Annotated in this window: 54 protein-coding genes, 2 pseudogenes and 2 riboswitches (1 of these 58 only partly in view); of the genes and pseudogenes, 29 read left to right on the top strand and 27 right to left on the bottom strand. The window is 66.4% G+C overall.

The genetic code is table 11. From position 1 onward, the window contains the following. From A9W99_RS14915 to A9W99_RS14925, 3 genes and pseudogenes are all read left to right on the top strand, one after another. The coding region (locus tag A9W99_RS14915) for an amidohydrolase family protein (protein ID WP_156623112.1) at positions 1–604 on the top strand (604 nt) is incomplete at its 5' end. Positions 605–644: 40 nt separating this feature from the next. After that, positions 645–1574: pseudogene (locus tag A9W99_RS14920) on the top strand (PPE family protein); the annotation flags it as partial. Between the two features lie 47 nt (positions 1575–1621). Next, complete coding sequence (locus tag A9W99_RS14925; protein WP_067379157.1) at positions 1622–2035, top strand: hypothetical protein; 414 nt, start codon at positions 1622–1624, stop codon at positions 2033–2035. Positions 2036–2090: 55 nt separating this feature from the next. Here A9W99_RS14925 and A9W99_RS14930 read toward each other — a convergent pair whose 3' ends face one another. From A9W99_RS14930 to A9W99_RS14940, 3 genes are all read right to left on the bottom strand, one after another. After that, a complete protein-coding gene (locus A9W99_RS14930; RefSeq protein WP_067379161.1) occupies positions 2091–2933 on the bottom strand; it encodes a DUF559 domain-containing protein in 843 nt (280 codons plus the stop codon). A gap of 164 nt (positions 2934–3097) precedes the next feature. Next, positions 3098–4723 (bottom strand): chaperonin GroEL, encoded by a 1626-nt coding sequence (gene groL / locus A9W99_RS14935; protein WP_067379165.1) that lies wholly within the window; start codon positions 4721–4723, stop codon positions 3098–3100. A 201-nt stretch (positions 4724–4924) separates the two neighbouring features. Further along, positions 4925–5623 carry a M24 family metallopeptidase gene (locus A9W99_RS14940; RefSeq protein WP_067379483.1) on the bottom strand — a complete coding sequence of 233 codons (699 nt, stop codon included), beginning with the start codon at positions 5621–5623 and terminating at the stop codon, positions 4925–4927. 35 nt (positions 5624–5658) lie between these two features. On the opposite strand from A9W99_RS14940, the gene A9W99_RS14945 reads away from it, so the two are divergent. Beyond that, positions 5659–6153, top strand: a complete 495-nt coding sequence (locus A9W99_RS14945; RefSeq protein ID WP_067379168.1) for a cupin domain-containing protein — start codon at positions 5659–5661, stop codon at positions 6151–6153. Positions 6154–6217: 64 nt separating this feature from the next. After that, a complete protein-coding gene (glp, locus tag A9W99_RS14950) occupies positions 6218–7423 on the top strand; it encodes a gephyrin-like molybdotransferase Glp (RefSeq protein WP_067379170.1) in 1206 nt (401 codons plus the stop codon). On the opposite strand, the gene A9W99_RS14955 is transcribed toward glp, so the two are convergent. Next, positions 7396–8595, bottom strand: a complete 1200-nt coding sequence (locus A9W99_RS14955) for an MFS transporter (RefSeq protein WP_067379173.1) — start codon at positions 8593–8595, stop codon at positions 7396–7398. The two genes, glp and A9W99_RS14955, sit on opposite strands and share 28 nt — an antisense overlap. A gap of 141 nt (positions 8596–8736) precedes the next feature. On the opposite strand from A9W99_RS14955, the gene A9W99_RS14960 reads away from it, so the two are divergent. From A9W99_RS14960 to A9W99_RS14970, 3 genes are read left to right on the top strand one after another with little or no spacing between them, the layout of a single operon-like run. Next, complete coding sequence (locus tag A9W99_RS14960) at positions 8737–9432, top strand: phosphatidylserine decarboxylase (protein WP_067379175.1); 696 nt, start codon at positions 8737–8739, stop codon at positions 9430–9432. Further along, on the top strand, positions 9429–10331 hold the full coding sequence (gene pssA, locus A9W99_RS14965; protein WP_067379177.1) for a CDP-diacylglycerol--serine O-phosphatidyltransferase: 903 nt from the start codon (positions 9429–9431) through the stop codon (positions 10329–10331). Before A9W99_RS14960 ends, pssA begins: the two co-directional genes overlap by 4 nt. Beyond that, the gene (locus A9W99_RS14970) at positions 10328–12520 is read left to right on the top strand and encodes an AAA family ATPase (RefSeq protein ID WP_067379179.1); all 2193 of its coding nucleotides are present in this window, start codon (positions 10328–10330) and stop codon (positions 12518–12520) included. Before pssA ends, A9W99_RS14970 begins: the two co-directional genes overlap by 4 nt. Here the strand turns inward: A9W99_RS14970 and A9W99_RS14975 are convergent. Further along, complete coding sequence (locus tag A9W99_RS14975) at positions 12494–13090, bottom strand: TetR/AcrR family transcriptional regulator (protein WP_067379181.1); 597 nt, start codon at positions 13088–13090, stop codon at positions 12494–12496. The genes A9W99_RS14970 and A9W99_RS14975 overlap by 27 nt on opposite strands. 21 nt (positions 13091–13111) lie before the next feature. Between A9W99_RS14975 and A9W99_RS14980 the strand changes: the two genes are divergently transcribed. Further along, complete coding sequence (locus A9W99_RS14980; RefSeq protein ID WP_067379183.1) at positions 13112–13912, top strand: DUF2867 domain-containing protein; 801 nt, start codon at positions 13112–13114, stop codon at positions 13910–13912. A 57-nt stretch (positions 13913–13969) separates the two neighbouring features. Further along, the gene (locus A9W99_RS14985) at positions 13970–14500 is read left to right on the top strand and encodes a hypothetical protein (RefSeq protein WP_253869882.1); all 531 of its coding nucleotides are present in this window, start codon (positions 13970–13972) and stop codon (positions 14498–14500) included. On the opposite strand, the gene A9W99_RS14990 is transcribed toward A9W99_RS14985, so the two are convergent. From A9W99_RS14990 to A9W99_RS15010, 5 genes are all read right to left on the bottom strand, one after another. Then, complete coding sequence (locus A9W99_RS14990; RefSeq protein WP_067379196.1) at positions 14398–15048, bottom strand: LON peptidase substrate-binding domain-containing protein; 651 nt, start codon at positions 15046–15048, stop codon at positions 14398–14400. The genes A9W99_RS14985 and A9W99_RS14990 overlap by 103 nt on opposite strands. A 3-nt stretch (positions 15049–15051) precedes the next feature. After that, a complete protein-coding gene (locus A9W99_RS14995) occupies positions 15052–16215 on the bottom strand; it encodes a glutamate--cysteine ligase (protein ID WP_082930006.1) in 1164 nt (387 codons plus the stop codon). Then, positions 16196–16921, bottom strand: coding sequence for a superoxide dismutase family protein (locus A9W99_RS15000; RefSeq protein ID WP_067379204.1), 726 nt, complete (start codon positions 16919–16921; stop codon positions 16196–16198). The genes A9W99_RS14995 and A9W99_RS15000 overlap by 20 nt, the downstream gene beginning before the upstream one ends. A gap of 180 nt (positions 16922–17101) precedes the next feature. After that, on the bottom strand, positions 17102–17581 hold the full coding sequence (locus A9W99_RS15005) for a LytR C-terminal domain-containing protein (RefSeq protein ID WP_067379207.1): 480 nt from the start codon (positions 17579–17581) through the stop codon (positions 17102–17104). A gap of 64 nt (positions 17582–17645) precedes the next feature. After that, positions 17646–17954 carry a DUF3263 domain-containing protein gene (locus tag A9W99_RS15010; protein WP_007167558.1) on the bottom strand — a complete coding sequence of 103 codons (309 nt, stop codon included), beginning with the start codon at positions 17952–17954 and terminating at the stop codon, positions 17646–17648. A 211-nt stretch (positions 17955–18165) separates the two neighbouring features. Here A9W99_RS15010 and A9W99_RS15015 point away from each other — a divergent pair, with 211 nt between their 5' ends. The 5 genes and pseudogenes from A9W99_RS15015 to A9W99_RS27275 all read left to right on the top strand — a co-directional run. Then, complete coding sequence (locus A9W99_RS15015; protein WP_067379209.1) at positions 18166–18759, top strand: peptide deformylase; 594 nt, start codon at positions 18166–18168, stop codon at positions 18757–18759. After that, a complete protein-coding gene (locus A9W99_RS15020; RefSeq protein WP_067379212.1) occupies positions 18759–19571 on the top strand; it encodes a GCN5 family acetyltransferase in 813 nt (270 codons plus the stop codon). Before A9W99_RS15015 ends, A9W99_RS15020 begins: the two co-directional genes overlap by 1 nt. 2 nt (positions 19572–19573) lie before the next feature. Next, positions 19574–20449 (top strand): exodeoxyribonuclease III, encoded by an 876-nt coding sequence (locus A9W99_RS15025; protein ID WP_082930007.1) that lies wholly within the window; start codon positions 19574–19576, stop codon positions 20447–20449. Between the two features lie 142 nt (positions 20450–20591). Next, complete coding sequence (locus tag A9W99_RS15030) at positions 20592–21044, top strand: hypothetical protein (protein WP_067379489.1); 453 nt, start codon at positions 20592–20594, stop codon at positions 21042–21044. A 2035-nt stretch (positions 21045–23079) separates the two neighbouring features. After that, a pseudogene (locus A9W99_RS27275) lies at positions 23080–25344 on the top strand (cation-translocating P-type ATPase); the annotation flags it as partial. 55 nt (positions 25345–25399) lie between these two features. Here A9W99_RS27275 and A9W99_RS27280 read toward each other — a convergent pair. Next, entirely contained in the window at positions 25400–25627 is a 228-nt protein-coding gene (locus A9W99_RS27280; protein WP_253869900.1) for an Rv1535 domain-containing protein, read from the bottom strand. Positions 25628–25690: 63 nt separating this feature from the next. Here A9W99_RS27280 and A9W99_RS15040 point away from each other — a divergent pair, with 63 nt between their 5' ends. Continuing rightward, positions 25691–25966, top strand: a complete 276-nt coding sequence (locus tag A9W99_RS15040) for a hypothetical protein (RefSeq protein WP_156623118.1) — start codon at positions 25691–25693, stop codon at positions 25964–25966. Between the two features lie 5 nt (positions 25967–25971). Here the strand turns inward: A9W99_RS15040 and A9W99_RS15045 are convergent, their stop codons facing one another. After that, positions 25972–26370 (bottom strand): STAS domain-containing protein, encoded by a 399-nt coding sequence (locus A9W99_RS15045; protein WP_067379226.1) that lies wholly within the window; start codon positions 26368–26370, stop codon positions 25972–25974. A 107-nt stretch (positions 26371–26477) separates the two neighbouring features. Beyond that, entirely contained in the window at positions 26478–27245 is a 768-nt protein-coding gene (locus tag A9W99_RS15050; protein WP_253869885.1) for a PAS and ANTAR domain-containing protein, read from the bottom strand. A gap of 44 nt (positions 27246–27289) precedes the next feature. Next, positions 27290–27400, top strand: a riboswitch (TPP riboswitch). A gap of 1 nt (position 27401) precedes the next feature. Here A9W99_RS15050 and thiC point away from each other — a divergent pair. From thiC to A9W99_RS15065, 3 genes are read left to right on the top strand one after another with little or no spacing between them, the layout of a single operon-like run. Beyond that, positions 27402–29033 (top strand): phosphomethylpyrimidine synthase ThiC, encoded by a 1632-nt coding sequence (gene thiC / locus A9W99_RS15055; protein WP_156623119.1) that lies wholly within the window; start codon positions 27402–27404, stop codon positions 29031–29033. Positions 29034–29092: 59 nt separating this feature from the next. Then, on the top strand, positions 29093–29932 hold the full coding sequence (thiD, locus tag A9W99_RS15060; protein WP_067379495.1) for a bifunctional hydroxymethylpyrimidine kinase/phosphomethylpyrimidine kinase: 840 nt from the start codon (positions 29093–29095) through the stop codon (positions 29930–29932). Next, positions 29932–30558 (top strand): alpha/beta family hydrolase, encoded by a 627-nt coding sequence (locus tag A9W99_RS15065; protein WP_067379231.1) that lies wholly within the window; start codon positions 29932–29934, stop codon positions 30556–30558. The genes thiD and A9W99_RS15065 overlap by 1 nt, the downstream gene beginning before the upstream one ends. On the opposite strand, the gene A9W99_RS15070 is transcribed toward A9W99_RS15065, so the two are convergent. Next, a complete protein-coding gene (locus tag A9W99_RS15070) occupies positions 30476–31747 on the bottom strand; it encodes a TetR/AcrR family transcriptional regulator (protein ID WP_082930014.1) in 1272 nt (423 codons plus the stop codon). The genes A9W99_RS15065 and A9W99_RS15070 overlap by 83 nt on opposite strands. Positions 31748–31958: 211 nt before the next feature. Between A9W99_RS15070 and A9W99_RS15075 the strand changes: the two genes are divergently transcribed. Both A9W99_RS15075 and A9W99_RS15080 read left to right on the top strand, forming a co-directional pair. Next, complete coding sequence (locus tag A9W99_RS15075) at positions 31959–32183, top strand: hypothetical protein (protein ID WP_067379235.1); 225 nt, start codon at positions 31959–31961, stop codon at positions 32181–32183. A 43-nt stretch (positions 32184–32226) separates the two neighbouring features. Further along, the gene (locus A9W99_RS15080) at positions 32227–32586 is read left to right on the top strand and encodes a hypothetical protein (RefSeq protein ID WP_067379238.1); all 360 of its coding nucleotides are present in this window, start codon (positions 32227–32229) and stop codon (positions 32584–32586) included. Between the two features lie 93 nt (positions 32587–32679). Here A9W99_RS15080 and A9W99_RS15085 read toward each other — a convergent pair whose 3' ends face one another. From A9W99_RS15085 to A9W99_RS15105, 5 genes are all read right to left on the bottom strand, one after another. Beyond that, positions 32680–34074, bottom strand: a complete 1395-nt coding sequence (locus A9W99_RS15085) for a peptidase (RefSeq protein ID WP_156623114.1) — start codon at positions 34072–34074, stop codon at positions 32680–32682. A gap of 337 nt (positions 34075–34411) precedes the next feature. Beyond that, the gene (locus A9W99_RS15090) at positions 34412–35890 is read right to left on the bottom strand and encodes a M28 family peptidase (protein ID WP_067379241.1); all 1479 of its coding nucleotides are present in this window, start codon (positions 35888–35890) and stop codon (positions 34412–34414) included. Next, positions 35887–37329: a M28 family metallopeptidase gene (locus A9W99_RS15095; protein ID WP_253869903.1), complete on the bottom strand. Its 1443-nt coding sequence runs from the start codon at positions 37327–37329 to the stop codon at positions 35887–35889. The genes A9W99_RS15090 and A9W99_RS15095 overlap by 4 nt, the downstream gene beginning before the upstream one ends. 110 nt (positions 37330–37439) lie before the next feature. Then, positions 37440–37865 (bottom strand): DUF2752 domain-containing protein, encoded by a 426-nt coding sequence (locus tag A9W99_RS15100; protein ID WP_067379244.1) that lies wholly within the window; start codon positions 37863–37865, stop codon positions 37440–37442. A 12-nt stretch (positions 37866–37877) separates the two neighbouring features. Continuing rightward, positions 37878–38207: a CD225/dispanin family protein gene (locus A9W99_RS15105; RefSeq protein WP_067379247.1), complete on the bottom strand. Its 330-nt coding sequence runs from the start codon at positions 38205–38207 to the stop codon at positions 37878–37880. Between the two features lie 347 nt (positions 38208–38554). Here A9W99_RS15105 and A9W99_RS15110 point away from each other — a divergent pair, with 347 nt between their 5' ends. Further along, positions 38555–39055 carry a serine/threonine protein kinase gene (locus A9W99_RS15110; protein WP_067379249.1) on the top strand — a complete coding sequence of 167 codons (501 nt, stop codon included), beginning with the start codon at positions 38555–38557 and terminating at the stop codon, positions 39053–39055. Position 39056: 1 nt separating this feature from the next. Here A9W99_RS15110 and A9W99_RS15115 read toward each other — a convergent pair whose 3' ends face one another. The 4 genes from A9W99_RS15115 to thiO all read right to left on the bottom strand — a co-directional run bounded on the left by A9W99_RS15115 (position 39057) and on the right by thiO (position 41770). Beyond that, complete coding sequence (locus tag A9W99_RS15115; protein WP_067379252.1) at positions 39057–39815, bottom strand: SGNH/GDSL hydrolase family protein; 759 nt, start codon at positions 39813–39815, stop codon at positions 39057–39059. Continuing rightward, positions 39812–40570: a thiazole synthase gene (locus tag A9W99_RS15120; RefSeq protein ID WP_067379255.1), complete on the bottom strand. Its 759-nt coding sequence runs from the start codon at positions 40568–40570 to the stop codon at positions 39812–39814. Before A9W99_RS15120 ends, A9W99_RS15115 begins: the two co-directional genes overlap by 4 nt. Next, positions 40563–40769: a sulfur carrier protein ThiS gene (gene thiS, locus A9W99_RS15125; protein ID WP_067379258.1), complete on the bottom strand. Its 207-nt coding sequence runs from the start codon at positions 40767–40769 to the stop codon at positions 40563–40565. The genes A9W99_RS15120 and thiS overlap by 8 nt, the downstream gene beginning before the upstream one ends. Next, positions 40766–41770: a glycine oxidase ThiO gene (gene thiO / locus A9W99_RS15130; protein ID WP_067379259.1), complete on the bottom strand. Its 1005-nt coding sequence runs from the start codon at positions 41768–41770 to the stop codon at positions 40766–40768. Before thiO ends, thiS begins: the two co-directional genes overlap by 4 nt. After that, a riboswitch (TPP riboswitch) is annotated at positions 41760–41870 on the bottom strand. Its footprint overlaps the gene before it by 11 nt. A 28-nt stretch (positions 41871–41898) precedes the next feature. On the opposite strand from thiO, the gene thiE reads away from it, so the two are divergent. Next, positions 41899–42564: a thiamine phosphate synthase gene (thiE, locus tag A9W99_RS15135; protein ID WP_067379262.1), complete on the top strand. Its 666-nt coding sequence runs from the start codon at positions 41899–41901 to the stop codon at positions 42562–42564. Here thiE and A9W99_RS15140 read toward each other — a convergent pair. After that, positions 42536–43168 carry an NUDIX hydrolase gene (locus tag A9W99_RS15140; protein WP_067379506.1) on the bottom strand — a complete coding sequence of 211 codons (633 nt, stop codon included), beginning with the start codon at positions 43166–43168 and terminating at the stop codon, positions 42536–42538. The genes thiE and A9W99_RS15140 overlap by 29 nt on opposite strands. Before the next feature lie 170 nt (positions 43169–43338). Between A9W99_RS15140 and glnX the strand changes: the two genes are divergently transcribed. Genes glnX through A9W99_RS15155 form a run of 3 tightly spaced genes read left to right on the top strand, consistent with a single transcriptional unit; the run spans position 43339 to position 47953 of the window. Beyond that, a complete protein-coding gene (gene glnX / locus A9W99_RS15145; RefSeq protein WP_067379264.1) occupies positions 43339–44658 on the top strand; it encodes a protein kinase G-activating protein GlnX in 1320 nt (439 codons plus the stop codon). Then, entirely contained in the window at positions 44658–45644 is a 987-nt protein-coding gene (locus A9W99_RS15150) for a glutamate ABC transporter substrate-binding protein (RefSeq protein WP_067379266.1), read from the top strand. Before glnX ends, A9W99_RS15150 begins: the two co-directional genes overlap by 1 nt. Next, entirely contained in the window at positions 45644–47953 is a 2310-nt protein-coding gene (locus A9W99_RS15155; RefSeq protein WP_067379509.1) for a serine/threonine-protein kinase PknG, read from the top strand. Before A9W99_RS15150 ends, A9W99_RS15155 begins: the two co-directional genes overlap by 1 nt. A 378-nt stretch (positions 47954–48331) precedes the next feature. Here the strand turns inward: A9W99_RS15155 and A9W99_RS15160 are convergent, their stop codons facing one another. Beyond that, positions 48332–49192: a hypothetical protein gene (locus A9W99_RS15160; RefSeq protein WP_156623123.1), complete on the bottom strand. Its 861-nt coding sequence runs from the start codon at positions 49190–49192 to the stop codon at positions 48332–48334. Positions 49193–49266: 74 nt separating this feature from the next. On the opposite strand from A9W99_RS15160, the gene A9W99_RS15165 reads away from it, so the two are divergent. The 3 genes from A9W99_RS15165 (at position 49267) to A9W99_RS15175 (ending at position 53884) form a co-directional block, all read left to right on the top strand. Continuing rightward, entirely contained in the window at positions 49267–50583 is a 1317-nt protein-coding gene (locus A9W99_RS15165; RefSeq protein ID WP_067379268.1) for a DUF1800 domain-containing protein, read from the top strand. Continuing rightward, on the top strand, positions 50580–51755 hold the full coding sequence (locus A9W99_RS15170; RefSeq protein WP_067379272.1) for a DUF1501 domain-containing protein: 1176 nt from the start codon (positions 50580–50582) through the stop codon (positions 51753–51755). Before A9W99_RS15165 ends, A9W99_RS15170 begins: the two co-directional genes overlap by 4 nt. 101 nt (positions 51756–51856) lie before the next feature. Then, positions 51857–53884 (top strand): serine/threonine-protein kinase, encoded by a 2028-nt coding sequence (locus A9W99_RS15175; RefSeq protein WP_067379274.1) that lies wholly within the window; start codon positions 51857–51859, stop codon positions 53882–53884. Between the two features lie 23 nt (positions 53885–53907). Here the strand turns inward: A9W99_RS15175 and A9W99_RS15180 are convergent, their stop codons facing one another. Then, positions 53908–55059, bottom strand: coding sequence for an acetate kinase (locus A9W99_RS15180; RefSeq protein ID WP_067379277.1), 1152 nt, complete (start codon positions 55057–55059; stop codon positions 53908–53910). Continuing rightward, positions 55052–56898: the 3' portion of a phosphate acetyltransferase gene (gene pta, locus A9W99_RS15185; RefSeq protein WP_067379279.1), read on the bottom strand. It continues 223 nt past the right edge of the window; 1847 of the gene's 2070 nt are visible here — the last part of the coding sequence; its start codon lies off the right edge, out of view; its stop codon occupies positions 55052–55054. The genes A9W99_RS15180 and pta overlap by 8 nt, the downstream gene beginning before the upstream one ends.

Genomic DNA, 56898 nt, shown 5'->3' on the forward strand with positions numbered 1-56898 from the left:
CCCCAACTACGAGCCGGACCCCGCGGACAGCATCGGGGCCCGGGCCCGGCCGCGCGGCGTGAACCCGATGGAAGAGGCCTACGACCGGCTGCTGGACGACGACGGCCGGGCCATGCTGCTGGTGGCCACCAGCAACCTGGAGAACAACTCGCTGAACACCGTCGGCGAGCTGTTGCACCGCGACGACGTGGTGCTCGGTCTCGGCGACGGCGGCGCCCACTACGGGATGATCTGCGACGCCAGCTACTCGACGTTCTTCCTGGCGCACTGGGCGCGCGACCGCAAGGCCGGACGCTTCACGGTGCCCGAGGCCATCCGCGAGCTCACCTCCGTGCCGGCCCGCATCGCCGGGCTGGCCGATCGCGGACGCATCGCCGCCGGCTACAAGGCCGACCTCAACGTCATCGACCATGCCGCCCTGCGCCTGCACAAGCCGGTGATCAGTTACGACCTGCCGGCCGGCGGCCGGCGCCTGGACCAAACGGCAGAGGGCTACGTCGCGACCGTGGTGTCCGGTCAGGTGATCGCGGAGAACGGCGTGCCGACCGCTGCCCGTCCGGGCAGGCTGGTCCGCGGGCGTCAACCCAGCCCGGTGTCCGGCTGAAACGGCCACGGCCGAGAGGCTTCCCCGATAGTTTTAGTTGGTGACAAACCCGCATTATGCGTGGTTGCCGCCAGAGATTAATTCGGCACTCATGTTCACCGGCCCGGGCTCCGGGCCGTTGCTTGCCGCGGCCGCGGCGTGGAGCAGTTTGGCCGAGGAATTGTCCCAGTCCGCGGCGTCGTTTTGGGCTGTCACCTCCGAGCTGGTGAGTGGTTCCTGGCTGGGCGCTTCGTCGGCGGCGATGATGGCCGTCGCGTCGCAATACGCGGCGTGGCTGCGCACTGCAGCGGCACAGGCCGAAGGTGCGGCGGGACAGGCCACCGCCGTGGCGGGCGAGTTTGAGGCGGCGCTGACGGCGGCGGTGCAGCCGGCCGTGGTGGCGGCCAATCGTGGCCTGGTACGAGTGTTGGCCGCGACGAACTGGCTCGGCCAGAACGCTCCCGCGATCGCGGACGTCGAGGCCGCGTACGAGCAGATGTGGGCGATGGACGTGGCGGCGATGTCGGGTTACCACGCCAACGCGTCGGCGTTGCTCGCAGAACTGCCGTCGTGGGACGAGGTGCTGAAAGAACTCGACTTCGGGAAGGTCGGGCTTGGGAATGTCGGGCACCTCGGCGTCGCCAATACCTCCGGGTTCGGTCTCACCGGCGAGCATCCCGTCGGCACCGGCCTGTTAAACAGTGAAAGCATCGGCTTTGGGCACTCCGGCACCGGCGACACGGGCCTCTTGAGTGCCGTCAACCCAGGCGTGGGCAACACCGGCGCCACCAACCTCGGCTTCTGGAACGCCGGATTCGGACAAACCGGCTGGCTGAACCAGAGCACTCAACACGTGAGCAGCTTGCTCGGCTTCGACAATGTCACCGGCGCCTCGGGCGGCTTGGGTCAGAGCGTGGCCAGCTCGGGTCTGCTCAGCCCCAGCCTGATCAGCGCGGTCATTCCCGGCCCGGCAGCTACTTCCGTCGGCAGCCCGGCCTGATCCGCCTATCCTCGCCCAATCCGCCTATCCTCAAAAAGATGCGTACGAAAAAGAAGGTGGACTTCAAGCGGCTGGCCGCCGCGCTCACCGACTATCCGTTCGCCTACCTGATCACCGTCGATGACGGCTACCGCGTGCACACCGTCACGGTCGAGCCGACTCTGCGAGATCTGCCCGGTGGATCCGGGCCGTTCATCGATGTCGGGCTGATCGGGGGCCGCACCCGCGCCAACCTTGCTCGGCGCCGCGACGTGACGTTGCTGTGGCCTCCGCGCGAACCGGGTGGCTACTCGCTGATCGTCGACGGCCACGCGGAGGTTTCCGAGGACGGGGCCGATAGCGTGCGATGCGGCGTGGCGCCCACCCGCGCGCTGCTGCACCGCGAGGCCGACTCGCCCTCTGCCGCCAAGGGTTGCCTGCACGACTGCGTGGTGTTCAGCGAACCGGCCTGATGGCTGTACCTGCCGACGCCGAACGTGGGCGTTAGGTACGGAAATCGGCTCGATGTCATCCATAGGCCCCACGTTCGGCGAGCTTCGCCCTGACGCGCTCGACGATTACCCGCCGCCGCGACAGCATCGCCGCACTGATTCTGATCACACACCAGCCGGCCGCTTCCAGCAACACGATTCGCTCGATGTCCCAGGCTCGCTGATCTGGGTCATCCCAATGCTGAATCCCGTCGTATTCGACGGCGACCTTCCACTGGCGCCAGCCCATGTCAACCCGTATGCATCGCCTGTGCAGATTACGAAATTCGATCTGCGTCTCGGGCCTCGGAAGTCCAGCGCCGACCAGCAGTAGTCGCACTCTGGTCTCCTGCGGTGACTCCGCGCCGCCATCGGCCAAGTCCAGCGCAGCCCGCAGCCGCCGAATGCCGCGAGCGCCGGGGTACCGGTCGGCCACCGCGATAACGTCTGCAGGTTTGGCGCCTGTCGCATTGAACAGTGCGTCGAGAATCGGTACCGCCTTGGCAACCGGCAGGCCGCGGCCGATGTCGAATGCCGTTCGGGCCGCGGTGGTCACACGCATTCCGCGGATTGTGCGCACCTCGTCAGCGGCCAGCTGATAACTGTGCGCGACGATACCTCGCTGAATGTGCCGGCCAGGACGCACGATCTCGGCCGGCGCCGCGTCATCGAGCCATTTGGTCCCGAAGACCGCGGCGGCGGATAGGCCAGCCAATATCCCACCTGTCGACAGCCACGCCGCACGAGCTTTGGCCGCCGCTGTCAGCTTTGCGTCCCTGGCGATGTACACGTCGCGGAACACTGCCCGATACCGCGTGCGAAGGTCGTTGCGGGTGACAACGCCGCGTCTGAGCGCCTGACTACCGAGAAATGGTCCCACGCCGGCATATTCGCTGACATCACCCGGCTGGGTATGCGGCGAACGTGGGGTCTGTGGACGGATTTCGATGTGTGGACGTACTTATCCCCCACGCTCGCGGAGACACGACGACGGCGCGAAAAAGCCCGGCCTGCAATGCAGACCGGGCTTTTCCGTGCGTGGGACTAGAAGTCCATCCCGCCCATGCCGCCGGTCGGGTCGCCCGCGGGAGCGGCCGCCTTCTCCGGCTTGTCGGCGACGACGGCCTCGGTGGTGAGGAACAGGCCCGCGATGGACGCCGCATTCTGCAGCGCCGAACGGGTGACCTTCACCGGGTCGGCGACGCCGGCCTTGAGCAGGTCCTCGTACTCACCGGTGGCGGCGTTCAGGCCGGTGCCGGCGGGCGAGTTGCGGACCTTCTCGGCGACAACGCCGGGCTCCAGCCCGGAGTTGAACGCGATTTGCTTCAGCGGAGCCTCGAGCGCCACCTTGACGATGTTGGCGCCCGTCGCCTCGTCGCCCGACAGGTTCAGCTCGTCCAGCGCCGGGGCCGAGTGCAGCAGGGCGACACCACCACCGGCGACGATGCCCTCCTCGACGGCCGCTTTGGCGTTGCGGACCGCGTCTTCGATGCGGTGCTTGCGCTCCTTGAGCTCGACCTCGGTAGCGGCGCCGGCCTTGATCACCGCAACACCGCCGGCCAGCTTGGCCAGACGCTCCTGCAGCTTCTCGCGGTCGTAGTCGGAGTCGCTGTTCTCGATCTCGGCGCGGATCTGAGACACCCGTCCGGCGATGGCGTCCGGGTCACCGGCGCCCTCGACGATGGTGGTCTCGTCCTTGGTGATGACCACCTTGCGGGCCTTGCCCAGCAGCGAGGTGTCGGCGTTCTCCAGGGTCAGGCCGACCTCTTCGCTGATCACCTGACCACCGGTGAGGATGGCCATGTCCTGCAGCATCGCCTTGCGCCGGTCACCGAAGCCGGGGGCCTTGACCGCCACCGACTTGAAGGTGCCGCGGATCTTGTTGACGACCAGGGTGGACAGCGCTTCACCCTCGACGTCCTCGGCGATGATCAGCAGCGGCTTGCCGGCCTGGATGACCTTCTCCAGCAGCGGCAACAGGTCCTTGACCGTCGACACCTTGGAGCTGACCAACAGGATGAAGGGCTCCTCCAGGACCGCTTCCTGACGCTCGGCGTCGGTGACGAAGTAGCCCGAAATGTAGCCCTTGTCGAACCGCATGCCCTCGGTGAGCTCGAGCTGCAGGCCGAAGGTGTTGGACTCCTCGACGGTGATGACGCCCTCGTTGCCGACCTTGTCCATCGCCTCGGCGATCAGGTCGCCGATCGACTGGTCGCCCGCGGAGATCGCTGCCGTGGCTGCGATCTGGTCCTTGGTCTCGACCTCCTTGGCCGACTTGAGCAAGGTCTCGGTGACCTTCTCCACGGCCTTCTCGATGCCGCGCTTGAGGCCCAGCGGGTTGGCGCCGGCCGCGACGTTGCGCAGGCCCTCACGCACCAGCGCCTGCGCCAGCACCGTGGCCGTCGTCGTGCCGTCACCGGCGACGTCGTCGGTCTTCTTGGCGACTTCCTTGACCAGCTCAGCGCCGATCTTCTCGTACGGGTCCTCCAGCTCGATCTCCTTGGCGATGGACACACCATCGTTGGTGATCGTGGGGGCGCCCCACTTCTTCTCCAGGACGACGTTGCGGCCCTTGGGGCCTAACGTCACCTTTACCGCGTCGGCGAGGCTGTTCAGGCCCCGCTCGAGGCCCCGACGGGCCTCTTCGTCGTACGCAATTGTCTTGGCCATTGCGAAGTGATTCCTCCGGATTGGGAATGACGGGTCGCCAGGGCGACCTCTTTACTTACGCTGGCCGGGTGCAGTGCCCGCGACGGACGACCAGAGCTAGTCTCACCGTCCCGACCTAGCACTCACCGGTCGCGAGTGCCAACGTCATTCTTAGCACTCGCCTATGCCGAGTGCAAGAACACCCGGCTCCTCGATGCGGCTTCAGGGCACGTCGAGCAACTGTTCATAGAAACCGCCGAAGCCGCGGGCGCGGTCGACCAGGTGAATTTCCAGGATCCAGTGGCAGATTCGGCCGGCCGGGTCCGTACGCCGCATCGGCTTGTCCGATCCGCGCGTGATGTACCACTCGATCCCAGTGCCGGCGATCTTCTTGTGCGGGAACTCGCCGACCAGATGCCCGGCGATGGAACTGGCGAACTCGAAGCCCTCGGCGTGCGTCGCCCCGACGACGAAGTCGAACAATTCAGCGCCGGTGACGTCAGGGTGATCGTTGAAATACTGCCGACCGGCCTGCCACACCCGCGGCAGGGCGTCGCGGACGGCCACCTTGAAAGGGTCGTCGCTCAGCACGAATGTTCGGCCGAAGTCCGCCTCCCACTCCTCGAAAATCGGCCCCAGGTCGAGGAAGACGATGTCGCCGTCGGCAATCACCCGATCCGGCGGCCGCTCGTTGAAAGGCTGCAGGGTATTTTCACCAGCCCGCACGATCCGCCGATGCCAGTGGCGGGTCACTCCCAACATGTCCGCGGCGAGGTCGCGAATGTCGTCGGACAACTGCTGTTCCCCGACGCCGGCGCGAATCATGCCGCGCCGCTCGATTTCGCCGAAGAGCTGCGCCGCCTTCCGCTCGGCGTCGAGCAGCCGTTCCACTCGGACTTCTTCGGCGGTCGCCTTCTGCACCACCCTCGCGATGCTATCGCCGTCACACTAGAGGTATGTCGCTCGTAGCCCCTTCCTATCCACCGCCCCGCTACACCGGCGACGCCGGCGAAGTCACTGCCTGGCTCAAACGCGCGGACGAGCCGGCCGATTACGAGTTGGGTGGCTCCAAATACCACTACCTGGCCACTCAGCAATCCGCCGACGGCGACTTCGGTCTATATCGGGTCGATATCGCTCCGGGCGCCGGCGGACCGGGCCCGCACTTCCACAAGACGATGTCCGAGTCGTTCTTCGTGCTGTCCGGAACCATGCGCATGTACGACGGCCGGGACTGGGTCGACGCGTCCGCCGGTGACTACTTGTATGTGCCGCCAGGCGGCATCCACGGGTTCCGCAACGACGCCGACGAACCCGCATCGATCCTGATGCTGTTCGCTCCCGGCGGACCGCGCGAAGGCTATTTCGAGGGCATACCCACCCTGGCCGACATGACCGACAACGAGCGCCGCGAGTTCTTCATCCGTCACGACAACTACTGGGTGCCGTAACAGCCGGCCCCAGGTGAGTAGATTCACGACCATGACCTCAAACGTCGGCGTGGGCTTCTGACTCATGCGGTCAGTCACCGAACACCAGCGGGTCGTAGCCGAGATGATCCGCGCGCGCCCGGCCATCGCAACTCCCCTCGCCGAGGCGCAAGGACTGGTGCTGGCCGACGACGTGGTGGCGCCGCTTTCCCTGCCCGTCTTCGACAACTCCGCCATGGACGGATACGCCGTACGCGCCGAGGACATCTCGAGTGCGACGGCGGAACGGCCCGTGGTGCTGCCGGTCGCCGAGGACATACCGGCCGGGCGCACCGACGAGCTGACGTTGAAACCCGGCACCGCGCACCGGATCATGACCGGGGCGCCGGTACCGGCCGGGGCGACGGCCGTCGTGCCGGTCGAAGACACCGACGGCGGTGTCGAGTCGGTGGCGATCCGGCAGACCCGTCAGCCCGGCGCGCACATTCGGCGCGCGGGTGAAGACGTTGCCCCGGGCACCACCGTCCTGCGCGCGGGCCAGGTCGTGACGCCGGCGGTGCTCGGGCTGGCCGCGGCGCTGGGAATGGACCAGCTGACGGTGATCCCGCGCCAGCGCGTGCTGGTTATCTCCACCGGATCGGAGCTGGTGCCGCCGGGCACCCCGCTGCGGCCCGGGCAGATCTACGAGTCCAACTCGGTCATGCTGGCCGCGGCGGTCCGCGCCGCGGGTGCGGTCGTCGTCGGCACCCCGACAGCGGGTGATGACGTCGCGCAATTCAGCGCGGTGCTCAATGAGTACGCCGCGGAGGCAGACCTGATCATCACCAGCGGCGGTGTCAGCGCCGGCGCATACGAGGTGGTCAAGGATGCCTTCGGCCGGGACGGCGACCAAGGGGTCGAGTTCGTCAAGGTCGCGATGCAGCCGGGCATGCCGCAGGGCGTCGGACGGGTCGCCGGCACACCGATCGTCACCCTGCCCGGCAACCCGGTCAGCGCGCAGGTGTCCTTCGAGGTGTTCATCCGGCCCGCGCTGCGCAGGGCGGTGGCGCTACCGGACGCGGAGCGACCACACCGGCTCGCGCTGCTCACCGAGTCGTTGAAGTCGCCGCACGGCAAGCGGCAGTTCCGGCGCGCCGTGTTCGACCCGGCGGCCGGCACTGTCACCAGCTACGGCCCGCCCGCCTCGCATCATCTGCGCTGGCTGGCGTCGGCCAACGGCCTGCTCGACATCCCCGAGGACGTCGTCGAAGTGTCGGCCGGAACTCAGGTGCAGGTCTGGGACCTCAGCTGAGCGGGGACAGCCGCATCGCGGTGGAATTCGTCGGCGACATCGAATGCCGTCGTGCAGCGTATGACGATTCCGGCGATCGAGATCGTCACCGGAATGATGATCAGCGCCGCCGATAAGCCGACCCATCCGGCGAGGTGGCCGATCAGCGGCGGACCGAGCAGGTAGCCCATCCAGCCGGTGCCGGCCACGATCGCGATCGCCGACCCGGCGCTGCTGGCCGAGTACGCAGCACTGAACGCGGTGGGGACCAGCAGCGCTACGCCCGCTCCAAGAGTGGCGAACCCGATCACGCTGACCACCGGGTTGGCGGCTGCCAGCGTCACGCTCATGCCCGCCGCCGCGAGCAGCGACAGGGCTGGCAGCAACCGTCGGCTCGAAGCCCGGGAGTGCAGCCGGAGCGCGCCGAAGCGGGTCACCACCATGGTCAACGTGTATGCCGCGTAGCTCAGCCCGGATACGCCAGGACCGGCACCAACGACCTCGTGCAGGTAATTGGCCGACCAGTCGGTCGCCGCGCCCTCGCACAGGAAGGACGCGAACGACACTGCCGCGAGGACGGCGACCGTCGGCGTCATCCAGGTTCGCTTTCCGGTTTGCGACGGGCCGGCGGCCGGCACGGCTGTGTTTATCTCGGGCAGCAGGTCCCGGGTCAGCGCTCCCACCACAACGAGAACGACAGCGCCCAGCACCGCCAGTTGGGTGGTGAGACCAACGCCGGCGCCGGCCGACGCCGCACCGATGACGGCTCCCAGCAATGCACCCAGACTCCACATCCCGTGAAAGCGCGCCATCATCGGAGCTCGCGCGGCCCGCTCGATGGTGGCGGCCTGAGTGTTCATCGCGACGTCGAGCGCGCTTTGGAACATCCCCCACAACGCCAGCGCCAAAAACAGCTGCGGGCCCGATCTGGCCAAACCAACCGTCACCCCGACGCACGCATAGCCGGCGACCGTGACGCGAACCATCCGGCGGCTGCCCCACCGCGGAACAGCCCAGTGACACAAGACGGTGGCCACTACCGAACCGACCGGTGCGCCGAACAGCGCGGTTCCCAGCGCCGGGTCGGACAAACCGAGGTCGGCCTTCACGTGCGGGATATGGGCCGCCCATGACGAAAACACCACTGCGTGGGCGATGAAGGCAGCGGTAACCCCTACCTTCGCGCGACGCAGTTGCCCGGCGTCGCGACCGAGCCATCGCTGGAAAATACGTCAGTCCCCTCGAATGCGTCAGTTGGACCGCGGCGGCCAACCCCGATCATGCCAGTTCCCCACACGGGCGCAGATCAACCGTTGGCTCCGTAAGATGACCGCGTGGCAAGACGCCCCCGCCCTGAAGGCCCTGCGCACCTCGTGGACTTGGTGCGCTCCACCGTTCCGCCGGTACATCCCGCCGGGCGGCCGTTCATCGCGGCCGGTTTGGCCGCAGCCTTGGCCGGCCGCCGACACCCGTGGCTGCGCCGGAGCGGCCTGCTCGCTGCGGCGGCCTGTGCCGGGTTCTTCCGCCATCCGCCGCGGGTGCCGCCCGCCCGGCCCGGCGCCGTCGTCGCGCCCGCGGACGGCCTGGTCTGCCTGATCGACTCCGCCGCCCCGCCCGCCGAACTCAGCATGGGCGACGAGCCATTGCCGCGGGTCAGCATCTTCCTGTCGATATTGGACGCCCACGTGCAGCGCGCCCCGGTCAGCGGCGAGGTGATCGCGGTACAACACCGGCCGGGCCGCTTCGGATCTGCCGACCTGCCCGCGGCCAGCGCCGAGAACGAGCGCACCAGCATCCGGATCCGCACGGCCACCGGTGCGGAGGTCGTCGCTGTGCAGATTGCCGGACTGGTCGCGCGCCGCATCGTGTGCAACGCGCACCTCGGGGACAAACTGTCGATCGGCGACACCTACGGGCTGATCCGGTTCGGCTCCCGGCTGGACACCTACCTGCCGGCGGGTACCGAACCGCTGGTCCGGCTTAGGCAGCGCGCGATTGCCGGCGAAACCGTGCTGGCCGAGTTGCCATGATCGACAAGCCCCGCAGCAGACGGGCGGTAAACCTGCAGATCCTGCCCAGCGCCATGACGGTGCTGTCGATCTGTGCGGGGCTGACGTCGATCAGGTTCGCGCTCGAACACCAGCCGGTGCCCGCGATGGTGCTGATCACCGCCGCCGCCATCCTGGACGGACTCGACGGCCGGGTGGCCCGCATCCTGGATGCCCAATCGCGCATGGGTGCCGAAATCGACTCCCTCGCCGACGCGGTGAATTTCGGCGTGGCACCGGCGCTGGTGCTCTACGTGTCATCGCTGTCGAAGTGGCCCGTCGGCTGGGCGGTGGTACTGCTGTACGCGGTGTGCGTCGTACTACGGCTGGCCAGATTCAACGCATTACAGGACGACGGAACCCTGCCCCCCTACGCGCACGAATACTTCGTCGGGATGCCCGCCCCGGCAGGCGCCGTGTCGCTGATCGGCCTGATGGGGCTCAGGCTGGAGTTTCATGACGGCTGGTGGACCTCGGTGTGGTTCATGTGCATCTGGGTGACGGGGACGTCGATACTTCTGGTCAGCGGCATCCCGATGAGAAAGATGCACGCCGTGCGGGTACCACCCAACTACGCGGCCGCACTGTTGGCCGGGCTGGCGATCGTCGCGGCCGCCGCGGTATGGCAGCCCTTCATCACGATCTGGGTGATCATCATCGCCTACCTGTGCCACGTGCCGTTCGCGATCCGCACCAAGCGCTGGCTGGACCAACACCCTGAGGTCTGGGACGACAAACCCAAGGAACGACGCGCCGTGCGGCGCGCGGACCGCAGGGCCCAGCCGCACCGCCGGTCGATGGCGCGGTTGGGGATGCGTAAGCCGAGCGGACGCTCGATGGCGCGGCTGGGCCTGCGCAAGCCGGGTGGACGACCGCAGTGACTTCCCCGACCTCGTCCCGATCCGGGGACCCGGGCCGCCAGTTGACGCTCACCGCCAGGCTGAACACCTCCGCGGTCGACTCGCGTCGCGGCGTTGTCCGGTTGCACCCGAGTGCTGTTGCCGCCCTTGGCATTCGGGAGTGGGATGCGGTGTCGTTGACCGGGTCGCGGACCACTGCGGCGGTGGCCGGCATGTCCGAGCCGGATGTTCCGGTCGGCACGATGCTGCTCGACGACGTGACGCTGTCCAACGCTGGGCTGCGAGAGGGCACCGCGGTGATCGTCAGCCCGGTCGTGGTCTATGGCGCGCGGTCGGTGACGCTGAGCGGATCCGCGCTGGCCACCCAGTCGATCTCGTCGTTCACCCTGCGGCAGGCCCTGCTCGGCAAGGTGATGACCGTCGGCGACGCCGTGTCGCTGCTGCCGCGCGACCTCGGTCCGGGGACCTCGACGTCAGCGGCCACTCGTGCGCTGGCGGCGTCCGTCGGGATCAGCTGGACGTCCGAGCTGCTGACCGTCACCGGCGTCGACCCGGCCGGACCGGTCAGCGTGCAACCCAACACATTGGTCAGCTGGGGCATCGCTTTTCCGGGGGGGCCGGAGGGCTTACAAGCGGCCACCACCCAAATCGCCAGTCCCGAAATCCAGGTCGAGGAACTCAAGGGTGCTCAGCCGCAAGCCGCCAAGCTCACCGAATGGCTCAAGCTGGCGCTCGACGAGCCGCACCTGCTCAAGACGCTGGGTGCGGGCACCAACTTGGGCGTGCTGGTGTCGGGTCCGGCCGGCGTCGGTAAGGTGACACTGGTGCGTGCGGTATGCGCGGGCCGGCGGCTGGTGGAACTGGACGGCCCGGAGGCCGGCGCGCTGGCGGCTGAAGACCGGCTCAAAGCCGTGACGTCTGCTGTGAATGCGGTTTCTGACGGCGGCGGGGTATTGCTGATCACCGACGTCGACGCGCTGCTGCCGGCGACCGCCGAGCCGGTGGCCGCGCTGATCCTGGCCGAGCTTCGCACGGCGGTGGCCACCGACGGAGTCGCGCTGATCGCCACCTCAGCACGGCCGGACCAACTCGATCCGCGCCTGCGTTCGCCCGAGCTGTGCGACCGGGAGCTGGGCCTGCCGCTGCCCGACGCCGGAACCCGGAAGGCGTTGCTGGAGGCGCTGCTCAAGCCGGTACCCACCGGCGACTTGGATCTCGACGAGATTGCCAGTCGCACACCGGGTTTCGTGGTCGCCGATCTGGCCGCGCTGTTGCGTGAGGCGGCGTTGCGGGCGGCGGCGGGGGGGGGGGCCGACGGCCTGCCACCGGCCCTGATCCAGGCCGATCTGCTGGGCGCGCTGACCGTGATCCGGCCGCTGTCGCGTTCGGCCGGCGAAGAGATCAGCGTCGGAAACGTGACGCTCGACGACGTCGGCGACATGGCGGATGCCAAGCAAGCCCTGACCGAAGCGGTGCTGTGGCCGTTGCAACATCCCGACACCTTCGCCCGGTTGGGCGTCGACCCGCCGCGCGGCGTGTTGCTGTACGGGCCGCCCGGCTGCGGCAAGACGTTCGTGGTCCGCGCGCTGGCCAGCAGCGGGCAGCTGAGCGTGCATGCGGTCAAAGGCTCCGAGCTGATGGACAAGTGGGTGGGCTCCTCGGAGAAGGCGGTCCGGGAATTGTTCCGGCGGGCGCGCGATTCGGCGCCGTCGCTGGTGTTCCTCGACGAGGTGGACGCGCTGGCGCCGCGGCGCGGTCAGAGCTTCGACTCCGGCGTTTCCGACCGCGTGGTGGCGGCCCTGCTGACCGAGCTAGACGGCATCGACCCGTTGCGCGACGTCGTCGTGCTGGGCGCGACCAATCGGCCCGACCTGATCGATCCGGCGCTGCTGCGGCCGGGCCGCCTGGAGCGGCTGGTGTTCGTCGAGCCGCCCGACGCCGAGGCCCGGGGTGAAATCCTGCGGACCGCAGGCAAATCGATTCCGCTGAGCGCCGACGTCGACCTCGACGAGGTGGCCGCCGGGCTGGACGGCTACAGCGCCGCCGATTGCGTGGCCCTGCTGCGAGAGGCCGCTTTGACGGCGATGCGGCGGTCCATCGACGCCGCCGACGTGACCGCCGCCGACCTGCAAGCGGCCCGTCAGGCCGCGCGCCCGTCGTTGGATCCGCTGCAGGTGGATTCGCTACGCACGTTCGCCAAAGCTCTGTAATGCCCCGCGGACGGCGGCCGCGACGTCGGCCTCCAGCCACTCGGGCATCCGATCGTCGCGTGCATGACGCCGCACGACCGCGTAGGGCAGATCGGCCACGGCCCTGCTGACCGCGTCTACCGCCCGCGAATCGCTGCTGCCGTAAAGGTTTTCGGCCAACTCGCGCAGCCGCTCGATCAGCGGGGCGTTCATGGCGGCGATGGTCTTCTGGAACGCCGCGTCGGGTTGACCGTCGCGCAGGTCGCCGGGCCGGATGGTCAACAGCAGCCGCGCGTCGTCCGGGAGCTCGCGCGCGAAGCTGATCGCCGCGACGGCCATGGCCGTCGCGGTGTCCAGCGGGTCGTCGGCCCCGGCGGCGAGCGCGCGCGATTGGAAACGCTCGAGTGCGCGCAGCCAGGCGGCGGTCACCACGCCGTCACGATTGCCGAACCGGTGATACAGCGTGCCGGCCGGCGCGCCGCTGGCTTTCGCGATCGCCGCCACACTCGCCGCGCGCGGCCCGTGCGCCAGCACCAGGTCGCGCGTTGCGTCGAGGATCACATCGGTTTCATGCTTCCGCGGAGGTGCCACGATCTAGTACAGTCCTTTTATATGGAACGATTGCCCTATATCGATGAGCATGCTATCTCAATTGACGCATCGGCCGCGGAAGTGTGGTCGGCGCTGCTGCGCGTGATGTGCCGCGATCCGCAGGATCCGTCGACCGTGCCATTCGGCTTCGTGCTCGATGAGGCGACGGAGCCGCGACGGTTGGCCTTGAAGGGCCGGCATCCGTTCGCGATCTACCGGTGGGTGTTCGAGCTGGACGCCGAGGGGCCAGGTACCCGAGTGCGGGCGCTGACCTGGGCCGCCTTTCCCGGACTGCACGGCAAGATCTATCGCGCGCTCGTCATCGGCTCCGGCGGGCACCGTGTTGCCGTGCGCTGGACGCTGAAAAGGATTGCGGCACAGACCGGCGAGACCGAGGCCGACTACGTGGACGTCTTCGAAGTCCCGATCCTTCATGGCGACCTTCGGAGTGCCGAACAAGCGTTGCGCGACGCGCTGGGGCGCAATCCGGGCGCACTGGGGAGCATGGTCTTGTGGATTCACCGCCACGTGCTGAGATTTCGCCTGGGTCCTTTTTCCTCGCCCGAGTACGTAATCGGCTGGCCGATCATACTTTCGGATCACGATGAGATCGTGCTAGCGACGGCCGGGCCGCTCATGCGCGGCCAACTGACGCTGCGACGCCAGGAAGGGCGCGCCGTACTCACCACTCGCCTGCATTTCTGTCGCAAGATCGCCGCCCGAACGGTCTGGGCGATGATCGGGCCACTGCACCGGGCGGTGGCACCGCGGCTGATGGAGCGCAGCGCTCGTCTTGGCCTAAGTCGGATAGCTGCAAGTTAGGACGTGAGTTGCATGATTCCCGGTGCAACGTGGGGCGCAAGTGCGTCGGAACGAACCGTGGCGCTGCCCTGTGACGCACTATGCCCACTCGGCATCCAGGCAGATCGCGCGATCAGCATCGATGCTTCGCCGTCGATGGTGTTCGCCTGGCTATGCCAGCTGCGCGTGGCGCCGTACAGCTACGACCTCCTGGACAATTTCGGCCGACGCAGCCCTCGAAAGCGCGACCCCGAACTCGTCCGCCTCGAAGTCGGACAGCGCTTCATGACGTTGTTCGCGCTGCATTCGTTCGTCGACGACGAGCACATCACCCTGCGCGCCAAGGGAGTGGCCGTGACCTACGCCGTTCGACCCGAGGGCGCTAGCACGCGTTTGCACGCGCGGGTGTGGTTCGCCGGACCGTCACTGCTCGCTCGCCTTCTCGCGCTGGGCGACCTGGTGATGATGCGAAAGCAATTGCTGACGCTGAAGTCGCTGGCCGAGAACTATTCGGACAGCTGGAACTCGACCATCGCGGCCACCGAATCGACGGCCTCGGTCAGAGCGACCAACCGGTCGGCGGCAGACGGCGCCGATAGCACCGCGTAGCAGTCGGCCGCACCCATCGGGATACGGGACGCCAGCGCGAACAATCGCTCCCCCGCGTCGTCGCGGTCGACGTCGCCGTAGTCGAGCAGCACGTCGCGACCCGGCAGCCGCGCACCGCGGGCGGTCGCGATCCGCTCGAACAACGCCATCACCCGGTCTTCAAGCTCCACGATCTGGGCTTCGATCACCGGATCGCCGGGCTCGTCGGGCCAGGGTTCCACCGTCGCACGCGGGTAAGGATCGTCGGGCAGCCAGTCGAGCACCCGAATCCGCTCGCCGGTCCGGCAATCCAACGCGTACCGGCCAGCGCCATGGTCCACACATGCGGCGATGCGGGCCAGCACTCCGACGTCACAGCGCACGTCACCACCACCGACCTCACGGCCCGCCGAGATCAGCACCACACCGAACGGCTCTTCGGTCGCGAGGCACTGCTGGACCAACGCGCTGTAACGCGGCTCGAAGATTCGCAACGGCAGGTCCTGGTTCGGCAGCAACGCCGTTTCCAGTGGAAACATCGCGCACACGGAGGCCGGTTCAGCCGCCATCGGTCAGATCTCCAGCTCGGCAACCAGTGCGTCGACAACCGCGCGCAGGTCGCCGTCATGTTCCTCGGCCACCCGTCGCTGCCGCTGGTACGACGCGCCCCGACGGGAGATGTCGGCCACCGCCGCCAGTTCGTCGGCGCAGTGCAATGACGCGGCGATCGGCTCCAATTGGTTCAACACATCGGTGAGATCATCGGTGACCAGCCGCTCGTTGCTGTCGGCGTCCAGGATGATCACGGCGTCCAGTCCGTAGCGGGCCGCACGCCACTTGTTCTCCTGCACATGCCAGGGGGGCATGGTCGGCAGTTTCTCGCCGGCGTCGAGCCGTCGGTCCAGATCGACGATCAGGCAGTGCGTCAACGCAACCAGCGCGGCCAGCTCGCTCAGGTTCGACACGCCGTCGCAGATCCGCACCTCGAGGGTGCCTAGATGCGGCGAAGGCCTTATGTCCCAACGGATTTCGTCCATGTGGTCGATGATGCCGGTCTTCTTCTGGTCGTAGACAAAGCCTTCGAACTCCGCCCAAGTCTGAAAGTGAAACGGCAGTCCCGCGGTGGGCAGCTGCTGAAACATCATCGCCCGGTTGCTGGCGTAGCCGGTGTCTTCGCCGCCCCACCACGGTGACGAGGCGGACAGCGCCAACAGATGCGGGTAATAGTTGAGCAATGACGTCATGATCGGCATTACTTTTGCGGCCGAGGAGATTCCGACGTGTACATGGACTCCCCAGATCAGCATCTGGCGGCCCCACCACTGGGTGCGCTTGATCAGCTCGGCGTAACGGGGCGCGTCGGTGAGCTTCTGGCGCGACCACCGGGCAAACGGGTGAGTGCCCGCGCAGAACAGCTCCATGCCGCGATCCCGGACGATTCGCCTTGCGGGGCCCAATGTTTCGCGCAGGTCTTCCATCGCTTCGGCGGCACATTCGCAGACACCGCTGACGACTTCGACGGTGTTGCGCAGCAATTCCTTGTGTACGCGCGGGTTTTCGCCGATCTCGGCGATGACAGCGGTGGCTTCGTTGCTCAGGTCGCGAGTCTGAGCATCGACGAGTGCGAATTCCCATTCCACCCCGACCGTCGGCCGCGGCGAGCTGGCGAAATCGATATGGGCCTGACTCTTTTTGGGGCCCCTGTTGACAGGTGCGCTAGCCGGCACCGATGACACCGCACGCCACCCGCTTGCCGGCGTCACCTGTGGTCATCGTGATCTCGTCGGGACCTGGTGCCCCGCCTTTGATTTGGGTGTAGCGATCCGGCGGGATGTTGGCGAAGTTGTCGGAGCCGGCGTGAATGATGATCGAGGTCTTCTCGCCGGCCAGCAGATCGTTCATGGTGAAGGCGTCCGTGGTGGTCACCAGCAGCGCGTGGTGGTCCCCGCGCACCTGCAATGACGTCAGGTCTCCGCTGGAATGTCCGGTGTGACCGGGCAACTGGAAGTGGCCACCGGCGGACAGGAAGTCGCCGCGCGTGTCACCGCCCGTCGGGGCGACGGAGTTGGGCTCACACTTGCCCACCTTGTGAATATGGACCCCGTGGAAGCCGGGACTCAATTGAGTGCCGGTCGTGGTGATGGTGATGGTGACGTAGCCGTTGTTGAACTCGAACTTGGCCGTGGCCACCTCGCTGCCGTCGGGCGCCTTCAGCTGCGTGGTCAGGCTCTGCCCCGCCGGCGCACCCGGGCTGCTCGAGGGCCCCGGGCTCGCGGTGCCGGCGTGAGTCGACGGCCCCGACGATCCGGTCCACACCGACGGCGTGGTGCCCTGTGTCGTGGACGGTTGCTGAGGTGACGCGCAGGCGCTGAACAGCGCGACACAACTGACCGCGGACAGCGCGGACATGACGGCTTTGCGGTGACCGGCGAGCATACGCATAGCGAGCAGCCTAACCTGGCAACGATCCGCGCGAAGCGTTCTGCGCAGTGAGTCCACGGCTTTGGTTGTGAAACCACGGTTTTGCGGGTGAGCCCACGGCGAAAAATCGCCCAGATCCCGCCGTGCGTGCACACCCAACGCCGTCAGTTCACAGGCAACGCCATCAGCTCACCCGCAACCTCAGCCCGTCACCAGGACGATGACGCCGGGCGGCTGGTCGGCGAGCGCAGCGATCCGCCGCTCCACCGGTGCTCCCAAGTTCTTTCCCACCGCTTCCGCCGTGGCCTTCTCACCCTCAGCATCGCCGTAGTAAACGGTGGTGGCTGTAACCTCCGGCGGCGCCGGCTTCAGGTTGCCGGGCTCGGCGACGTTGAAACCGGCTGCCTTGAGTTGATCAGCGGTGCGCCTAGCGATGCCCTCTATCTCACTGATATTGAGCACCCTGACTGCGACCTGGCCGGCGGGTTTACCGCTGGTCGGGTTCGGCGCCGCCGTCGCTGAAGCGCTGGTGGCGGACGACGGAGACGAGTATTCGTCGGAGTTCCCCGACCCGCTCAGCGCCCGCAGCCCGAGCAGCAGGAAGATGACGCCGAGGAACAACAGGACCATCACCATGGCTCGCAGGGGCAGCCCCGAAGAGTCGGGCACGCGGGTATTCATCGCGTTTCACTGTAGCCAGCGGAAGGCCAGAACCTGCAAAAGCGCCTGCGGAAACGCGCGGGTGTCAGGTCACCTCGAAGCCCAGGCGGCGCGCGGCGCGTGCCTTCTGACGGCTGGCGCGCAGCCGTCGCAGCCGCTTGACCAACATCGGGTCGGCGGCCAGCGCTTCGGGCCGATCAACCAGCGCATTGAGCACCTGGTAATACCGCGTCGCCGACATCGAGAACAACTCTTTGATGGCTTCTTCCTTGACGCCGGCGAACTTCCACCATTGCCGTTCGAACGCCAAGATGTCGTGTTCGCGGCGAGTCAGCCCATCGGCGATTTCAGCGTCGTCCCCCGATCGATTTGCCCGCGCCATGGCGCTGTCCATATCGCTTCCCCTGGACCCTTCCGGCGAAATCTCTTGCACTATGAGTTGACTTACATACGGGCACGTTTCGGCGAATATTGAACCACGCCGGTAACTGTTGCGCCGGAATGCAGACCCGCGAGTCGGCATACTTGCTGGATTGCCCGCTGCGGTCCCAACGCCGCTCCCCGGCGCCGGTCCACGCTAGCGGCACGATTTAAGCTAGCCGACCATGGCAGTCGTTCCGATCCGCATTGTGGGAGATCCCGTCCTGCACACTCCCACGGCGCCGGTTCAGGTGGCCGCGGACGGATCGCTCCCTCCAGAGGTCGTCGAGCTGATCTCGACCATGTACGACACCATGGACGCCGCACACGGGGTCGGCCTGGCCGCCAACCAGATCGGGCACGGCCTGCGGTTGTTCGTCTACGACTGCGCCGAGGACCGCGGCATGACCGCCCGCCGCCGCGGCGTGGTCGTCAACCCGGTCCTGGAGACCTCCGAGGTGCCCGAGACCATGCCCGACCCGGACAACGACGACGAAGGTTGCCTGTCGGTTCCCGGTGAGGCATTCCCCACCGGGCGCGCGAAGTGGGCCCGGGTCACCGGCGTGGGCGCCGACGGCTCCCCGGTCACCATCGAGGGCACCGGCCTGTTCGCCCGCATGCTGCAGCACGAGACCGGGCACCTCGACGGGTTCCTGTACCTGGACCGCCTCATCGGCCGGCATGCCCGCGCCGCAAAGAGGGCCGTCAAGTCGCACGGGTGGGGCGTTCCCGGACTGTCTTGGACGCCGGGTGAAGGACCCGATCCGTTCGGTCACTGATGGTTTTGTGGCCGGACCTCGGCACGCGGGTGACTGTTCGCTACCGTCGGCCGGCGGGTTCGGTCCCGCCACTGACCGACGCGGTGGGCCACCTGCTGGCGATCGATCCCGTGGTGCGGGTGCGGACGAAGGCGGGTGCAGTGGTCGAGTTTGCGCCCGCCGACGCGGTGGCGCTGCGAGTCCTTCCGGACACCCCGGTGCGCACCTCGCAGATTCGTTCGCTCGAACACGCCGCGGCGACGGCCTGGCCCGCGGTGGACCATGCCTGGCTGGACGGCTGGCTGCTGCGCGCCGGCCGCGGGGCCGGCTTCGAAGCGAATTCAGCAGTGCCACTGGATGTTTCGGCAGATGCCAGCACGATCCCCGCAATCGCCGACTGGTACACCCGGCGCGGCCTGCCGCCGCTGCTCTTGATTCCCGATCGCTTGCTGCGGCCCCCGTCGGACCTCGTCCCCGAGAGCATGCACCGCATGCTGGTGTGCGACTTGCGCGGACCCGGCGGCTCGCTCGAGCGTCACGCAGGAGTGCAAGTCAACGACGAACGCCACGCCAGCGTGTCATTCGGCGCCGAGGCGGGCGTGGCAGCCACGCGCGCCGCGGTCACCGATGCGCCGGACGGCACCCGGTGGGTGGGCCTGTCGGCCGACGACCAGTGCTCCGAGCGAGTGTGCGAAGCACTGTTGGCGTGGGGCGCGAGTCGTGGGGCTACCCGCGGCTACCTGCGAGTGACCGGCCGCAATGCCCTCGCCGAATCACTGGGTTTCCGGCTGCACCACCACAGTCGCTGTTTCCGGCTGCCCGTTAGCCTCTAGCCATGTCCGACGGCGTGTTCGATGGCGGCGACCCGCTTCGCCCGGCTTCGCCGCGCTCGCGATCGCCGCGTCTCCGCTTGGCCACCTGGAACGTGAATTCGATTCGCACCCGCCTGGACCGCGTCGTCGATTGGCTGGCCCGCGCCGAGGTCGACGTACTGGCCATGCAGGAGACCAAGTGTGCCGACAGCCAGTTCCCCACCCTGCCGTTTTTCGAGATCGGCTATGAGGTCGCCCACGTCGGCTTCAATCAGTGGAACGGCGTCGCGATCGCGTCTCGCGTCGGACTCGACGACGTGCAGATCGGCTTCGAGGGCCAGCCGACGTGGAGCAGCAAACCCGAGATAGCCGCTACCGCGGAAGCCCGCGCGCTGGGCGCCACCTGCGGCGGCGTTCGGGTGTGGAGTCTGTACGTGCCCAACGGTCGCAGCCTGGCTGATCCGCACTACACCTACAAGCTGAATTGGCTTGCCGCGCTGCGTGATACGGCCGAAAGCTGGCTGCGTGACGATCCCGGCGCCCCGATCGCCCTGGTCGGCGATTGGAACATCGCGCCAACGGACGAAGATGTCTGGAGCACCGAGTACTACACCGGATGCACGCACGTCTCCGCGCCGGAGCGAAAGGCGTTCAACGCCATCGCCGACGCCCAATTCACGGATGTAGTAAGGCCTTTCACGCCCGGACCCGGTGTCTACACGTACTGGGATTACACCCAGCTGCGGTTCCCGAAGAATCGGGGCATGCGCATCGACTTCATCCTTGCCTCGCCTGCGTTGGCCGACCGGGTGTCCGACGCGCAAATCGTTCGCGAAGAGCGCAAAGGCAAGGCGCCCAGCGACCATGCGCCGGTGCTGATAGATGTGCGGTCCGGCTGACCGCGCACGCCCCTGAACGGCGTTCGTTGTCTGCAACTTTGTAACGTGGCAGGCTTTCATTTGAAACGTGCTAGGAACAACCGTTTGTTGCGGTGAGGGTTCGACACGCAGGTATATAAAGGGTTAAGGCCAGGGAGTGATTATGAGTGTCGTTGGCGGAGCAGTCCGCAATGTGGGTCGAACAGTCAATAGTGCAGCGTCGGCGACCACGGCCGCCGCGGGCGCTGTCGGTGGCGCCGCGATAAGTGGAGTCGTCGGAGGCGTAAAGGGAGCGGCTGAAGGCATCCAGCGCGGAATCGGCAGCGGCAGCAAGTCGACGCCGGCGGCCGCGTTGGCCATCGCTGCGCTCGGGGTCACCGGCCTCGTCGAGTGGCCCATCCTGTTGGCCGTCGGCGGCGGTGCGCTGGTGTTGCGCAAGCTGAGCGAGAAGCCCCAGGAGTCACAGCCCGCGCAGGCCCGACTCGCCCCGGTGCCGGACAAGCCCGCGGCGGAAAAAGCCGCACCGCGAAAGACAACCGCCAAGACGCCCGCCAAGGCCGGCAAGAAGAGCACCGGCCGGCGGGCAGGCGCCACCAACCTGCGCAGCACCAACTAACCGGCAGCGTAGACACGAATTGAGTATTGCCACCTCGATAGGCCGGTCTATGCCGCTGCGCCTGGTCGCCTCGGGCGTCCAGACAGCCACCGCCCTCACCACCGCATCCGTCACAACCGCAACTGCCGTCGCAGGCACCATCGCCGAGATCGCGGCGATCCCGCTGCGCGAAGGAGCCAAAGTACTTTCCGGCGAGCTCTCCCGCGAGACGCTGGGCCGGCACTGCTGGCGCGGCGAAGACCGCGCCTGGATCGAGGTGCGCGGGCTAGACACCGGTGACGACGAACTCGGGCCTGTCGTGCTCGACGCCGTCCGCGCCCATCACGGCGTCACCTCGGCCAGCTTGAACTACCCACTGTCGCGCGTCGTCGTCGGCATCAGCGGTTCGGACACGTCGCTGAGTGAACTGTGCCGAGTCGTGGACAATGCCGAAAGGCGTTGCCGTGTAGGCAAAGACGCGAGCACGACGGGAAACCTGCCGGGCGACGGCATCGTGCTGGCGACCAGAGCGTTGACCGTTGCCACCAACGCGGCCGGACTGGGCATCGCGCTCACCGGCCGCGCGCTGCGGCTCCCGCGTCTGCCGGTCGCGATCGCCGCCGGCGTGACGTTTTTCGACTACCAGCCGTGGTTACGCCGCCGGCTCGAGGACCGTATCGGCGGCCCGGCCACCGACACCGTGATGACGCTGGTCCAGGCAACCAGCCAAACGCTCTCCCAGTCGGCGACCTCGCTGTCGCTGGGGCTGACGCTGCAGTCGATGAAGGCCGCCGAGGTCCGAGCGGAGGCACGAGCCTGGGAGCAGCACGAACCCCGGCTTGCGCGGTACGCCGACCAACCGCCGACGCAGCTGTCGCCGCGGCCACAGCCGTCACGAGGAATGGAGCGTGTCGCCGGTCGTTTCGCGCTGCTCCAGTCGCTCAGCACAGGGCTGATCGGCGCGGGAGCCCGCAACGTGAACATGGCAGCCACCGCGGTGCAGGTGACCACACCCAAGGCCAACCGGACCACGCCGGAGGCGTTCGCCACCACCCTTGCCCGCGGACTGGCCGCGCAACATTCCGTCTTGCCGTTGCGGCCGGAAAGTCTGCGCAGACTGGACAAGGTCGACGCGATCGTCATCGACCCGCGGATTTTGTGTACCGACACCCTGCGGGTGGCGCGCATCCGCGGCGCCGCCGACAACGAGTTGTCCGCGGCGTGGAGCCGCGCCCAGCTCATGCTGGAAAAGAGCAGTCTGCGCCCCGGTTGGCGCGCGGTGCGCGGCATCTCGGGCAGCCGGGCGAATGCCGAAGTCGAGGCGCTTTTCTTGCCCGCCCGTGATCCGCTGGCCTCGGCCGTCGTCGCCGAGGCGCACCGCACCGGAGCGGAACTGATCTCGGTCGACGACGACTCACTGGACGAGTTACGGCCGGCGTTCGACGACATCCGGCCCGTGAAAAGCGGGACGCGCAAGTCCATCGACGACGCGCTCGCCGCCGTGGTCGCCAATCTGCAGCAGGACGGCCGAACCGTCGCCGTCCTGTCATCGACTGCTGCACAAGCGATTTCGTCCGCGAACTTGGCGCTCGGGATCATGCCCGAGCAAGGCGCACCCGCGTGGAAAGCCGACTTGCTGTTGCCGAATCTGGCCGCTGCCTGGCGGCTGCTGCGCGCGCTGCCAGCGGCCAAGACAGCAGTCCAGCGGGGCATCGGCATTTCGGCGGGTGCCACCGCGATGGGATCGCTCTTCATGATCCCGCGTGTCCGGGGCAATCTCGGGTCCGAGACCGTGAATGTCGGCGCCGCGGCCGGCCTGCTCTCGGGATACCTGCTGGCGCGCGGCATCCTGCACGCCGAAACTCCACGCCCCGCAGAGGTGCACGAATGGCATGCGATGTCGGTCGAGCAGGTCCGCCACACGCTGCCCGCTGCTCAGGCCGCTAGCGAGCCCTACCGCCGGGGCGGCACACAGCCATCGCAAACCCCGATGCAAGCGGTATGGCAGCTGGCCAAGGCCGTCCGAGCAGAGCTGTCTGACCCGCTGACGCCGGTGATGGCGCTCGGCTCGGCGGCCAGCGCGATACTCGGTTCGCCGGTCGACGCGGTGCTGGTCGGCACGGTACTCACCGGAAACTCGATCCTGGCCGCGGCACAGCGGCTGCGGGCCGAAAAGCGGTTGAGCCACCTACTGGCGCTGCAGATTCCGCCGGCACGCAAGGTGATCACCGACCCGGACGGCGCCCGGTCATACGTCGACGTCGACGCCGTCCACCTGCGACCGGGCGATGTGATCGAAGTGCGCACCCACGAAGTGGTGCCGGCCGACGCCCGGATCATCGAAGAGGTCGACGTCGAGGTCGACGAATCGACGCTCACCGGCGAGTCGCTGTCGGTGGACAAGCAGGTCGAGGCCACGCCCGGCGCCCCGCTCGCCGAGCGCCGCTGCATGCTGTTCGCCGGAACCACGGTGGTGGCCGGCACCGCGGTGGCGCTGGTGACCGCGGTCGGCGCCGACACCCAACAGCGCCGCGCCGCCGATCTGATATCCGGTGAGCTGTCGTCCGACATCGGCCTGCAACACCAGCTCGGCCAGCTGACCACCCAGGCACTTCCGGTCAGCATCACCGGCGGTGCTCTGGTTGGCGCGCTCGGGGTGGTGCGCCGCATCGGGTTGCAGCACGCGGTCTCCAGCGCCATCGCCATCGCCGTCGCCGCGGTCCCCGAAGGCATGCCGTTGGTGGCGACGCTGGCGCAAGCGGCGTCGGCCCGGCGCTTGACGAAGTTCGGTGCGCTGGTTCGAGTCCCGCGTTCGGTGGAGGCGCTGGGCCGGATCGAGGTGGTCTGCTTCGACAAGACCGGAACGCTCAGCGAGAACCGGCTGCGGGTGTCGGAGGTCCGCCCGACCGCGGGCGATACGGACGCATTGAAAGAAGAAGAGGTATTGCGGTGTGCGGCGCACGCCGCGCCGGTAACCAGCGGTGGCCCGCAGGCGCACGCCACCGATGTCGCCATCGTCGAGGCAGCTGAGGCAGCGGGTGCTTTCCAACACGACGGCAGCCCTACGCCGGCGGCACACCTGCCGTTCCGGTCCGGCCGGGCGTTCTCCGCCTCGGCAACCGGCACCGAGCTGACCGTCAAAGGCGCGCCCGAAGTGGTGCTGGCCGCATGTGGCGATGACACCTCCATGGACAGCACCGTCGCCGAAATGGCCGCCCGCGGGTTGCGGGTCATCGCGGTGGCGCAACGCCGGCTGAGCCCGAAACAGGCCAAGGCGATTCAGGACAACCCCGACGACATCGCCGAGTACTGCAAAGACGGGTTGACTCTCGCCGGTTTCCTCGGACTGTCCGACACCCCGCGCCCGGAATCCGCCGGTCTGATCGGAACTCTGCGATCCCAGGGCGTGGGCATCAAGCTGATCACCGGGGATCACCCCATCACCGCGAAGGCAATTGCCGAGGAGCTCGGCCTGCCGGTGACCGCGGATCAGGTCATCAGCGGTGCGGAATGGGAGTCCCTGTCCCGTAAGGATCAAGAGCGGGTGGTCACCGAGCGAGTGATCTTCGCCCGCATGACGCCGGAGAACAAGGTCCAAGTGGTCCAGACGCTGGAAAATGCCGGCGTACGGACCGCAATGGTGGGCGACGGGGCCAACGACGCCGCGGCCATCCGGGCCGCCACCGTCGGCATCGGGGTAGTGGCGCACGGCAGCGACCCGGCCCACCTGGTGGCCGACGTGGTGCTGATCGACGGCCGGATCGACGCGCTTCTGGAAGCCATCGAAGAGGGACGCCAGCTCTGGCGACGGGTGCAAGCGGCCGTGTCGGTGCTGCTCGGCGGTAATGCCGGCGAGGTGATCTTCGCGATCATCGGCAGCGCGATCACCGGCACTTCGCCGCTGAACACCCGCCAATTGCTGCTGGTCAACACGCTGACCGACGCGTTGCCGGCCGCCGCCCTCGCAGTCAGCAAGCCGCGCGGCAGCGTGGACCCCAATTTGCGCGGCGCGGATCAGGCCGCATTGTGGAACGCCGTGGCCATCCGCGGCGTCACCACAGCGGCCGCGGCGACGGCGGCGTGGGCAATGGCGGGTTTGAACGGGCCGCCCGGTATGAACTGGCTGTCCTCGTTGACCGGGCTGCCGCAACGGGCTTCCACGGTGGCTCTGGTCGCGCTGATCGCGGCCGAATTGGGCCAGACCCTGCTGGAGTCCCAGGCCCCGATGGTGGTGCTCACCGCGCTGGGCTCACTCGGGTTCGTGGCCCTGTTGATCAGCATTCCCGGGGTAAGCCAGCTGCTCGGCTGCACTCCGCTCGGTCCGCTCGGCTGGGCCCAGGGGCTGGGCGCAGCCACCGCCGCGACTATCGCGGTCGCTATCCTCGGCCAGTTTTTCGACGATCGGGAGCTGCCATCGCGCGGCCCGCAGCCAGACCAGACGGATTCCGCTCCGGCACCCGACGAGGTGGATTTTCCCGCTGAGTCTCCACAATCTCGACCACCCCAGCGCGCCACAACAACGCATAAAGTTCCAGTAAAGGGGCATTCAGCAGCGAGGCGATCGGCGAAATCAGCGGATCGGCCAGTTGGTCGGTCCTCGACATATGTCCCACGGTGATTGCGGGATCGGGCTCGGTGGCAAACCCTTAGTTACCGAAAGGCAAATGATGGCGGAAAAGAAGACGCGGCGAGGAACGTCCCAGCGTGAGGCCGTGCAGCAGATCCGCGAGGGCGAAACGTTCGCCATGAAACTGCCGGTGCTGGGTCCGGTGGAGATACCGCGGCCCGAACAACTCGCCTACTACGCCGGCCTGGCCGCCCTGGCCGCGTTCGAGCTCATCGACTGGCCAGTCGCACTGGTGATCGCCGCCGGGCACGTCCTGGCGAGCAACCATCACAACAAGCTGCTGGAGGAACTCGGCGAGGCGATGGAAGAGGTCTGACCAGGTCAGCCGGCATAGCCGCGCTCGCCGCCGTCAGGATCCACGGAGGGTTTGACGTCCCGCATCGCGTCCGAGAACGTCGGATAGACGTCCAGGATTTGGTCCAGCTCCGTCACCTCGATCGGCTGCAGCACCTGACTGCGGCTGGCCACCAGTCGAACGGCGGTCCCGGCCCTCTTGCCTTGCTCGTGGCTGTCGAGCATCGCGTTCAATCCGGCGCTTCCGAAGAAGCTCACCTTCTCTAAGTCGACAACGAGCAGCCGAGCCGGTTGTGAGCCGGCCATGTCCAGCGCATCGATCAGGCTGCCGACCAGCTGGTCGACCGTGCTGGAGTCAACGTCGCCGCTTACCCGCAGCACAACCGCGTCGTCGTGCGCCTCGAGCTCGATCCCCAACGGTTCCATTGCGTTTCTCCGCCTCGGATGCGTGAAATTCCGCGGTAGACGATGCACGGCGCCCGACGCCACGCAACCGTCCAAACGGATAGAGCCTAACGAGCCTAATGCGCCGATCAGTCGGATTCAGCACCGATGCGCTCGTGCACCGTGAGCAACAGATGGTCGAAGCTGTTCTGGGTGGCAGCCGACATGACCGGTAGGGCCGGCACTTCGGCGACAATTTGGGCTGCCAGCGCGCGCAACTTGGTATTCGTCTCCTGCGAGCGCCACTGCAGAACACGGAAAGCCTGGTCGGGGCTGACGCGGTAGACGGCCATCAGCACACCTTTGGCCTGCTCGATCGCCGCCCGGCTCTCGAACAGGTCCGGCAGGGCCTCGTCGAGCACCTCCTGGCGCGTCTCGTCGAAGGTGTTGGTGAGGTCGATGTAATGACCGGCGGTGCCTACCACCGCTCCTGAGTCGTCCAGCATGCGGTCGGCCACCACGATCGCGTCATGCACACTGCCGGCGGTGTCGACGAACCGGTGTCGACTCGAAAACGACTCCCCGGACCTCAAGGCGTAGTCGAGCAGATCCTGCACATGCGCACGGTCCTCGGGATGCTTGTGCGAGAGCAGCAGCTTGGTCGTCGGAACTACCGACCCGGGCTCATACCCGTGCATCCGTGCCACCTCGTCGGACCACTCCCAGCGCTGGCCGACGAACCAGAAGCGGAAGCTGCCCACGTTCAAGTACGGACCGGGACCGGCGACCTTCGAGTTGTTGGGGTGGTCGCGCTTGTCAGGTGCACCTCTTCGGGCTGACTGCTGCACGTTTGTATCATTCCACTCCGTCGCGGCACCGGCTACCAAGAGGGCGAACATCCCGGGCGCGATCACCACGGGCCTGATGGTGGCGACCCCGTGTAGCGTGGACCACACCCCCCAACTAAATACGCGGGAGCGCACGCCGAGTGTGCTGAGAGGACGGCTCGGGGCCGTCGACCGTACGAACCTGACCGGGTAATGCCGGCGTAGGGAGATGACATGACCGATGTTTTGGCCAAGACAGTCGAGCCTTCGGTAACCACCGGACCCATCGCGGGAAGCAGCAAGTCCTACCGCGACGTGCGCGGCCCGGACGAAGTGCGGCTGCGCGTGCCGTTCCGGCGGGTGCACCTTTCCACCGGGGACCACTTTGATCTCTACGACACCTCCGGGCCCTACACCGACTCCGAAGCGGTGATCGACCTGGCGGCCGGGCTGCCGGCGCGGCCCGGCGTGGTACGTGACCGCGGCAGTCAGCTGCAGCGTGCCCGCGCCGGCGAAATCACCGCCGAGATGGCGTTCATTGCCGCCCGTGAAGACATGCCGGCGGAGCTGGTGCGTGACGAGGTTGCTCGCGGCCGCGCCGTGATTCCGGCCAACCACAACCACCCCGAAAGCGAGCCGATGATCATCGGCAAGGCGTTCGCGGTCAAGGTCAACGCGAACATCGGAAACTCGGCGGTGACGTCGTCGATCGCCGAGGAAGTCGACAAGATGGTGTGGGCCACCCGCTGGGGCGCCGACACCATCATGGACCTGTCCACCGGCAAGAACATCCACGAAACCCGCGAGTGGATCCTGCGCAACTCGCCGGTGCCGGTCGGCACCGTGCCGATCTACCAGGCGCTGGAAAAGGTGAAGGGCGACCCCACCGAGCTGACGTGGGAGATCTACCGCGACACCGTGATCGAGCAGTGCGAGCAGGGTGTGGACTACATGACCGTGCACGCCGGCGTGCTGCTGCGCTATGTGCCGCTGACCGCCAAGCGGGTGACCGGCATCGTCAGTCGCGGTGGCTCGATCATGGCGGCCTGGTGCCTGGCCCATCACCAGGAGTCGTTCCTCTACACCAACTTCGAAGAACTCTGCGACATCTTCGCGCGCTACGACGTCACCTTCTCACTCGGCGACGGGCTGCGGCCGGGATCGATCGCGGACGCGAACGATGCCGCGCAGTTCGCCGAACTGCGCACCTTGGGCGAACTGACCGGGATTGCGAAATCCCGTGGGGCGCAGGTAATGATCGAGGGCCCCGGGCACATCCCGATGCACAAGATCGTCGAGAATGTGCGGCTGGAAGAGGAGCTGTGTGAAGAAGCTCCGTTCTACACACTGGGTCCGCTGGCCACCGATATCGCGCCGGCGTATGACCACATCACCTCGGCTATCGGCGCGGCCATCATCGCGCAGGCGGGCACCGCCATGCTGTGCTACGTCACTCCGAAGGAGCACCTGGGACTGCCGGACCGCAAGGACGTCAAGGACGGGGTGATCGCGTACAAGATCGCCGCGCATTCCGCCGATTTGGCCAAGGGTCATCCTCGCGCGCAGGAGCGTGACGACGCGTTGAGCACGGCACGTTTCGAGTTCCGCTGGACCGACCAGTTCGCGCTGTCACTGGACCCGGACACCGCACGCGAATTCCACGACGAGACGCTTCCGGCCGAGCCCGCCAAGACGGCACACTTCTGCTCGATGTGTGGTCCGAAGTTCTGCTCGATGCGGATCACCCAGGATGTGCGTGACTACGCCGCGGCCCATGGACTCGACAGCGAGGAGGCGATCGAGGCGGCCATGAACGAAAAGTCACGCGAGTTCGCCGAACACGGCAACCGGGTGTATCTGCCGATCAACCAGCGGTGATCGGAAGCGCGGCGGAGCCGGGCGCACCGGGTCACCGCCCATCCGACCCAGCGAGTTTCCTGCCGCCGGCCCTGCCCGTGCCGCCCCCGGGCACCACACCGCTGCGGGTGCTGACCATCGCGGGATCGGACTCCGGCGGCGGCGCGGGAATCCAGGCCGACATGCGCACGATGTCGTTGCTCGGTGTACACGCGTGCTTCGCGGTCACCGCGGTTACCGTGCAGAACACATTGGGCGTCAGAGGCTTTCACGAAGTGCCCGACGAAGTGGTGGCCGGCCAGATGGAAGCCGTGGTCACCGATATCGGGATCCAGGCCGCCAAGACCGGGATGCTCGCGTCGTCCAGCATCATTACCACCGTGGCCGCCACCTGGCGCCGACTCGGGTTGACGGTCCCGCTCGTCGTCGACCCGGTGTGCGCATCCATGCATGGAGACGCGCTGTTGGCGCCGTCGGCTATGGATTCGCTTCGCGGCCAACTATTTCCGCTCGCCACGCTGGTGACGCCGAACCTGGACGAGGTGCGCCTCATCGTGGGTATCGACGTGGTAGACGCCGAGTCTCAGCGGGATGCGGCGAAAGCGCTGCATGCGCTGGGTCCGCAGTGGGCACTCGTCAAGGGTGGGCACCTGCGCTCGTCGCGGCAAAGCTGCGACCTGCTCTACGGACCGCGTGAACGGGCCGACTTCTACGAGTTCGACGCGCAACGGATAAGCACCGGCAACGACCATGGTGGCGGTGACACCCTGGCAAGCGCGGTGGCGTGTGCGCTTGCGCATGGACACACCGTTCCCGACGCTATCGCTTTCGGGAAGCAGTGGGTCACCGAGTCCTTGCGCGCCGCCTACCCACTAGGCCACGGCCATGGCCCGGTCTCCCCATTGTTCCGGCTCGGCTGATGGACCTCGAGCAGATCGCGGGTGTCGCGCACCGGCCCGACGAGGGTGCCCGTCAGGCACCAAAGGGAATAGTGGTGTTGACCCACGGCGCTGGTGGAAATCGGGATTCCAAACTGTTGCAACAGGTTTGCGACGAATGGGCGCGCCGCGGCTGGCTGGCGGTGCGCTACAACCTGCCCTACCGGCGGCGCCGTCCCAAAGGTCCGCCGTCCGGCTCGGCTGCCGCCGACCGGGCGGGCATCGTCGAGGCCATCGAGGTCTGTCGCGGGCTTGGCGACGGCCCGCTGATCGCGGGTGGACATTCTTACGGCGGCCGGTTGACCTCCATGGTCGTGGCTGCCCGCGAAACGACCGTGGAGGTCCTGACGCTGTTCTCCTATCCGGTCCACCCGCCGGGCAAGCCCGAACGTTCCCGGACCGAACACCTGCCGGACATCGGCGTGCCCACCGTGTTCACCCACGGCACGTCGGATCCGTTCGGGACGCCCGCGGAAGTGCGCGATGCCGCGGCGCTGATCTCCGCACCGACCGAGATCGTCGAGATCACCGGCGCGCGACACGATCTGGGGTCGAAGACTCTGAACGTCGCCGGTTTGGCCGTCGACGCGGCGCTGCGCCTTCTCTGACGGCTGACTCCTCATCGAACAGTGTGAGCTCCATCAACTTTCGCACACACGCCTGGGTATAGGGCGATTCGTCCGCTTTTCCGTCCGGGTTCACCATGCGACCCAGGTCGACCACCAGTGCCATCGCGGCGTGCACCAGGAAACGGGCCTGCATCGGCCCGAGCGACCGCCGCGCGGCCGTCAGCAGCCGCACCCACGAATCGATCGTCGACTGCTGAACATTGTGCAGCAGCCTCTGATCGGCTGGGGTCAGGTTGACTCGCTCGGTGTAGTAGACCGCAGCCAGTTCCGGATTGGCGAAAGATGTTGCCACGTAAGCATCGATCAGCAACACCAGCGCCTGGCGGGGCTCGGTGAGCGCTCCCAGGACCGGTGACAACTGACCCGAGACCCGGTCGGCCGCGCGGCGCAACCCGGTCGACAGGATCTCGCATTTGCCAGAGAAATAGCGGTAGATCCCGGATACCGGCACCCCGGCGGCCTTGGCGATCTCCGCCATGCTGGTCTCGGCGTAACCACGCTGCCTGAACAGGGCCATCGAGGCGTGCAGCAACGCTTCGTAGACGCCGGCGTCCTCGGCGAAGATCCGCCACGACACCGGACGTGGGATCACATCTCTTGGGTGGGGCAGCTCGGCGCCGAGGACCGCCGCGGCAGCCTCGGCCAGCAGCTCACGAATGTCGTCGGCGGGCAAGCGAGCGTTGTGGTCGACGATGCTGCCGATCACGCTGAGCACCCCGGCCGACAGGACCCACCGCTGCGTGGACACCAGGTCTGGCCGAATCTTCATGAGCGGCTTCTGAATTCGCCGATTCACCAACTTGAGTTGATCGGTCAGTGTGGTCTGGTCCTCGGCGCGCAGGTAGCGGGCCTGCCAGCGGTAGAGACCGCCGGAGTCGCGATTGTCCAGGGTGGCGTCGATCAGTGCGGCAATCAGTTGGTCCAGCGTCGCCGCCGGATCGTCGAGCTCCTCGATATCGGTGCAGTCGACGAGTTGCTGACTCAGGGCCAGCACCGCGCCGCGGAACAAGTCGTACTTGCCGTCATAGTGCCGGTACAGCGCGGCCGCCGAGATCCCGACTTTGGCGGCGATCGTTTCCATGCTGACCGCGTGATAGCCCTGCGCGCTGAATGCCTCCGCGGACGCGCGTGCGATCTGCGCCTTGCGGTCTTTGGGCCGCCGCCGGATGCTCGCTGCCTGTTCGCCGGACAAGCCGGTCGGGACTGGGGCCGTCGACACCGCTTCACGATAGCCCCGAAACGCGATTTCCAAACCCTCCGGCCTTTCGCCACACAAGAATCTCCATTAACATAACGGAAGCGCGGCGGGCGGGTCCGAGGAACCGCAGGGGTTCCGATGACCACCGGACAAACTGCACAACACTGCCGAGAGGACGCATATGTTGCAGAGGATTCGCCAGGCGCTTGACTTCGAGGTCACCATCGGCCAGCTCATCGTCCTCGGGTTGGTCCTCGGCACACCGTATCTGCTGATAGGCACCATCTGGTCGGCAACGCACACCCAGCATCTGAGCCAAATGCACGGTGCCGATCTGGCGGTGTCCTTCCTGGGTTCGATCGTGTCCTGGCCGGTCCTGCTGTTCGCGAACGTGTGCATGACGTGAGTGTCGAGCGGCCAAATCTGCAATTAACATCCAAGGAGAAGGCGTGACTCATCGTCTGATGTATATCGGGATCGCCGGAGTGCTGCTCGCGGCCTTCGGGCTGGGCGCGATGCTGTATCCGGTCCACCTCAGCGCATACGACATGTACGGCATCAAGGTCAGCTGCGGCAATGGATTCAATTCCAACCTCAGCCAGGCCGCCGAGACGCACGGTCACGACTTCGTCACGCAGTGCGGCAACTCGGTGCTGCTCCGCCGCATCTGGGCCATCCCCACCGTTGTCATCGGTTGGCTACTGGTCACCGGATTTCTGGTGAAGTGGGTGCACAATGACCAGCAGGCAAGAGAAGACGCGGAGCCGCCGCACTACGTCCCACACCCGGAGATCGCTCGACACTTCTAGCTCGTCACACTCGCCGAACGTGGGTGATATGGACGAAAAGCGATCGAAACTCGTGCATACGCCCCACGTTCGACGCGCCGACGATGACGTCAACTATCCCGGATAGCGCGAGTAACAGGCGTCCATATTGCCGATCACTCCCCCGCGGAACGCCGCTATGCGAGTGAATCCGGCCGGCACGGTGGAGCCGTCAGCGTCGCTGGCGACCAGACGGTTGGTCAGCAGCCCGGAGACCGCCTCGTCCAGGTCGCCCGCCGTCAGCAAAAGTGACTTCTGGGAAGGCAACTCGATCGGTTCGGCCATCTTGCGGTGCACGACGCCGGTCAGGCATGCGGTGCGTAGCGCCGTCCACGGACTCTGCATCGGTAGACCCCGTTCATGTTGCACCGCCAGCGCGTACCGCGACATCACGATGGACAGCGCGGTGTCGTCGCCTTGGGGCAGCGAGTGCTGCTTCATGCCGGCAACCTTCGACAATGCAGCCAGCGAGGGCAGGTCGACCACGATGGTGTTGGTGGCAGGGCAGTAGGACGCCGGCGGACTAGCTTTTGCGTCGGAGCAGTCGGCGGGCTTGTAAGACAACGTCGGTGCTTGCTTGGGGGAGAAGATCTTCCCCAACAGTTCCATGAGGGTCGACAGCGTGTCTTCGTTGATCGGGACCTCACCGGTCTCCGGGTCGCCATTGGGGTCTCGCCGCAGGGTCTTCGGCAGGTCGCCGCGGCGCTGCTCGATCTCCTTCAGGTCGATGGCGGCGCAGGCCGGAGTGCCGGTGATAAAGCCCATCTGAAAGGCGCTGACCCGGTCCAGAGCCGAGCCGTGTTCGTCGTCGTTAGGCGTATCGGAGTCCATTACCGGGTCGCGGGTGGTGATGATGCCCGCCAGCACATGGTCGAGCCCCTCGGCCGTGCTCAGCGTGAAGCGCTTCGACTTACCGTCTGCCACATTGAACAGGTAGACGCCCGCGAAACAGTCGGCTTGCTGCTCCTTGACGATGGTTTTGGTGCCCCTGGTCACCAACTTGGCCATGTTCTGCAGGGCATGCCCGAACTCGTGGGCCAACACCCCGTTGACGGACATGTCGCCGAAATACTTTTGCGCGGCAACCATGAAATCACCACGGTCCCAAGCGATCAGGTTGCAGCGGGAGGTGAAGAACGCGTTGGGCATCTTGTAGGTCTCGTTGCCGCAGATGATCGGGCTTCGCCGATCGGTGGAGTCGTACGAGACGTACTTGTCGAGTGGTTTGAAAGATCCTTTCAGCGATCCGGTGTAGTTCGCCTTCCAGTACTCCTCGATGTCGTTGAGCGAGAGCAGTGACAACTTGTCGATCGGCCCGTTGTTGGTGTTGACCACCGTGCCGGTCGGTGCGGGTGCGTTCGAGCGGGCGCCGCTGGGCCCGTTTGTCGCGGGCAGACCACCGACCCGGAACGGATCGTTGAGCATCGACAGTGCGCGGCCGTCGACGAACGTGGTGCATCCCGCAACCATGAGGGTGGCCGCGGCGCAAGCGAACGCCGCTCGTGTGCCCGCGATTGCTGCCCGAGAGCGACCGCCCCGCAGTCGACGTAGCTTCCGCACGTGGCTATTCATTGACCAACCCCGTCCCGACCGGCCTGCACAGCAAACTAAAGGAAACTCATCTTAGAACGCCTGGTTTACCATCGGGGCAAGAACCAAGGCCTCAGGGCCGTGAGGCCAACGAGCTCGTAGTGGCAAGCTAGCGGTCCGCTCGCAGGGCGTCAATCACCTCTGTGGCTCGCTGTTCGAAGCGTTCGCCCTCAGGCATAGCCACACCGTACTCGGAGAGCCTGACAGCGCAACCGATTCACGGCATCCGGGCCCGATGCCGCTTGTCGCGCGGCGGGACGCCGTTTACGCCCCCGATCGACTCGGCGTAGGTTCCCACGGCGAAAGCCGCGCCAGAACCCATGACCGCCAACGCTTCCCGATTGATGTTGTCGACCGTGTCGCGGGGGCTCTGGTAGTTCGGGTCGAGCCAGACGCCGGCCTGACCGCCCCAGAGGCGCGCCTGCACTGTGGTTTTCGGCTGCGAGGCGCCGGTGTTCATTCCCCCGATCGGAACACCCGCGACCAGGAACGGGTGGTAGTCGGTCCTCGTGTTCAACGGCATGTCGGCGGGTCGCTTCCCGGCCAGGTTCAAATAACCGGCCAGGGTGCGCTCGATGCCGGCGGAGCCTTCGGGGACATCCGAAGCCGCCACACCGGATCCGGGCGGCCCGGACTGGTCGCCGTCGTCGGTGAAGAATCCGGCATTGGCCGAACCCAGCATGTCGAAGTTCAGATATAGCGCGATGTCGTTGAGTCGATCACGGTCCAGGCCGAAGACATAGTCGGTGGCCCCGTTGAGCCCGTCCTCGGCGGCCCCCCAGAAGACGAAGCGCACCGCGTTGGTCACCGGCGCCAAGGGGCCCATCTGCAAAGCAGTTTCCAGCACCGCGGCCACTCCTGACCCACCGTTGTTGACGCCCGGACTGTCCCGCGCGCTGTCGAGATGTGTCCCGACCATTACCACCTCGTCTGGCTTGCCGGTTTTGGTCTGCGCCAGCACATTTCGCGAGGTGACCTTGCGGGTTTCAGCGTCCAGCACCAATCGCACCGGCGCGCTAGCACGTTCCAGCGCGGTGGCACCGGTGGCACCGACGACTGCGACGGGCAGGGTCAGCTCGTTGTAGTACCCGGCATTGAACAGCGTCGGCGGAGCTCCCGAACCAGTTGGCCGGCTGATCACGATGAGCGCTGCCGCGCCCCTGGCCTTCGCGCTCTCCTGTTTGACCACCACCGAGCAGCGGGTGTCGTCGACGACTGCGATAGCACCCTTCGGTACCTCGGCCGGGTAGGCGGTGGGCTCGCAGCCGGACGCTTGCGCGGGCCGGACCGGCTGGCCGGTCAGCCCGCCGGGCGGTGTCTGAACCAGCAACGACGCCTGGTCCACCGGGTAGCTGCGGCCGGCAACCGTCAGCGACGGCTTCCCGGGCGATACCGCGTACAACCGCTCGAATTGCGGCGTCGACACATCGAATCCCTTGGCGCGCAGGGTCCTCGCTACGTAGTCCACGCTGGCGTCGAAGCCCGGTGTGCCCTGGGCGCGGTTCCCTTTGTTGGCGTTGGCGATATCCTGCAGCGCGTGCAGGTGGGTGTACATCCGATCCGCGGTCACCTTCGCGGCCAACGCGCGACCGAAGTCCGGCGCGGCGGGCGGCGGTACCGGCCGCGGCGACGAACATCCCGCCAGCCCAGCTATCAGCAGCGCCGTACCCAGGCTCCGGACTATCGCCGGCATCATGGCTTGGCGAGCACGTGCCGCGTACGGTCCTCCATCACCGGAACGCCGTTGCGCCCACCAAGGTCCTGCGCATACAGCGCCACCGCGTAGGCCACCCCGCCACCTTGAATCCCCAGCGAGGTGCGATCGATGTGCTCGAGGGTGTCGCCCTTCTGGTGGTAATTGGGATCGAACGGCTCGCCGGCCTTCCCGCCCCACAGCTTGGCTTGCTCTTCGGACATCTTGTTCTCGGCGCCGGAGAACAGCCCACCCGACGGGATACCGGCGAGGGTGAATCCGTCGTAGTCGGAACGGCCGTCGAAAGACGTGTCTTGCGCGGTCTTGCCGGCCGCCTTCAGGTATGCGACCAGCGTCCGCTCTATCCCGGCAGAACCTTCCGGCACCACCGGCTGGCCGCGGTCCTTGGCCGGCATCGACTGATCGCCGTCATAGGTGAAATAACCCGGGTTCGGCGACGCCAGCATGTCGAAGTTCAGGTACAGCGCAATGTGTTTGAGTGCGTCGAGGTCCAGCGACTCGACGTAATTTCGCGACCCGATCAATCCGAGTTCCTCCGCGCCCCAGAAGCCGAACCGCACCGCGTTCCGCACGTGTGGCGAATTGCCCAGTTGCACAGCGGTTTCCAGAACCGCAGCGACACCCGAGCCGTTGTCGTTGATGCCCGGCCCCGCGGGCACGCTGTCCAGATGCGCCCCGGCCATCACCACGTCGTTGGTGGACCCGGTCTTGGTTTGCGCGATGATGTTGCGGGCCTTGAAACTCTGGGTGTTCGCATTGAGCTTGACGGTGGCCGGTCCGGTCAGGCCGTGCAGCAGTATGCCGTCTGACTTGGTGACCCCCACCACCGGGATTTTGACGTCGGTGTCGGCCCCGAGGGTGCCGCCCATGCGTTCTTCGTCGACGTTGTCGACGACGACCATGGCTACGGCTCCGCGCTGTACCGCGGCATCCTCTTTCTGCGCGAACGGACAGTTGCCGCGATTGACCAGCACCACCGCACCTTGTGACGGCAACCCGTCGTAGTCCGACGGCGTACAACCCGGACTGTCGTCGGCCGGCGCGGCCACCAGTGGCCCGGTCACTCCTTCCGGCGGGGTGGCCAGACTGTAGTCGAGCGCGCGCGCCTCCAAGGTCTTGCCACCGACGCTCAGTGACCCCTTTTCGGCATGAAAGACGCGGGCGGAAAACTCGGGCGTTTGCACGTCGAAACCGCTGTCGCGCAACACCTTAACCACATAATCGACGCTGGCTTCGTAGCCCGGGGTGCCCACCGCGCGGGTACCGTTGTTGGCGTTGGCGATGTCCTGCAGCTTGGACAGGTGCTTCATCATCGCGTCGGTGGTGACTTTGTTGCGCAAAGTGCTGGCGAACTCGGCCGCGGCTGGATCGCCGTTGGGCCCCGCGGCCTTATCCTTCCCATGGGTGCACCCGGTCAGCATCAAAGTGAGGGCGACCACGACGAGCAGCGCCGAAGTCCTAGATTTGTTGACCATCGCGCCCAAGGTTAGCCGTTCGGAACCCACGCTTGATAGCCCCGGCACAGACACAGTCAGACAAATAGTCCGGTGAATGGCGGAAACGGAATGTTGCGCACCACAAACCAAGCCACCGTCAACACCAGCGTCACCGTCGCCGCCCAGCGCTGATGTTGCCAGCTCCTGATCTGCCGGCCCGTGAGTCGGCCGTACGTCCAAGCCAGATACGCCCACGCCAAGAATGCCAGCGCCACCAGGCCCAGAGCGTTGAACCTGGCGGCCGCCAACAGATTGCCGTGCATCAGCGAATACAGCATCCGCAGGCTGCCGCAGCCGGGACAGTCAATACCCAGCAGAGCTTTGGTCGGGCATACCGGCAGCGGACCGTGCGGGGTTGTCGGGTCACCCACCCAGATGGCGGCACACACCACCGTCGTCGACGCGGCCACCAGCAGTGGCGCGGTCAGACTCCGCGGCACCGACCCTTGGCGGGTCACCATGATCGCGCCCGTTTAGAAGAACACGCCGAGCATCGCCGCGCTTTGGTTGGACGCGAGCATGCCGCCCGCGATCGCGATGATCGCGTAGATCACGCCCGCCACAACCCCGGCGATCGCCGCCCACATTGACCACTTCTTGGCGGCTTCCGAGGAAGCCTGCGCCTCGGCGTATTGGCCCTGCGCCCATAATCCGTTGACCTGGCTCGACTTGACAATGGCCACGACCCCGAACGGAAGGCAACAGAACAACGTCGTCAAAATGGCCCACACCAAGTAGTTGTTCGGCGCTTGCCCGGCCGGTTGCTGTGGCGGGTACCCGGGCGGAGGTGGTGGCTGTGTCATCGATTCTCCAGTCGCGAGAGGTTAGCTGGCGTGAAACGGTGCTTACCATACCCGAGCAGTGTCACGCTGGCATCCTTAATCGCAAATCCAGTCGCTGCCTTGCCATCGAGGCTGTCACGGGCGAACAACGTGTCTCCCGTGACATGAACATCCCCGAAACGAGACACGTTGAGCGCCTTAATTTCTCAGAAAAGCAACCCTACGTCGGATAGGCCGCGATCAATTCCCAGACAGACAATTTCTAGCGGAACATGTTGCGTGGCCGCGACGTAGCCCTACGATCCCTTGTGAGGGTCCCCGTTTCTGGGCGGCGACCAGTGCGGGTCCGTCAACCTAAGGAGTCAAAGATGTCTCACCACACCAACGCGCTGCGAGCCGCGACGGCTGCAACGCTCGTGAGCGGCTTTGCCTGCTTCGGTACCGGCGCCGCGAACGCCGACCCCAATGACACGCTCGCCGCCAACCTGTCCAAGGGCTACAGCTCCAGCAACTGCAGTCCCCAAACACCGCCCAGCGGTGTGCTCGCCGTGCTGCAGTGCGGACAGAACTCCGACCCCAGCGGGCCGGTCTTCGCCAAGTACTTGCTCTTCAACACCAGCAGCGACCTGAACAGTTCGTTCACCACCAGCATCGGCTCCGACACCCTGACCAATTGCGGAGACGCCAAGTCGCCCACGACATGGCACCAGGGCAGCTCCAACGACCCCGCCGGGCAGGTGGCATGTGGGACGTATCAGGGTCAAGCCGAAGTCATCTGGACCACCGACGGCAAGAACGTGATGAGCCTTATCCGCGCGGCCAACGGCGACACCGCCACGCTTTACCAGTGGTGGCGCACCAACGGCTGAGCTACATCTGCTCTAAAACCAGCGTCGCGACGGCCCGCATCCCGGCAGCGTTGGGATGCAGCGGCGCCGGCCGAAACGGAACGGGCACACCGGATCTCGTTGTCCAGGGCTCGGCGGACCACGCGTGGTGGGCTCTGCTGGCCGTCCCGGCACGGACGATCTCGCAGTTCGTTGCCGCGGCGGCTTCGGCTGTGAGCTGTTCCAAAGTGGCCGCCACGTACCGACCCAGATCGGCGTCGGCTCCCGAAAGCGGCGCGGCGGACTCGCCGGCAGGCGGCAGCACCGTCAGGTAGTCGACGAACATGATCCGTGCCGTGGGGGCGCGCTCGCGCAACGCGCGGCCGACCGCGCACAACGAATCGAACACCTGGGCCAGATCTCGATCCCGCTCGTCGCGGTCCAGCAGCTCAGCTACGCGTCCGCCGAGCAGCGGGAGTCTGCGCACCGCCGCCGGTAACGATGCGGCCATCAACAACGGAATGTAGCCAACGTCGTTGCCGCCGATGGTGACCGTGATCAGCGTCTTCGTACCGTCCAGCGCCGCGATTTGCGGCGGTGAGCCGTGCTGCCGCTCGGCAAGCACGTGTGCGGTGGTGGCACCGGAAAAGGTGACGTCGGTCAGATCGAGGTTCAGTTTTTCCGCGATCAGGTGGGGGTAGTTGCGTGCCGATCGGCCGGCCCGCCACGGCGCTCCGTCGGCGCGGGGCCTGATCCCCGGCCCGGCAGCCATCGAACTTCCAAGCGCTACATAGCGTTTCATCGCGCCGGGCTGGATGCCTGCGCCCAGAAACGTTTGGGGATCCGCCCGGCCCGACGCGCCAGATAGCCCGCGCTGACGGCGGCAGCCATGGCCGTGGCCATCGCCGGCGGGTCGGCGGCACGGGTCACCGCGCTGGCCAACAGTACAGCGTCGCAACCCAATTCCATCGCCAACGCGGCGTCGCTCGCCGTGCCGATCCCGGCATCGAGTACCACGGGAACGCCGGCCTGGGCAACGATCATCTCGATGTTGTGCGGGTTGGTGATGCCAAGGCCGGTGCCGATCGGCGCACCCAGCGGCATCACCGCGGCACAACCGGTGTCCTCCAGCCGACGCGCCAACGCCGGGTCGTCGTTGGTGTAAGGCAGCACTACGAATCCGTCATCCACCAATTGCTCTGCGGCTCTGACTAATTCGACACCATCGGGCAGCAAGGTGCGTTCGTCGGCGATGACTTCGAGCTTGACCCAGTTGGTGTTGAGCGCCTCGCGGGCCAGCTGGGCGGTGAGCACGGCCTCGGCGGCGCTGCGACATCCCGCGGTGTTGGGCAGCGGCGTGATGCCCAGCCGGTTGAGCAGCTCGAGCAGCCCGGTCCCCCCTTCGGCGTCGACGCGGCGGATTGCGACGGTGGTCAGCTCGGTTCCCGACGCCATCAGCGCCTCTTCCAGCACCGCAAGGTTGGTCGCTCCACCGGTTCCCATGATGAGCCGCGAGGCGAAGCTGCGGTCACCGATCGTCAGCTTGGAATCAGCCACCTTGCACCGCCGTCACCACCTCGAGTCGTATGGGCGCACTGAACTCGACAAGCCTTGTCGTCCAGTCGGATCGGGGTAAGACCGCCTGATCCAGCGCTACCGCGATACCCCGCTCCGGAAAGCCCAGTGACTCCAACAGCGATGCCACCGTGGCCTGGTCGTCGACCTCGACCTGCTGCTCGTTGACCATGACGATCATGCCCGGACCCCCACGGGAACCAGTTCGGACACAATCTGTTCGGCGGTCCACGGTGCCAACAGAAATCCCGACCGGCCGTGACCGGCGGCCACCAGGGTCCGTTCGTCCAGGCGCTGCACGATCGGCAGGTTGTCGGGGGTCATCGGGCGCAACCCGGCGGCACACTCGGCCAGCTCGTACTCACCGAGCGCCGGCAGCACCGCACACGCATCGTCGAGCAGGTCGCGCACACCAGAGACGACGGGTGCGGTGTCGCGGCCGTGCTCGTACTGGGTGGCGCCCACCACTACGCCGTCGGGCCGCGGCACCAGATATATCTGGCGTCCATGGACTCTAGCGCGAACTACCCTCCGCAGCAACGGCATACAGCCCTTGCGCCAACGCAGCCGTAACACCTCGCCCTTCACCGGACGTATCGGCAGACCTGGCCAAAGCGACGGTGCGTCAACGCCGTTGGCGATCACCACCGCGTCATCTCGGACGCGAGACAGGTCGTCCACCGGTTCCGCCCATCGGACGCCAAGGCGCCCGCAATCGGCGGACAACGCGTCGAGCACCGCACGGTTGTCCACCGCCAATTCGGTCGGCGCCCGAAAACCGTGCCGGATGCCCTGTGCCAGCAGCGGTTCGACGTCTCGCGCGGCCGACTCCCAGACGACCGGGTGACCCTGTTCGGACAGCCAGTCGGCGACCATGTGCAGGTCGGCCACGTCGGCCCGGTCCACGGCCACCACCAGCGACTCGCGTGCGGTGATCACTGCTGGCGGCAGACCGTCGGTGAAGCCGCCCTCGCGCCACAACCGCAAAGACTCCAGACCCAGCCTGAGCAACCGTTCCTCGCCGGGCCAGCCTTCGCTGTGCGGGGCCAGCATGCCGCCGGCAACCCACGACGCGCCCCGCTCGCCGGTGCGGTGTACCCGGACGGACCATCCCTCCCGCGCCATACGGCGGGCCACCGCCAGACCAATCACGCCGCCGCCTATGACGGCTAGAGACTGCATCCTCGCTCCCTTCGCCGGCATGACCCGGATCAGGTGTGACGGTAAGGGCGGGCGCGCCCACTCTCAGTCCCCGCTCTCCGGGACTCCCGTGCTTACAAGCTTCCACGCTAGCGCGCTACCGTCGCGATGTGCACGAACGTTTGCGGACGGCGAGGCTCTACCTGTGCACCGACGCCCGCCGCGAGCGCGGCGACCTGGCCGAGTTCGCCGATGCGGCCCTGGCCGGCGGCGTCGACATTATCCAGCTGCGGGACAAGGGTTCGATCGGTGAGCAGCGGTTCGGTCCACTGGAGGCGCGCGACGAGCTGGCCGCCTGCGAGGTCCTGGCCGACGCCGCCCGCCGGCACGGCGCTCTATTCGCGGTCAACGACCGCGCCGACATTGCCCGCGCCGCCCGGGCAGACGTGCTGCACCTCGGGCAGGGCGATCTGCCACCGGCGGTGGCACGCGAAATCGTCGGGCCGGACACGCTGATCGGCCTGTCCACCCACGACCCCGGCCAGGTCGCTGACGCCGTGCAGGCCGCCGACGGTGACTATTTCTGCGTCGGCCCGTGCTGGCCCACCCCAACCAAGCCAGGCCGCGCGGCGGCGGGATTGCCGCTGGTACGGGCCGCTGCGGGGATGCGGCCCGACAAACCCTGGTTCGCTATCGGCGGAATCGACGCACAGCGGCTGCCCGACGTGCTCGACGCCGGTGCCCGCCGGATCGTGGTGGTGCGCGCGATCACCGCGGCCGAGGATCCACGCGCGGCGGCCGAGCGGCTCAGTTCAGCGCTTGCAGCAGCGAGCTGATGCGGGGACTCAGCTGCACCGGTGCTTGATGTAGGTCGCCGGGCATACACCAGACGAAAACGCCGTCCTCGATCTCCACGGTGCGCGGCAGGAGCTGCCGCCGTTCGTCTCCGTTGTCCAGCGGCACGGTCGCCGGCGCCGTGCGCAGCTGCTGCCAGCTGTCGGCGAAGCCGGGGTGCAGCGGCAGGTCGGCCACCGCGTCCTCGGCAACCCAGCGCAACTCGGCGCTCTCCCGGTTAGGCACGGTGTGCAGCCGCTCGACGGCATCGGCGACGACAGTCGTGTAGCTCCAGTGAGTGCCGCGAATGCCGGAAACCTCCGCGGTGACCACCGTCGCCCGCACGGCGAGCTGCTCGGCAACCAACCCGGCCTCCTCATGGGCTTCGCGGACCGCGGTCTGTTCCGGAGATTCATGGCTGTCCCGCGCACCACCCGGCAATCCCCAGGTGCCGCCCTGATGACTCCACACCGCCCGGTGCTGCAACAGCACCGCGGGCGTGCCGTCGGGCTGCGGCGCCCGCAACAGCAAACCGGCCGCGCCATATCTTCCCCAGTAATGGACGCCGCTGTCGGAGACCACCCATCCGTCACCGTCGCCCCGCACGCGTTCAGGATATGCAGGCGCAGCGCGCAGGGCGGTCAGCAGATCGAGACGCAGGCTCAATTGCGTCGGCCTCCCCCCATCGGCGCGCACCTTCTCTTAGAATTCACTTATACGCCGAAGTCGCTTTATAGAGCGTCCTGGTATGACCGAAAGATGAGGTCCGAGCAGACGTGACGGTTGAGCTGGCGCACCCGTCGACTGAGCCGCTGGGATCGCGCTCGCCTGCCGAACCCGCTCACCCCCGCTGGTGGTTCATCTCAACGACGCCGGGGCGAATCTTGACCATCGGCATCGTGCTCGCGGCTCTGGGCGTGTCCAGCGCGTTCGCCACCTCCACCACCGTCAATCACCGCCAGCAAGTGCTGACCACCGTCCTCAACCACACCGAGCCGCTGTCGTTCGCCGCCGGACGGCTTTACACCACGCTGTCGGTGGCCGATGCCGCGGCGGCCACCGCGTTCATTGCCCAACCCGAACCGCGTTCGGTCCGGCAGCGCTACGAGCAGGCGATTACCGATGCCGCGGTGGCGGTGACCCGGGCATCCAGCGGGCTGACCGACGAACCGATGGTGCAACTGCTGGGGCGGATCAACGCCGAGCTGGCGGTTTACACCGGGCTGATCGAGATCGCGCGCACCAACAACCGCGCCGGCAACCCGGTCGGTTCGTCGTATCTGTCGGAGGCATCGGGGCTGATGCAGTCGAAGATCCTGCCCGACGCCCAGCAGCTCTACCAGGAGACGTCGCATCGCGTGGACAGCGAAACCACCGCGTCCACACATTTCCCGGCGCCGGTGATCCTCGTCGTGGCCACGACGGTGGTGTTCGGCCTGTTCTCCCATCGGTGGCTGGCCCGGCGTACCAGGCGCCGAATCAACCCCGGCCTGGTAGTGGGGGCGCTGGGTATCGTCGTCATGGTGGTGTGGGTCGGGACGGCATTGACCATTTCGACGACGGCCAGCCGCAGCGCCAAGGACACCGCCGCCGAGTCGCTCAAGACCGTCACCAACGTCGCCATCACCGCCCAGCAGGCGCGAGCCGACGAGACGTTGTCACTGATCCGCCGGGGCGACGAGGAGATCCGCAAGCAAGCCTTTTATCAGCGCATCGAAGCCATGCATCAACAGATCGACGCGTACATGTCGCGCAGCGACGCGATCGACAAGCCCGACCTGCAGGGCGCCGACCAGTTGTTGATCCGCTGGCAGCAGGCCAACGACCGGATCAACGCCTACATGTCGGTCGGCAACTACCGGGCCGCCACCCAGGTTGCGTTGGGCAAGGGCGAGGACGACTCCACCCCGGCTTTCGACCGGCTCGACGAATCGCTGACCAAAGCGATGGACGAAAGTCGCACCCAGTTGCGCAACGATGTGCTCAACGCCCGCAGTGGATTGTCCGGTGCCCAGGTTGGCGGCGTGGTGCTCAGCCTGGGCGCGGCCCTGGCGGTCGCTCTGGGTTTGTGGCCGCGGCTGAAAGAGTATCGATGATGACGCGCCTGCTTGGGGTCCGGCGGGCGGCTACCTCTCTCACGGTGTTCGCCGCGGCGGTCATGCTGGCGGGCTGCGCGCACCCGGCACCGCCCAAAGTGGCCCCGGTGCCGACGTTGCCGCGGCCGACACCGGTCGGTATGGAAGAAATGCCGCCCGAGTCGCCGCTGCCTCCGGACACGGCCAGCGAGGATTGCAATCCGACCGCCAGCCTGCGTCCCTTCCCCAACAAAGCCGAGGCCGACGCCGCGGTCGCCGACATCCGCGCGCGCGGCAGGCTGATCATCGGGCTGGACATCGGCAGCAACCTGTTCAGCTTCCGCGATCCGATCACCGGTGAGATCACCGGTTTCGACGTCGACATCGCCGGCGAGATAGCGCGCGATATCTTCGGTGCCCCGTCGCACGTCGAGTACCGCATCCTGTCGTCGGCCGAGCGGGTCACCGCACTGCAGAAGTCACAGGTCGACGTCGTCGTCAAGACCATGACCATCACCTGCGAACGGCGCAAGGTGGTCAACTTCTCCACCGTCTACCTCGACGCCAACCAGCGCATTCTGGCCCCGCGCGACTCGATGATCACCAAGGCGGCGGACCTGTCCGGCAAGCGGGTGTGCGTAGCCAGGGGCACCACGTCGCTGCGCCGGATCCGTGAGATCACCCCGCCGCCCACCATCGTGTCGGTGGTGAACTGGGCAGACTGCCTGGTGGCCATGCAGCAGCGGGAGATCGACGCCGTCAGCACCGACGACTCGATCCTGGCCGGGCTGGTCGAGGAAGACCCGTACCTGCACATCGTCGGACCCAACATGGCCACCCAGCCCTACGGCGTCGGAATCAACCTGGAGAACACCGGGCTGGTGCGCTTCGTCAACGGCACGCTGGAACGCATCCGCCGGGACGGGACGTGGAATACGTTGTACCGCAAGTGGTTGACGGTGCTCGGTCCGGCGCCGGTGCCGCCTACGCCAAGGTACGTGGACTGATGGCCGATCGCCCGGAGAACACCGCCCAAGAGGGCCCGGAAGTGGCCGACCAGGATTCCGGCAGCGCAGCCACCCAACCGGAAGAGCAATCGGCCACTCAAGCGACTACCGGATCTTCGCAGCGCCCGCAGGCCACGCAAGCGCTGTTCCGCCCCGATTTCGACGACGACGACGACGATTTCCCGCACATCACCGTCGGCACCAGAGACACCGAGCCGCAGGACCGGGTGACCAGTTCGACTCGGGTGGTACAGCCGGTGCGGCACCTGGGCGGCGGCTTGGTGGAGATCCCGCGGGTGTCGGATATCGATCCGCTCAAGGCGCTGATGACCAACCCGGTGGTCCCGGAGTCAAAGCGGTTCTGCTGGAACTGCGGGCGGCCGGTCGGGCGTTCTGGGCCCGAGGGCTCGGAAAGTCAAGGCGCGTCGGAGGGCTGGTGCCCTTACTGCGGCAGCCCGTATACCTTTCTGCCGCAACTGAATCCGGGCGACATCGTCGCGGGGCAGTACGAGATCAAGGGCTGCATCGCGCACGGTGGACTGGGCTGGGTATACCTCGCCGTCGACCACAACGTCAACGACCGTCCCGTGGTACTCAAGGGCCTGGTCCATTCCGGCGACGCCGAGGCACAGGCGATCGCGATGGCCGAACGGCAATTCCTGGCCGAGGTCGTGCACCCGTCGATCGTGCAGATCTTCAACTTCGTCGAGCACGTCGACCGGCACGGAGATCCCGTCGGCTACATCGTCATGGAGTACATCGGCGGGCAGTCGCTCAAGCAAGACAAGGGCGAGACGCTGCCCGTCGCCGAGGCGATCGCCTACCTGCTGGAAATCCTGCCGGCGTTGACCTATCTGCACTCGATCGGGCTGGTCTACAACGACTTGAAGCCGGAGAACATCATGCTCACCGAGGAGCAACTGAAGCTGATCGACCTAGGCGCGGTGTCGCGGATCAACTCGTTCGGCTACCTCTACGGCACGCCCGGTTTTCAGGCGCCGGAGATCGTGCGGACCGGCCCGACGGTGGCGACCGACATCTACACCGTGGGACGCACGCTGGCGGCTTTGACGCTGAATCTGCGCACCCGCAACGGCCGCTACGTCGACGGGCTGCCCGACGACGACCCGGTGTTAGCCCGCTACGACTCCTTCGGCCGGCTGCTGCGCCGCGCCATCGATCCCGACCCGCGGCGCCGGTTCAACACCGCCGAGGAGATGTCGGCGCAATTGATGGGGGTGCTGCGCGAGGTCGTCGCGAAGGACACCGGGGTGCCGCGCCCAGGGCTGTCGACGGTGTTCAGCCCGAGTCGGTCGACGTTCGGAGTGGACCTGCTGGTCGCGCACACCGACGTGTACCAGGACGGCCAGGTGCATTCGGAGAAGCTGACCGCCAAGGAAATCGTTACCGCTCTTCAGGTGCCGTTGGTCGACCCGACCGACGTCGCCGCTCCCGTGCTCCAGGCGACGGTGCTCTCTCAGCCGGTACAGACGCTGGACTCGTTGCGCGCGGCCCGGCACGGCGCCCTGGACGCCGAAGGCACCGACGTTTCCGAGTCGATCGAGCTGCCGCTGATGGAAGTTCGCGCGCTGCTGGACCTGGGCGACGTGGTCAAGGCCACGCGGAAGCTCGACGACCTGGCCGAGCGCGTGGGCTGGCGGTGGCGGCTGGTCTGGTATCGGGCCGTCGCGCAACTGCTCACCGGCGATTACGACTCGGCCATCAAGCATTTCACCGAGGTGCTCGACACCTTCCCGGGGGAGCTGGCACCCAAGCTGGCGTTGGCTGCCACCGCCGAACTGGCCGGCTACACCGACGAGCACAAGTTCTACCAGACGGTGTGGAGCACCGACGACGGCGTGATATCGGCGGCCTTCGGATTGGCGAGAACCCTTTCGGCGGAAGGGGATCGGGCCGGCGCAGTGCGTACCCTCGACGAAGTACCGGCTACCTCAAGGCATTTCACCACCGCACGGTTGACCAGTGCAGTGACCCTGCTGTCCGGACGATCGACTAACGAAATCACCGAGGAGCAGATCCGCGACGCCGCTCGACGCGTGGAGGCGCTGCCGCCGACCGAACCTCGCGTGCTGCAGATTCGCGCATTGGTGCTGGGCGGCGCGATGGACTGGCTGCAGGACAACGAGGCCAGCACCAACCACATCCTCGGCTTTCCGTTCACCGACCACGGGTTACGGTTGGGGGTCGAGGCGTCGCTGCGCAGCCTGGCCAGAGTGGCGCCGACACAGCGGCATCGCTACACACTGGTCGACATGGCTAACCGGGTGAGGCCGACGAGCACGTTCTAGGGTGTTGCGCCTTCGACCTTCGGCTTTGGTGTGAATCCGGGCTTTCGGTGTGAATCGTTGACGTTCGGCGTGAATCCTGGGCGGAAAATCGGCCAGATTCCCGCCCTATGCGCACACTCAAATCCCCAGGCTCACAACGAAAGCCGTCGCTTCACGCCAGAGCCATGAGCTCAGGCTCGACCCCTATGCTTTGCGGCCAATCGTCGGCTTGCGTGCGAATCGTTTGCTTTGCAGGTGGCGCGTGAAACGTCGGCTTTTAGTGTGAATCCTGGGCTTTCAGCGTGAATCCTGGGCGGAAAATCGGCCTGGTTTCCGCCCTATGTGCACACTCAAATCCCTAGGCTCACAACGAAAACCGTAGGCTCACGCTCGATCCCGTCAAAACCCACGCCAACCACGTTCTACCATCGCTACGCGGACTCGGCGAATGATATCGGCACGCCGATTCTCGGCAACGACCCGGACAATGAGCCAGCCCTTCTGTTCGATCAGCTCCAGCCGCTGGATGTCGTAGACGTACACACCCCGATCAGTCTGGTGTTGCTCACCTTCGTATTCGACGCCGACCAGGTACTCCTCCCAGCCCACGTCGATGTGCGCGACTGGAATACCGTCGGCGCCCAGTACCGGTATCTGGGTCTGCGGCCGGGGGAATCCCGCTTCGATGAGAAGCAATCGAAGGTAGCTCTCCCGGGGAGACTGCGCTCCCGCGTCGACGAGTTCGAGCGCGGTCTCCAATCGCCGCAGTCCCCGCGAGTGGGGGTGACGTCGTGAAAGACTCAGAACATCCTCCACCTTGAAACCCGTTGCAGCCGCGAGCGCATCCAGACGGGCAACAGCCGAGTGGATGGCTCCCCCTCGGCCGATGTCGAAGGCGGTGCGCTCCGGCGTGGTGACCGACCGGCCGCCCAGCAGCTGCGCTTCGCCATCCAATAGCAAGCAACGCCGCGTCACGACACCCCTCGGCGGCCGGGAGTTCGCGCATATCAGCTCGACTGGGACATCGTTGGGAATCCACTTGGTGCCATGCAGCGCCGCGGCGGCCGCACCTGCGACCGTCGCCCTGCCTCGCGACCACAACCACGCCGCGGCGATGCGCTGCTCCAGCGACGGATGGATGCCTCCCGGCAGATAAACGTTGGGCAGCAAAGGGCGATATCGCGTGCGCAACTGATGGCGGTCCAACGCGCCGCGCTGTAGGGCCTCACTGCCGATGAAGGGTTCCTGCACGCCAGGCAGAATCGCACGACCATCGCCCCCCGCGTTTTCGGCTATCCACAGCCAATTCAAAGCTAAATGTGCACACTCAAAGCATGAGCGGTCAGTCGGCGCGGTGGATTGCCACGGCCCGCGCGCTGCGACGAACGGGGTTCGGGGTGACCGGGCCCGAGGTCGACGCGGTGGTCGCCCGGGATTGGCCGTCGTACCTCGACACCCTGCTAAGCGCCGACCCCGACGCCGATCCGGGCGCGGTCGCCACCCCGATGCCCGCTCTGCAATCACTGCGCGCCCCCGGTAAACGCGCGACGCCAGCAGCCCGTAAGCAATACGTCCGCCAACTGTCCGAGCAGGACGCCATGTTGTCGGCCTGGTGGCTTCGCCGCATGGTCGCCGTGCGGCAGCCATTTCACGAGAAGTTAACGCTGTTGTGGCACAACCACTTTGCCACTTCGGCCCAGAAGGTACGGGTGGCGGCTTATATGGCCGCGCAGAATCAGAAGCTGCGCACCCTGTCGCTGGGCGACTTCCGCACCTTGGCGTACAGCATGCTGACCGACGCCGCGATGTTGCGCTGGCTGGATGGGCAAACCAATACCGCCAAGGCGCCTAACGAAAACCTGGCCCGGGAATTCATGGAGCTGTTCGCCCTGGGCCACGGCAACGGTTACACCGAGGACGACGTGCGCGCCGGCGCTCGAGCACTGACCGGATGGGTGATCGGCCCCGACGGTCGAACTTCGGTGCTGCCGAAACGCCATGACTTTACGGCCAAGACGCTTTTGGGCCGCAGCGGCAATTTCGATGCCGCGGGATTTTGCGACGCCGTCCTGGCTCAGCCGAAGTCGGCCGAATACATCGCCGGACGGCTTTGGCAACAGTTGGCTTCTGACGAACCGCCGTCAGCGCAGCTACTCGACCGCCTGGTCTCTGCCTACGGACCGGGCCGCAACCTGCGCGCGCTGACCCGGGCGATCCTCACCGACGACGAGTTCACCACTGGCCGGGCCACTGTCGTCAATACCCCGGTCGAATGGCTGGTCGGCGTGATCCGGACGCTCCGAATCCCGCTCGACAAACGTGCGCAGCTCAAGACTGTCGAGGCGACGCTGAAAGCGCTGGGGCAGCGACCGTTTCACCCGCCCAGCGTCGGCGGCTGGCCGCACGGTGAGGTCTGGCTGTCCACCGCGAGTGCCCAGGCGCGGTTGCGCATCGCGGGCCAGCTGGCTCGCGACGCCGACCTGTCGCGCATCGAGAGCGCTGCACCCGGCGATCGCATTGACGCTGTTGGCTATCTGATCGGCGTCGGGGCTTGGTCGGACCGGACCGTCGACGCGCTCAAACCCCTGGTGCGGCAACCGCAGCAGCTGATGGTGGCGGCCGTCAACACACCGGAGTACCTGACGTCATGATCACGCGTCGAAAATTCCTGATCGCAAGCGCCGGCGCAGGCGCGGCCGGTTTGCTGTCCGGAGCCGTGGCGGTCGATTGGGACGACCTGTTGCGAGCCGCCCAGGACCGGCCGTTGCCCGACAACGCCGGTGTGCTGGTGATCGTCACGCTATACGGCGGCAATGACGGCATCAACACGCTAATCCCCTACGCCGACAACGCTTATCACGACGCTCGCCCAGAGCTTGCCTACGCCCCGAGTGATGTTCTGCATCTCGATTCGGAGCTCGGATTGAACCCGGCGATGCGCGGGTTGGCTCAACTGTGGAACCAGCGCCAGCTCGCGATCGTCCGGGGCGTCGGGTATCCAAAGCCCGATCACAGCCACTTCCGCTCCATGGACATCTGGCAGACCGCGTCACCAGCCCAGCCCGTCTCCACCGGTTGGATCGGCCGTTGGCTCGACGCCACCGGCGAGGACCCGCTGCGCGCCGTTAACATCGGTCCCGTCCTGCCCGCGCTTGCGGTCGGCGAAAAGCACACCGCGGCGGCACTTTCGGCAACACACGTGCCGATGCGGAAGGCCGAGAGATTCGACACGATCATGGCAGCGCTTGGCGCCGACGACCCCGCCGATACTCCCGCGATGGCTGCCGTGCGCAAGGCCTACCGCGCCGCACGCACCACTAACAAGACTTTCGAGTCGATCAAACCCGCTGCCGCCGAGCATAATTCGCTGGCAGCTCAGCTCGGCATGGTGGCTGCGGCGGTGCGCGCCCGGGTGCCCACGCGGGTGTACATGGTGCAACTCGGCGGGTTCGACACGCACGCCAACGAGCGCGGAACCCAGCAGCGGCTGCTGCAGACCCTTGACGAAGCCATCACCGCCTTTTTGCGGGGAACGAGCAACCGGAACGTCGTCGTGATGGCGTATTCCGAATTCGGGCGCAGGGTTCGCGCCAATGCCTCGGAAGGCACCGACCACGGCACCGCCGGTCCCGTGTTCATCGCGGGCGCGCCCGTCCGGGGCGGCTTCTACGGCGACGAACCCAGCCTCACCAACCTCGATCATGGCGACCTGAAGTACACCAACGACTTTCGCGATTTGTACTACGAGCTCCTATCGCACACCGTCGGGACAGATCCGACACCGTCCGTCGGCACGGGTCGGACCGCGCTCGGCTTCCTCTAGGCCACCAGCAAAGCACACGGGAATCCGAAGAAACGCATATAAGATTCACAACCTGGGATAAAATCCGGGACACCTATCGATGCTCGTCCGAAAGGCTTGCCGTGGATGAGGTGGTGTTCGGCCGGTATCGGCTGCTATCGCTGATCGGCGAGGGCGGCATGGGCAAGGTGTACAGAGCTCACGACACCGAAATCGGCCGCGACGTAGCCATCAAAGTGCTGCCTCCTGAGCTGGGCGCCGAACCTGGGTATCGCGAACGCTTTCGTCGTGAAGCTCATATTGCGGCCCGGCTGAACGAACCGCACATCATTCCGATTCATGACACCGGCGAAATCGACGGTCGCCTCTACTTGGTGATGCCGATCATCGAAGGCGTTGACGTGCACGCGCTGCTGCAGCGTGACGGCGCCATGATCCCGGAGCGGGCCGTTCAGGTGATCGAGCAACTGGCCGCCGCACTGGACGCCGCGCACGAAGCCGGGCTGGTGCACCGCGATGTCAAACCCTCCAACGCATTAGTGACCCGCAAAGACTTCGTGTACCTGATCGATTTCGGCATCGCCCATGACGCCGCGGCCACCAAGCTGACGCAGACGGGCTCCATCGTGGGCACCTTTGCCTATATGTCCCCTGAGCGCTTGGAATCCGGCGGCGGTGACGCCCGCTCGGATGTCTACGCACTGGCGTGCGTCCTCTATGAATGCCTGACTGGCGCCCAACCTTTCGGTGGCGACAGCATGGAACAACAAGTCGTCGCTCACCTGACGATGGATCCGCCTAAACCCAGCGACGTGAATCCTGGGATCCCGCGCGGATTCGACGAGGTCATCGCGACAGGTATGGCCAAAAAGCCCGACCAACGCTATCAAAGCGCCGGTGAGCTAGCGGCTGCCGCGCGACGGGCGCTCAATCAAGCGTCCACTGCGGAAGCCACGCGCCCGCTCGGCGGGGTTCCCACTCGACCGAGCCCGCAGGTCCTAGCCGCGCCGACACCGAGATCGAGGCGCAAGTGGTTGATCGCGGCAGCGGTTGTCCTTGTCGTGGTGATCGCAGGCGCCGCCCTCCTACTGCGAAACGTGTTGTCGCCCAATGCGACGACGGAGCTGGTACTCACCGCGACCACCGATCCTGGGTCGAACGCATTCATGCCCCCCGCGGCGTCGGCGCCCCCGACCAATACCCAACCGCCGCCAACTCTGCAGCCACACGGCAACGGCCCGGTGGTCACCCAACCGCTGCCTGGCGATCGTCCCGGTCTCTACGGGGGCACCATGAACAACGCCGAATGCGACCGCGACAAGATGATCGACTTTCTCGGCAGCCACCCCGCGCAGGCCAGTGCATTCGCCGAAGCGCTCAACACAGATTCCTCGCTGACTTGGAGTGGCGGACACCCGCTTACCGCCGCCGACGTCCCCGCGTATTTACGTGAACTGACGCCGACTGTGCTTCGACTCGATACCCGGGTCACCAACCACGGATTCGACGGGACACACCCGACGACGTTGGAATCGGTCTTACAAACGGGCACAGCGGTTTTCGTCGATTCCCGCGGCGTACCGCGCGCCGGTTGTTATTGCGGGAATCCCCTCACTGAGCCCGCCGCGCTTACAGGTGAACCGAAACCCGTTGGCGCAGCGTGGACCGGCTACAACGCCTCAGCTCTGGCCGCAGTTCAGGCCGGGAAGGCGGCCATCACCAACTTCGTCCTCGTCGACATCGTCACTGGCAAGGCGTTCAACCGGCCTGCCGGAACCACTGGCGCGAGCGATACCCCAATTAACCTGCCCGTACCACCGCCCGGGCCGGCACCCACCGCGCCCACGACCGGGCAAGCGTCACAGCCGGATATCGACGGCACCTATGTGATCGATCAGGCCGCCTCGGGCTGCGTGCCGGCTGGTCATGGTACCGCCACTATCACCCATCAAGGCAACTCGCTGACAATGGTTATGCAAAACGGGGACAAGTACACCGGAACCGTGAACCCCGACTGGTCTTTCACGGTCAGCAACGGATACTCCACTAGAAAAGGTGTGTTCGCCAACGAAGGAGGCCGCATCGTCATCCGGGATGGCACATTGACCATGTCATGTGGCAGTCCCACCTTTACGGGCACTAAGCAGTAAATGCCCAGCGGCCTTTTGAGTCCCTATTGGGATAGCAGTTGTACGCAGTCGCGGGCGATCGCCAGTTCTTCATCGGTCGGGATCGCCAGCACGGCGATTCGTGAGTCGTCAGCAGAGATACGGCGAGCACCGCGCTCCGAACTCAGGTTGCGGTCGTCTTCGAGGACGATGCCGAGTTCTTCCATGCCGGCTAAGGCATCCCAACGCACCGCTGCATCGTTCTCGCCGATACCGGCGGTAAAGCTCACCACATCCGTATGCCCCAACACCGCAAGATAACCGCCGACGTACTTACGTAGCCGATGGATGAACACGTCATACGCCAATTGGGCTGCGCTGTCGCCGGATTCGATCATCTCGCCTATCCGACGAAAGTCACGCTCCCCGCACAGACCCAGCACGCCGGATCGCTTGTTCAGCATCGCCTCGATCTCGTCAACGCCCATCTTCGTCGTGCGCCACAGGTAGCTGTAAACGCCTGCGTCGATGTCGCCGCTGCGGGTACCCATCACGAGTCCTTCCAACGGCGTCAAGCCCATTGATGTGTCGACGGGCTGACCACCAGCGATCGCCGACGCCGAAGCGCCGTTGCCCAGATGCAGCACAATCTGATTCACGCTCTCCAGCGGTCTGCCGAGGAATGCGGCGGCCTGCTGGCTGACGTATTCGTGCGAGGTGCCGTGGAATCCGTATCGCCGGATCTCCCACCGCTCGGCCAACTTCCGGTCGATGGCATATGTGGCAGCGGCCGGGGGCAGGTCGTGGAAGAAAGCAGTGTCGAACACCGCGATGTGCGGCACGTCGGGCAGCAGCTTTCGTGCTACCTCGATCCCTTTGAGAGCAGGTGGATTATGCAGGGGCGCCAGTTCCGACAGCTCATCGAGATCGGCGACCACCGCGTCGTCCAGCAGCGTCGGCCGATAAAACCGCTGGCCGCCGTGCACCACCCGGTGCCCGACCGCTGCCAGGTCGACGGTTTTCAATTCATATCCGGCGTCTGCCAATTCGTCGAACGCACGGCGCAGGGCCGCGTCGTGGTCCGCGACCGGTGACGAATCCTCGCCGATACGCTCTACTAAGCCGCCGGCTCGCGATCGACGGGAAGCCGGTTCGACCAGTTGAAATTTGAGCGACGACGAGCCGGAGTTGATCACCAGCACCAGCGGGTCAGCCATGGACGCCCTGCGCCTGAATCGCAGTGATGGCAACCGTGTTGACGATGTCCTCGACGAGTGCACCTCGGGACAGATCGTTCACCGGCTTACGTAAGCCTTGCAGTACCGGACCGATGGCGATCGCTCCGGCCGTACGTTGTACCGCCTTGTAAGTGTTGTTGCCGGTGTTGAGGTCGGGAAAGATCAGCACCGTCGCGCGACCGGCCACTGGCGAGTCACGCAGCTTGGTGGCCGCGACCGACGGTTCCACCGCCGCATCGTATTGAATGGGCCCCTCGACCGGCAGCTGGGGATCCCGCGTCCGCACCAATTGTGTTGCTTCCCTGACCTTGTCGACGTCCGCACCGGTGCCGGACTCCCCGGTGGAGTACGACAGCATGGCGACCCGCGGCTCGATGCCGAACTGCGCGGCCGTGCGCGCAGACGAGATGGCGATGTCGGCAAGCTGTTGCGGTGTCGGGTTCGGGACGATCGCACAGTCACCATATGCCAGCACCCGATCGGGTAGACACATCAGAAAAATACTGGACACGGTGGAGACGTCCGGGACGGTCTTGATGATCTCGAATGCCGGGCGAACGGTGTGCGCGGTGGTGTGGGCGGCACCCGAGACCATGCCGTCGACCATGCCGTTGTGCACCAGCATGGTGCCGAAGTACGAGACGTCGCGCATGATCTCGCGGGCCTGTTCGACGGTGACACCCTTCGCCTTTCGTAATTCCGCGTACTGGTCGGCGAATTGGTCGCGCATCTGACTGGTGCGCGGGTTCACAACCCTGACACTGCCCAGGTCGACCCCGAGTTCTGCTGCGCGCAGGCGGATTTGGTCCTCGTCGCCAAGTATGGTCAGGTCGACGATGCAGCGTTGCAGCACCCTTCCGGCTGACCTGAGAATGCGGTCGTCGTCGCCTTCGGGGAGAACAATGTGCTTGCGGTCCGAACGCGCCTGCTGGGTCAGCTGATAGGTGAACATCTGCGGCGTAGTGACCGTCGGGATCGGAATAGCGAGTTGCGCCAACAAATCCGCGATATCGACGTGACGTTCCATCAATTCCAGCGCGGTGTCGATCTTGCGCTGCGAGGTTGCCGTGACCCGACCGCGAGCCGAGGCGGCGGCGCTCGCCGTGTCGTAGGTGCCCAGCGTGGTCGCGATGATCGGCAACCGCAGCCGCAGCCCGGACACCAGTGCCGCGATCGACGGGTGCAGTTCGAAACCGCCGTTGAGGACGATGCAGGACAGCGTCGGAAACCCTTGAGCCGCATGGGCGCTGGCAACGGCGAGCACAACGTCCGACCGGTCACCGGGGGTGATGACCGCCATGCCGTCACGGAGCCTTTCCAGCACATGGTCGGCGGTCATCCCGGCGACCATCACGCCCATCACCTCGCGTTCCCGCAGCTCGGTGTCACCGCTGACCGCGTTTCCGTTGACGGCTTTCTCCAGATCGGCCACCGTCGGTGCAGAGAGTAGCGGCTCTTCGGGCAGCACGTAACTGCGTGGGTCAAAGGCGTCCAATGCCTTTGCGACAGCGTCTAATTGCGTCGGATCGCACCGGTTGGCCACCACGGCCGCGGTATGGGCGCGCTGCGTAGCCAACTCGCTCAGACATACCCCGACGACACTCGCGACCTCATCGGGGGTGCGTTCTTTGCCGCTCACCGCCAGCAACACCGGCGCACCGAGGTTCACCGCGATGCGGGCATTGACCGAGAGCTCTGCCGGGCTGGTCACGTCCGTGTAGTCGCTGCCGACGATCACTACAGCGTCACAGTGCTGGGCAACAGTGTGATACGCGTCGACGATGCTGACGATCGCGGCGTCGCTGTCGGCATGCAGCT

The sequence above is a fragment of the Mycobacterium sp. 1164966.3 genome (assembly GCF_001665395.1).
Lineage (GTDB): Bacteria > Actinomycetota > Actinomycetes > Mycobacteriales > Mycobacteriaceae > Mycobacterium.

Excerpts from the sequence above, each read along its gene's own strand:
- groL (WP_067379165.1), bottom strand. The coding sequence starts at position 4,723 with ATGGCCAAGACAATTGCGTACGACGAAGAGGCCCGTCGGGGCCTCGAG.
- A9W99_RS15095 (WP_253869903.1), bottom strand. The coding sequence starts at position 37,329 with ATGCTGACCGGGTGCACCCATGGGAAGGATAAGGCCGCGGGGCCCAAC.
- thiS (WP_067379258.1), bottom strand. The coding sequence starts at position 40,769 with ATGATCGTCATGGTCAACGAGCAGCAGGTCGAGGTCGACGACCAGGCC.
- A9W99_RS14990 (WP_067379196.1), bottom strand. The coding sequence starts at position 15,048 with ATGGCGGCTGAACCGGCCTCCGTGTGCGCGATGTTTCCACTGGAAACG.
- A9W99_RS15025 (WP_082930007.1), top strand. The coding sequence starts at position 19,574 with ATGTCCGACGGCGTGTTCGATGGCGGCGACCCGCTTCGCCCGGCTTCG.
- A9W99_RS15085 (WP_156623114.1), bottom strand. The coding sequence starts at position 34,074 with ATGGTTGCGGGATGCACCACGTTCGTCGACGGCCGCGCACTGTCGATG.
- A9W99_RS15000 (WP_067379204.1), bottom strand. The coding sequence starts at position 16,921 with ATGCGTATGCTCGCCGGTCACCGCAAAGCCGTCATGTCCGCGCTGTCC.
- A9W99_RS14980 (WP_067379183.1), top strand. The coding sequence starts at position 13,112 with ATGGAACGATTGCCCTATATCGATGAGCATGCTATCTCAATTGACGCA.
- A9W99_RS15010 (WP_007167558.1), bottom strand. The coding sequence starts at position 17,954 with ATGGACAGCGCCATGGCGCGGGCAAATCGATCGGGGGACGACGCTGAA.
- A9W99_RS15040 (WP_156623118.1), top strand. The coding sequence starts at position 25,691 with ATGGCGGAAAAGAAGACGCGGCGAGGAACGTCCCAGCGTGAGGCCGTG.
- pssA (WP_067379177.1), top strand. The coding sequence starts at position 9,429 with ATGATCGACAAGCCCCGCAGCAGACGGGCGGTAAACCTGCAGATCCTG.
- A9W99_RS14945 (WP_067379168.1), top strand. The coding sequence starts at position 5,659 with ATGTCGCTCGTAGCCCCTTCCTATCCACCGCCCCGCTACACCGGCGAC.
- A9W99_RS15015 (WP_067379209.1), top strand. The coding sequence starts at position 18,166 with ATGGCAGTCGTTCCGATCCGCATTGTGGGAGATCCCGTCCTGCACACT.
- A9W99_RS15110 (WP_067379249.1), top strand. The coding sequence starts at position 38,555 with ATGTCTCACCACACCAACGCGCTGCGAGCCGCGACGGCTGCAACGCTC.
- A9W99_RS15115 (WP_067379252.1), bottom strand. The coding sequence starts at position 39,815 with ATGAAACGCTATGTAGCGCTTGGAAGTTCGATGGCTGCCGGGCCGGGG.
- A9W99_RS15075 (WP_067379235.1), top strand. The coding sequence starts at position 31,959 with ATGTTGCAGAGGATTCGCCAGGCGCTTGACTTCGAGGTCACCATCGGC.
- A9W99_RS15065 (WP_067379231.1), top strand. The coding sequence starts at position 29,932 with ATGGACCTCGAGCAGATCGCGGGTGTCGCGCACCGGCCCGACGAGGGT.
- glp (WP_067379170.1), top strand. The coding sequence starts at position 6,218 with ATGCGGTCAGTCACCGAACACCAGCGGGTCGTAGCCGAGATGATCCGC.
- A9W99_RS15170 (WP_067379272.1), top strand. The coding sequence starts at position 50,580 with ATGATCACGCGTCGAAAATTCCTGATCGCAAGCGCCGGCGCAGGCGCG.
- A9W99_RS27280 (WP_253869900.1), bottom strand. The coding sequence starts at position 25,627 with ATGTCGAGGACCGACCAACTGGCCGATCCGCTGATTTCGCCGATCGCC.
- A9W99_RS15045 (WP_067379226.1), bottom strand. The coding sequence starts at position 26,370 with ATGGAACCGTTGGGGATCGAGCTCGAGGCGCACGACGACGCGGTTGTG.
- A9W99_RS15030 (WP_067379489.1), top strand. The coding sequence starts at position 20,592 with ATGAGTGTCGTTGGCGGAGCAGTCCGCAATGTGGGTCGAACAGTCAAT.
- A9W99_RS15180 (WP_067379277.1), bottom strand. The coding sequence starts at position 55,059 with ATGGCTGACCCGCTGGTGCTGGTGATCAACTCCGGCTCGTCGTCGCTC.
- A9W99_RS15090 (WP_067379241.1), bottom strand. The coding sequence starts at position 35,890 with ATGATGCCGGCGATAGTCCGGAGCCTGGGTACGGCGCTGCTGATAGCT.
- A9W99_RS15155 (WP_067379509.1), top strand. The coding sequence starts at position 45,644 with ATGGCCGATCGCCCGGAGAACACCGCCCAAGAGGGCCCGGAAGTGGCC.
- A9W99_RS15020 (WP_067379212.1), top strand. The coding sequence starts at position 18,759 with ATGGTTTTGTGGCCGGACCTCGGCACGCGGGTGACTGTTCGCTACCGT.
- thiO (WP_067379259.1), bottom strand. The coding sequence starts at position 41,770 with ATGCAGTCTCTAGCCGTCATAGGCGGCGGCGTGATTGGTCTGGCGGTG.
- A9W99_RS15165 (WP_067379268.1), top strand. The coding sequence starts at position 49,267 with ATGAGCGGTCAGTCGGCGCGGTGGATTGCCACGGCCCGCGCGCTGCGA.
- A9W99_RS15005 (WP_067379207.1), bottom strand. The coding sequence starts at position 17,581 with ATGAATACCCGCGTGCCCGACTCTTCGGGGCTGCCCCTGCGAGCCATG.
- A9W99_RS15105 (WP_067379247.1), bottom strand. The coding sequence starts at position 38,207 with ATGACACAGCCACCACCTCCGCCCGGGTACCCGCCACAGCAACCGGCC.
- A9W99_RS15150 (WP_067379266.1), top strand. The coding sequence starts at position 44,658 with ATGACGCGCCTGCTTGGGGTCCGGCGGGCGGCTACCTCTCTCACGGTG.
- A9W99_RS15100 (WP_067379244.1), bottom strand. The coding sequence starts at position 37,865 with ATGGTGACCCGCCAAGGGTCGGTGCCGCGGAGTCTGACCGCGCCACTG.
- A9W99_RS14925 (WP_067379157.1), top strand. The coding sequence starts at position 1,622 with ATGCGTACGAAAAAGAAGGTGGACTTCAAGCGGCTGGCCGCCGCGCTC.